The sequence below is a fragment of the Fluoribacter gormanii genome (assembly GCF_900156395.1).
GTDB lineage: Bacteria > Pseudomonadota > Gammaproteobacteria > Legionellales > Legionellaceae > Legionella > Legionella gormanii.
The window spans coordinates 1-42,051 of the sequence record NZ_FTNL01000027.1; the positions used below are offsets into that span (position 1 = coordinate 1).

The window sequence follows — 42,051 nt, forward strand, 5'->3', positions numbered from 1 at the left end:
AATGTTTTTTTACATGACTGTATCCGAGATACACCGCAGGAGAGCCCTCACCCTCGCTGCGCTCGGGTTCGGGATGACGTGGGGAGTTACGATTATTTTTTATTGATGTGCTCTGAGCGGCGTGTGTTTTTGATTATCTGATAATTCGCATAACCCGGGTTATGCTTCGCTGTACCCGGGCTAGGACTGAGTTATAATGGCTCCAGGAAATTACCTAGGTTAGGTTTTTGCCCTAAGCGATATTGATATACGATGTAGAACGCCATAATATTTTTTAAGTAATTACGTGTTTCTTGCCAGGGTAGTGTCTCTATCCACACATCAATCTCTTTAGGTGGGTGAGTTTTTAACCAATAAACTACTTGCTTTGGCCCAGCATTATATGCTGCTGCGATAAGTATTGGGTGATTGCCAAATCGCTTTGCAAGCTGTTTTAAATAAGCCACACCAATATTGATGTTCTTTTGAGATACAAACAACTGCTTTTGATCACTATAAGGAATCTTGTCTGCTTTTGATACTACTCTCGCCGTATAAGGCATAACTTGCATTAGACCTCGAGCACCAACTGAAGAAGTGGCATCATCTCTAAATCCACTTTCCTGTCGAATAATGGCGTAAATAAACTCTGGTGCAATAGCATATTTTTTGGAATAAAGGGAAATACTGTCTTTATAAGCTAATGGAAATCTTAACGAAAGTTGATTATTTAAGGTTTCGTTATTACTTAAATAGACCGATTTACCATGCCATTGCAGTTTTTGATCGATCCAATAGACCAGTGCGCTTGCTTCATCTTTAGGTAATTCGCTGATGAAATCATTGAGCAAACGTGATGCCTGAAGTGTTTGCTTGGTCATGTAGAGTGTTTGGATTTGCTCGATAAATGCTTGATAGGGTTTCAATACATCCAGGTTTGTTGTGGGAGTTTCATTGGTAAAGCTTGGCTTTTTATTAAGGCGAAGACTGGCAAGAAAACCATAATACTGTCTGTTTTTTGCTAAAGGTTCATAGATTATCCGTGCCTCTGCATTTTTTCCTTGTTCCTCTAAAGAACGTGCTAACCAGTATTGCCAACAGGGTTCATCTTTACGTTTTGAATCATTAATTAACTCAGTGACTTGAGTCCAGCTTTTTCTTTTTAAAGCAAAGCGTATTTGCCAATCCAATAATACATCATTGTAATATTGCGGTTTGACTTTGGAGAACCATTGTAATGCATCTTCATCATTACGCATGGCTTTATAAAGTGCGACATGGGCTAAAAAGGCCTGTTGCTGGGCTTGATTAAGCATTTTTTGAGTTTTGCTTTGTTGCCATAGCTTAAGTGCTTTATTCATATTAATGGAAACCATACGCTTGAGGCCATAAAGGTAGATGCTGCTATTTAATCCACCTTGGGGTAGCTTAATGATGTTCTCAGGATTTTTATAAACGGCATTTAAATTATTTAGCTCAGCGGTGTGGGGTGTTTTATATTGTTTTAATAAATAACGAGCTAATTGGATATTGCGTTGATCTAAAGCCAAATCAATTCGTTGAGTAATTAAATTTTGGTCAAAGTTAGTATCGTTTAAAAGTAAAGTAAACAAACTGTTGCAAGAGGGGGGGCTTGAATCACCGCTTAGCCATAATGGAATAGAGGCTTTTAATGCTTCTTGTTCTTTGCCTGTATTGTAGTTGGCAATTTGCTCATAGCAAACGAGATTTAGATCATTAGAGGGTTGATAATATTGGCTAAAGTGCGTCCAATCTTTATTTTTAGCTAATTCATACAGCCATTTTTCACGTAATTTGGTTGATAAAGGCATTGGGCCATTAATAAAATCCAAAAAGCTTGTACTGGGCGTTGAAGTTGGGAGATTTTGGGTAAAGGATAAGTAGGTATTAAAACGTTCCATATAGGCTTCCCCTGAGAGGGCAAGGCAAACCTGAGAGCTAATAAATCCACAGATGAGTAAAATTACTTTTTTCATAACATTTCTTAATTAATTTTCTTTGATATTTGCTAATTGTTTTCGCATGGCATCAATTGTTTCTTTATAATTTTTGCTCTTGAATACCGCCGCCCCGGCTACAAATTGATTCGCACCTGCGCGCGCCAAAGTAGCAATATTATCTATAGTCACTCCACCATCGACACACAGATCAAGTTGGGGGTAGAGTTTGTGGATTTGAGGGATTTTATCAATAATTTCAGTAATCATCTTTTGCCCCCCAAAGCCGGGATTTACAGTCATTATCAGGATAAAGTCGAGTTTATGGGCACACCAGGTCAAGACATCAATGGGGGTTGCCGGATTTAATACAAGACCTGCTTCACACCCTAAATCTTTGATGAGTTTTAAGCTTCGGTCAAGATGTATGGTGGCATCAGGGTGAATACTAATTCGTTTTGCCCCTGCTTTTGCGAATGCTTCAATTAGTGCATCTACAGGTTCAACCATGAGATGAACATCGATAGGCAGTTTCGGGAACCGTTTAAGAAACGCTTCGCAGAACGCCGGTCCAAATGTTAAATTGGGCACATAATGATTATCCATGACATCAAAATGAATAAAATCTGCTCCTGCGTTCATCACGGATTCTACTTCATCGCCCAGACACGTGAGATCAGCAGATAAAATCGAGGGTAAAATATGATAAGTCATATGAAATTTTTTAAATTTGGATAAGTACGTATATCATATGCTGTCTTGAGAAAACATTCTACGATGTTCAACAAACTGTTGCATTTTATTGTTCTTGGTTCGTCGAAGCAAGCCATTGCAATGCTCTCTGCAGCTTGAAAATTTGGTCAAAATATGAGACAATATGTTTCTATTTCTGCTCTTGCGGTTTTTGAAAATTATCTCAAGATAATGCGAAATTACAGAGACCTAATCATGCTTTTTAGGGAGAATAATATGAGTCAGAACTGGCCTACCAGAGACAAAGATTTACAAGCCGCCCGTGTGATCATGGAAGAATACGCCAGTGAGCGCGAAAGTGACTCATTAGGTCTTTTTGAAATTGTTGTGGATCAAGCGGAAAAAAAAATGAGCTTTCGTTTATCCGCTTGGGTCGTCACCTTAGCAAAACATTATAATTCAATGTATGGTGTGAATCAGGGTGATTTTGTAACACGACAAGTCATTACACGTTGCATTACTCAAGGACAAACACTGCATTAATAGGACTTTCTCAAGAAGCTTATGAGAGTACGTAGGGTCTAATCCAGGCTTTCCACGTTAAAAAATAAGAAATCGCTATTCATTACACAGATTTATCTGGCACATATTGCGCAAAAAAATATTTAAAAAGTCTCGCAAACTGGGTTATCCCTACGTTTACTCAGTATGGTTTCAAGCAACCTGCGCTCAAATTCAACCGTTGCTCAAGATTCAATCATTCCTCTAAAGGGATACGGAAATAAATTTATCGGATTTTACCTATTCGCTATGCATGTTTAGAATTCAAACAGGTATTTATTATAATTTAGTTTATAATCCTCAGAATTTTGGAATTGGACGAGGGCTTGGTTTAGTTGGGTTAATAAGTCGGGGTCAGCAGGGTTGACGGCTATCCCATAGCCATTACCATACATATAAGGTGGGCCTGTTAATTTAAATGAGTCTGATGAATTAGATGCCCAATAAACAGCAGTTGCATTATCCATCAGAATAATATCTACATCTCCTCTAGCCAAGGCTGTGAGTTGGTCTTCAATGCCACTATATTCTTTAATATTGGGATTTTTTACTCCCATCTCCGTAAGTTGGTCTAAAAACACGGTACCCGATTCTAATCCTATCGTTTTAGTATTTAATAGCTCCAGGCTAAACGCTTCTTTTGCAATAGTTTTTCTTTCTAAAAACCGCGAATAACTAAGGAGATAGGGTAAGCTGAAATTGACTATTTTTGCGCGGTCGCTAGTTATCGTTATCGAACTGACAGCCACATCCAGTTTTTTGTTTGCAACGGCATCAATTAATTGAGCAAAACGCATCACATGGAATGCACACGTTCTATTCATGATTTTGCATAGGCTATTCATCATATCAACATCGAAACCATAGGCTTCATTATGTGTTCCTTGCATGACGAATGGGGGGTCAAAGCTTTCAATCCCTACATTTAAAGGTTCACCCTGAGCAAAGAGCGCGGAAGTGGAACAAATAAATGCAATCAGAATTAATCGGATCATTTTTGAATCTATAGAATTTATTGATTTTTATAGGTTATATTATAACGAGAGTATTAATTTTGGGAATGAAAAATAATAAATTTATGCAAATAGAAATTCCTGAGTTATTGCAAACAAAAACATGGTTCATTGAAAAACATCTCTCAGATATCAGCCATCCTTTGCGTGAGAGTGCCATCAAGTTACTCCTTATTAGTGATTATGCATGTAGACAGATTCAATTATTAAAAGCGTTACTTATGGAGGATGAGTGTTGTTCTTTGCTGTCACGCGAAGAGTACTTTCATAATTTGAAGAGTCTGTCTTTTCAAGTGCCACAGGCCACTTATTGGCGTTCACTGCGTCAATTTCGTAATACACATTTTTTGCGCTTACTTCTTCTTGAACTATCTGGTATTGCCAATACCCAACAGATTATGCGTGCATGGTCTGATTGTGCTGATGCGCTTATTTTGCATGCAATTGATTATTGCAAACAAGAATTAGCTCCACGCTATGGTATTCCGCGTGATGAAGTTGGGAATGAAGTTGCGTTATTTACGCTGGCAATGGGAAAGCTGGGAGGCCGGGAGTTAAATTACTCTTCAGATGTTGATCTTATTTTTGCTTATACGGTTGTCGGAGAAACTGATGGCGAGGAGCATATCGATAATCAGCATTATTTTAGTCTACTGGTTAAACAACTTATTCAAACATTGCAAACAGTAACCTCGGATGGATTCGTATTTCGAGTCGATTTAAGATTACGACCCCATGGTGATAGTGGTCCACTGGTTTCAAGTTTGGCGGCAATGGAAACCTATTATCAAGAACAAGGCCGTGATTGGGAACGTTACGCCATGGTTAAGACACGGGTTATTGCTGAGAAGGTGGATGAGGTCCAGTCATGGTTTGAACGTTTAATAGTTCCTTTTGTATATAGACGTTACGTGGATTTTAGTGTAATTGAATCTTTACGTAGTATGAAGGCCATGATTGAGCGAGAAGTTCAATTAAATCCACGATTGGATGATATAAAAAGGGGGCAAGGTGGAATTAGGGAAGTAGAGTTTGTTATTCAAAATTTTCAGTTAATTCGGGGCGGTCGTTTGCCGCAATTACAAGAGCAAAATGCTTTGGCGGCACTTGCTGTTTTAAAACATGAGAAGCTCTTGTCTCATACCGATGCCTTAAAGCAAGCGTATCTTTTTTTACGTAAACTCGAAAACACACTCCAGAGTTTAAATGATCAGCAGACTCACTCCTTGCCTGAAGATCCGGTGAAACAAAAACAAATTACTTTAGCTATGGGGTATCCTTCCTGGGACGATTTAATAAATAAATTACACAAATATCAACGTATTATCAGTTATGCATTCCATTCAGTGCTTGGCACTGTTAAAGATTATGAAGATGAGAAACGATTATTAGCCAATCAATTAGCTAGCCTTTGGCAAGGACATGTTGAAACCAGTATGGCAATTAATTTGTTAACGAGTTTAGGTTTTGCCAATGCAACCCATTGCTATCAAATGATTCATTCCTTCCGTCATAGCCCTCGTTGTCGACGTTTAACACAAGGTGCACGAATGCGTCTGGACCGGTTTATGGTGATGTTGCTTGCTGAACTAACTCATGTTGAAAAAACGGATGAAGTTTTATTACAGGTTATGCATTTGCTCGAAAATATTGTGGGGCGTAGTGCGTATCTTGCTTTGTTAGCCGAGAATCCGCAGGTTTTAACTGAGTTGTTGTTTTGGTTTGCCCAAAGTCCGTTTATTACTTCCTTATTAGTGAACCAACCCTTTTTGTTAGAAGTATTGCTGGATCAGGGACAAGAATGGCGGCCTCAATCGATGCATCAATTACAAAGGCTATTAGTAGAAAAACTAGCCCATCATCCCGATGTTGAAGTACAAGAAGAACTATTGCGCCAATTTAAGCTAACCAATTGGTTAATGGCTGCACGTGCCGAACTTTATGGGTTTTGTAATGCAGTGCGTATTGGTCAATTTTTGTCGGATGTGGCGCAAGTTATTGTAAATCATGTTTTATTGATCGCGAGCGAACAATTATGTTTGCGATACCCTGAAATGGGACAAGCAAAATCACATTTTGTAATTATCGCGTATGGGAAATTGGGCAGTCGCGAAATGAATTATGCCTCTGATTTGGATTTGGTATTTTTACATTCGGCCAAACCCTCCGAAGAAGCATTGATAACTCGTTTAACTCAAAAGATTCTCCACATGTTGACTACTCGTTCCCAGTCGGGGGTGCTTTATACAGTAGATACACGTCTCAGGCCTTCGGGGGCGGCGGGACTGTTGGTGAGTCATGTTGACGCGTTTGTTGCGTATCAAAAAAATCAGGCATGGACATGGGAGCATCAAGCGTTATTAAAAGCACGTATTCTGACGGGAAATGCGAGGATCCGTCATACCTTTTTGCAATTGAAAAAATCTGTATTGTTATTGACCCGAGATAAGCCTACATTGTTGCAAGATGTATTGTCGATGAGATCCAAAATGGAACAATACCAAGATCGGAATTCTATTTCTGGTGGTTTGTTGGACTTGGAATTTTTAGTTCAGTTTTTAATGCTTCATTTGGGAGAGCCTTCTTTTGCTCGGTATACCAATACTCTAAGTCAACTACATCATTTGTTTTTAGCAGGTGCTTTAAGTAAAGAGCAGTACATTTTTTTTAAGAAAGCATATAAGAAACACCATCAGTTATTGCATCAGAGTTTACTGCGGCCAGGCGCTGTAAAGAGCAAAAACATGCAGGATCAGATATTGGCAATGTGCAAAGAAATTTTTAATCGTTTCCTGTAGCATCGGTGAGCATAGCGAAACTCGAGGATAAGAAGAGAGGGCCCGGGTTATGGTGCGTCTTCACCCAGGCTAGTTTCATGTTATTTTTTGAATTCGGCGTAGAGGTCATAATCATCACTGTCAGTAATCAAAACCTCCGCAAAAGATCCTGCTTTAATGCCTGGGGTCGGTGGTAGTATAACAAGACCATCAATTTCTGGGGCATCACTTTGGCTACGTGCAATAATCTGCTCCTGATTTACTTCATCAATTAATACGGTTTGGGTACTACCGATTTTATTTTCTAATTTATTGCGGCTAATTTCTGCTTGTAATTGCATGAAGCGATGATAACGTTCTTCTTTAATTTCTTCTGGAACTGGAGCACTTAATTCATTCGCTTTGGCCCCTTCAACTGGAGAGTATTTGAAACAACCCACCCTGTCTAACTGTGCCTCCTCAAGGAAGTCGAGCAGCTCTTCAAATTCTTCTTCTGTTTCCCCGGGAAAACCAACAATAAAAGTTGAGCGCAGTGTAATATCAGGGCAAGTTTCTCGCCAAGAAGCAATACGTAATAAGGTATTTTCGCTGCTTGCCGGGCGTTTCATTGCTTTAAGTACTCGCGAATTAGCATGTTGTAATGGAATATCCAGATATGGAAGAATCAATCCATCTCGCATCAAAGGGATAATCTCATCTACATGCGGATAAGGATAAACATAATGCAGACGAATCCAAATGCCTAACTCTCCTAATTGTTCGCACAAATCATAAAAGCGTGTGTTAACTGTTTTGTCCTTCCAGGTTATTGGTTGATAACGTGTATCTACTCCATAGGCACTTGTATCCTGAGAAATTACCAAGATTTCATTAACACCTGCATCTTTCAATTTGTTGGCTTCAGTTAAAACTTGGGCCATCGGGTAACTTTGTAATTTTCCACGCATGGTAGGGATTATGCAAAAAGTACATTTTTGATTGCATCCCTCAGATATTTTCAAGTAGGCATAATGCCGTGGAGTTAATTTGATTCCTTGAGGCGGAATAAGTTGTGTGAATGGATCCGCAGGTGGAGGCAAATGCTGGTGAACTGCATTGATTACTTCTTCATAGGCATGTGCGCCACTAATATGCAAAACATCTGGGCATGTCTCTTTAATAATCTCTGCTTTAGCGCCTAAGCAACCTGTGACAATAACACGTCCATTTTCTGCCATTGCTTCTTTGATTGTATCCAATGATTCTTTGACGGCACTATCAATAAACCCACAGGTATTGATGACCACCACACCTGCATCCTGATAACTGGATACCAATTCATATCCTTGAGCACGCAGCTGGGTAATGATGCGTTCTGAATCGACCAGCGCTTTGGGACATCCCAGGCTAACAAAACCTACTTTATGATTCATAAAACTCTAACTGTAAAAAAAGTGAACGAATTATACATCTTAATGAGTCTTATTGTCGACAGGATTATGATGATTTAAATCATTTTTAATTGTTGTACGTACCTGATTATTTTGGTTTAAAAAAAGTATACGCTATAACTCGATCCCCAAGTTTTTTAATTTGACATATCAGATAAGACCAATTAAGAAGCCCTCCTATATTTCAAAGAGTCTGTTGACTCTAATCGAATTGGGGTTCTATTACTAAGTTGTTTACCAGAGGGAGCAAGAAGAATCACTTGCTTTCTGTTCACCACCCGGATGGCAATATTCTTGGAAAAACTAGGGTATGAATTAAAATAAGTACTTATCTTTTTCTCATGACCGTTGCTTCGGATAACTTGGTTAGACCTCAACTGGCTTATGACTTGTGTTCCTACGCCAAAGACTTGGCTAGCTTCATTCATAAATTGTTTATTGCCGTAAAGAGCATCAGCTAAGATACACTGAACATGCAAGTTAGCTTGCCGAGACTAATTCTTTCAAACTGAGCCCAGCAAACACTATTCGTTAAAATAATGGCAGTGATGCAAAATGATAACCACCAGCGCTGACGCCGTGTAATTTTTTTCCCCAGGACTTTCGACTTCGATACATTGATTAATCGACTCAATAAATTCTTTTGCAAAATCAAGAGGTTCTTTGAAGAACATCCTTTCTCATGCCAATATAATGCGCACAAATCTAACTGAGAGTGTTGATTTATCAAAGAGCTATAATAGTTGTCAGATTAAAACACTTGAGGATCGAGATTATAAATAATCATTTTATTATGCGTTGGCTATAATTAAACTAGAAATGGGTTGCTAGTGCTAATGCATTATGATCCATTTAGTTTCTTATATACTTAAATTATTGATGATTTCTTTGAGGAATTAAATATGACGGCAGAAAAAGTATCCTTAACCGATTCTTCAGAAAACCTCAATTCAGATGAATTAAAAGCAATAAATAAAAAACTGGATGAATCAATAAAATCAAAAAAAGATGGTGGGATGATTGGATTTTCTCCATCAACAGAAGACTCAAATAAAAATAGTTTTCTCGATCTGAGCTCATTTAGATTAGGTTTAAATACCCCCAATGATGTTAAGGAATTTTTATTATCATCCTCTGGAAAAAAAGCAATCCATGAAATTTTGGTTGAGGAAGCTCATCAGGAAACTATCAAAGAAGAAAAAAAATTACAAATTCAAGAACAATTAATGAAGGAGGAGCAAATAAAATTTCTTCTATTTCGTATGCTTCTTGAAGACGAAACGGAATCCAAGAAAGCTCAAGATGAGTTAATTGCGCTGCAACAAGAAGAAAAAATTAAAGCAGAGTCTAATGCACAAAAAAAGACCAAAGCAAATGAACCCAAAAAAGATGCTCAAGACCCACTAGAACCTTATGATAAATCGATTAAAAAACTTGATGATGATAAAAAAGATCTTGAGCAGCGTGCAAAAAAATTAAAGGAAGAGCGGGGATTACTTACTGCAAAATATGATACTTATGATAAGGACACTAAAGAATTTTATAATGCTAACTTTGATGAAAAAGTATAGAGACAATTAAAGCTGATATTGCGGTACTCGAGAAACAACAAGACACGATTGCAGAAAAAATGATGAATGCAACGGACGATAATGAAGCTCATGCACTTGCAAATGATCTCAATAGCATGAACCAGAAAATCATAAATTTAAAGGAAATAGTCGCTGTCAAAGAAGGGGGAAAAAAATTTATTGATGCTGATGGAAATTCTGAAGATAAAAATGGAAATCCTATTAACTTCAAAAATGCAGCTTTTGTTGTTGCTAAAGATCAGAATATAGCTAAAGATGAGGAGGGTAGTTATTATCTCCTGAAGGATAAACAAAAATTTGACGACATGAGTCCAGAGGAAAAGAAGACAGCTCAAGAAGATTTTAAACGTGCGAAAATGGATATCAAAGTTGTAAAAGACGTAGTTGAAGATGTTAAGACTGAAGAATTAGATTTTAACACAACAAGGATGGCGCAAAATAAAGTCGAACAATCATTGGTACAAAAACAACTCGATTTGCAGCATGAAGCTCGTCGGGATGCAGAAAAAAATTTAGCACAGAAAAAAGATCAGCCTGCTAAGTCTGAGCCTGCTAAGTCTGAGCCTGCTAAGTCTGAGCCTAAATCAACACCAAAGGAAAAAAATCCTTATCTTGCCTTAAATGACCAGATGGCTCAGGTTGTTGCAGAAATTCAAGGAATTATAAACGACGGATTAAAAGATTTGGCGAAAGCAGGCTTTGATAAAGCCAAACAGACAGCTATAGGGCAATCCCTGGGTAGGTTATCAGATGCAATAACACAGAAGGGAGATGAACTGAAACAAGAGCTAATGGATAAAGTAGGCGAAAAACTGGATGACCTTAAAAATAGCAAACAGGGTCAAGCTGTTGGCGCGTTAAAAGATACTCTAGGCTCTGTTAAAGATGCAATTAGTCGTGGACTTGTAAGTGGTATAGATAAAATTATAGACAAGGTAAAAGACATAGGCTCGGATGAAAATCCAGATAATTCCATCGAGCTTAGCTCTCCAGCTAATAGTATTACTAGTCTCATTTCCAGAGCAAAAAATTGGTTTGATTCCATAGACTTTGAAAAGCTTGCAAAAGAGCCGGAATCCACTCCAAAACCAACAGAAAGTCCCTCTTTGGAAGAGGAGTCAACATCAACAATGAAAACCAGGTAAAAAAGGAAGTGTAATATTTGTGGTTATGATTAAACCTATCTAACAGTTCAATTGCTTTCATTATAGGAACGCTTATCCCTATCACCCTGTTGTCAACATACCGCAAGAAATGCCCGTGACTGTTTTTCTTAAAAGAGGTAAATCCTTCCTCTTCATGGCTTCAATCTAAATGAGACTCAATGGATGGAGCAGGGTTGATCTTAGTTGAATAACGTCAATTCGATAAAACTGTATAATTGACGAACATGTTGATAAGTATAATTATTTGAAAAATAGGATCTTCTATGATCTTATAGCGTAGTTCTTGGCCGAAAACGCCAATAGATAAGAACAAAAGGTCTTAAGATGAGTAAATTAATTGGATTATTCTGTATTGTCGATGATTTTTGTAATGAATTTATGCCTGAATTTGAGAGTCATTTATTGGCTGTATCTGCAAAGATTTGGAGAACTAAGTGTAGTATGCCAATGTCAAAAATTATGACCATAGTGATTCATTTCCACCAATCGCATTATCGTGACTTCAAAGCTTATTACGAAAATATTTTGAGTAAAGCTCTAACCCCCTATTTTCTCAATATGCTAAGTTACAGCCGTTTTGTCGAAGTAAAAAAATCAGCATTGTTGCCTCTGATCTTTTTTATTTATTACCAATAAAAAACAAAGACAGGGATTTACTTTATAGTCGATCCTCAAGTTTTTTAATTTTTTACTACTCAAATTCATAGCGCGGGAGAGGGGGGCAAATCGAACTAACCTGAAAACTCCGTACTCAGATTCAGTTTGGAAAATCCTATAAAAAAACTTTAGGATCGAGTTTAACCATGGTTTTATTCCATGAAGGAAAATTTTTATTCCTAGAAAAATGGAAAACGGTTCATTTGCAGTGATTAAGATTAATGTGATTCATTAAGTTTATTCGATTTGATTTAAGGTTTTTAAAAATTTATTTGCGGAAACTTCGCCAACCAGTTTGTGATTATTGAGTTCTTTACCTTGGGCATCCAGAAAGATAAAAGTTGGTGGCGCCACAACATGAAAGTAGTTGAGTAGGGCTTTATGTTCGGCATTATTTGCTGTGACATCTATTTTAATTACAACAAACCGCGCTAAGGCTTCTTGCACTTGAGGATCTTTAAATGTAGTTGCTTCCATTACTTTGCAGGAGGTGCACCAATCGGCGTAAAAATCTAGCATCACTGGTTTGCCATTGGCATTGGCTATGGCCTGCTTTATCGTGCTCAAGCTTTGTTCCTGTTGAGGACTAATTGATGCAGCACTTGCTGATTGTATGGTTAATGGTTGTAAGGGATTTGTTGCCCCCATGCTGGCGCCGACCAAAATCAAGAAACCATAGACGAGTAGAATGAGTCCTATTCCCTGATTGAATTTTTCGCGATGGGTTACAGAATAGGTCAGGGCGCCACTGTAAATTCCTGAAAAAATAAGTAAACTTGCCCATAAGAGCATGGTGATCAGTGGGGGGGCTATCCGAGCAATGAGAGAAATGGCTACTGCAATAAAAATAATGCCGAACAGTGACTTGATGGTATTCATCCAGCTTCCTGATTCAGGTAACCATTTGCCAGCAGAAGTACCGATGAGTAGAAGTGGTGTGCCCATCCCCAGGCCTAAAACAAACAAAGTCAGGCAGCCCAGGAGAACGTTCCCGGTTTGAGCAATGTAGGTTAATACTCCAATGAGTGGCGCTGTAACACATGGTGAAAGAATCAGAGTGGATAAACAGCCCATGATTGCGGCCCCAAGATAGTGACCACCTCTTTGATTACTGGAGCCGTGTATCTTCGCTTGCCAAGAATGGGGTAGCTTGAACTCATAAAATCCAAACATGGATATGGCCAGCACAACAAAAATCAGACTAAACACCCCAACAGCCCAGGGTGATTGCATGCTAATTTGCAGATTGGCTCCAAGCAAAGCAACTACAGCTCCGATGATTGAATAGGTAATCGACATACTAAGCACGTAGCTTAACGAGAGAAAAAATGCTTTTCTTGTCGTAATTTCTTTGCCATGACCCACGATAATTCCAGATAAAACGGGAACCATAGGTAAAATGCATGGAGTGAATGATAAAAGTAGACCAAAGCCATAAAAGGAAAATAAAATTAAGAACCAATTGTGGCTCGAAAAGATTTTAGTTACTCCATCTTGTGATTCTTCAATGGCTGCGGGCTGGATATTGGAGGTGGGCTCCATACTCGCTTGTGCTAAAGCCAAATCGTTATCGATGGACAGTTGGATTGTCTTGGTTTCAGGAGCATAACAAAAACCATCATCAGAACATCCCTGATAATGTAAATCAATCAAGGCCTCTCCTGGCTTATTTCCTAAAATTCCAACGGGAATAGAGACTTGATTGCGATACACTGTAAACTCATGCCCCAATTGGTCTACTTTTTTCTCTGTGGGAGGGAAACGCAGGGTTCCTAAATGAAATGTACCATTCTTTTTTGTTGTTAATTTAATGCGTTCGCTATAAAGAAAATAATGGGGTTTTATCTGGAAATTAATAGCAAATGTATTGGGATCAACCTTGCTTACATTTACATGAAATACTTCAGCAGCCGGAAGCGGGTTTGCGTGTAGAGCAAATGTAGTTATGCAGCAAAATAACAATAAAAACCATTTTCTCATTCTGAAAACCTTTATAATACGGAGCTTAAAATACATATATGTAACTATATCAGAACATCATGTAGTGTGAATAAAATTAACCAGTAAAATTTTTTTTATTTTAACCCTTGAAAGTAAATTCCTTGCCCCCATATGCCTGTCAGTGACATTGCAAATTGACTTTAAAGTTTAATTAATCAGGAGATAAAAGCATGAAAATTCGTCCTTTACACGATCGAGTTGTTGTTCGTCGTATGGAAGAAGAGCGTACCACAGCGGGTGGTATTGTTATTCCAGATAGCGCTACTGAAAAACCAATGCGTGGTGAAATCATTGCTGTTGGTGTTGGTAAGGTACTAGACAACGGTGACGTTCGTGCGTTAGCAGTAAAAGTGGGTGATATTGTTCTGTTCGGCAAATACTCAGGTACCGAAGTGAAAATCGACGGTAAAGAACTGGTTGTGATGCGTGAAGACGACATCATGGGTGTAATTGAGAAGTAATCGTTTCATTAGGAGAGAGAGATAATGGCTAAAGAATTACGTTTTGGTGACGATGCGCGTCTACAAATGTTAGCTGGTGTTAATGCATTAGCTGATGCAGTGCAAGTAACAATGGGCCCACGTGGTCGTAATGTTGTCTTAGAAAAAGCTTATGGTGCCCCAACTGTAACTAAAGACGGTGTATCTGTTGCTAAAGAAATCGAGTTTGATCAACGCTTCATGAACATGGGCGCACAAATGGTTAAAGAAGTTGCTTCTAAAACTTCTGATACTGCTGGAGACGGTACTACTACCGCTACTGTATTGGCTCGTGCGATTGTGGTTGAAGGTTATAAAGCAATTGCTGCTGGCATGAATCCTATGGATCTGAAGCGCGGAATTGACAAAGCAGTTGCTGCAATCACTAAAAAATTACAAGCAATGTCCAAGCCTTGCAAAGACAATAAAGCAATTGCTCAAGTAGGTACTATTTCTGCTAACTCTGATGAGGCGATTGGCGCTATTATTGCTAGTGCAATGGATAAAGTAGGTAAAGAAGGTGTTATCACTGTAGAAGACGGTAACAGTCTTGAAAACGAATTATCTGTTGTTGAAGGAATGCAGTTTGATCGTGGTTATATTTCTCCATACTTCATCAACAATCAACAAAACATGACTTGTGAGCTTGAGCATCCATTCATTCTGTTGGTTGACAAGAAAATCTCCAGCATTCGTGATATGTTGTCTGTATTGGAAGGTGTTGCAAAATCAGGCCGTCCATTGTTAATCATTGCAGAAGATGTTGAAGGTGAAGCTTTAGCAACTCTGGTTGTTAACAACATGCGTGGTATTGTTAAAGTATGTGCAGTTAAAGCGCCAGGTTTTGGTGATCGTCGTAAAGCAATGTTGCAAGACATCGCAATTCTGACTAGTGGTGAAGTAATCTCTGAAGAAATTGGTAAGAGCTTAGAAGCTGCTACTTTAGAAGATTTAGGTACTGCAAAACGTGTCGTAGTAACTAAAGAAAACACGACAATTATTGATGGCGAAGGTAAAGCTGCTGATATCAATGCTCGTATCGCTCAAATTCGTGCTCAAATCGAAGAAACTACTTCTGATTATGATCGTGAGAAATTACAAGAGCGTGTTGCTAAACTTTCTGGCGGTGTTGCGGTCATCAAAGTTGGTGCTGCTACTGAAGTAGAAATGAAAGAGAAAAAAGCTCGTGTTGAAGATGCGTTACATGCTACTCGCGCTGCTGTAGAAGAAGGTATCGTAGCTGGTGGTGGTGTTGCTTTAATCCGTGCACAAAAAGCTCTGGACTCTTTAAAAGGCGACAATGACGATCAAAACATGGGTATCAACATTCTACGTCGTGCTATTGAAGCACCAATGCGCCAGATCGTATCAAACGCTGGTTATGAAGCTTCAGTAATTGTAAACAAAGTTTCTGAAAACAAAGACAACTATGGTTTCAATGCTGCGACTGGTGATTTTGGTGACATGGTTGACATGGGTATTTTGGATCCAACTAAAGTAACTCGTATGGCATTACAAAATGCTGCTTCTGTAGCAAGTTTAATGCTGACTACTGAGTGTATGGTTGCTGATTTACCAAAGAAAGATGAAGCTGCTGGTGATATGGGCGGCATGGGTGGAATGGGCGGTATGGGAGGCATGGGCGGCATGATGTAAGCCTCTCTCCATTTCCATTCCTTTAAAAACCCGCCTATATGGCGGGTTTTTTATTGAAAATAATGGAATTTTTGCCGTGTATCATCCAAAATGATGTTGAATAATAAAGTCAGGAGTCATGATGGGAGCAATGATTAAAAAGTTGGAAGTGGTTTTAGCTGATACATATGCCTTGTATCTTAAAACACAAAATTATCACTGGCATGTTAAGGGAATGCAATTTAAAAGTTTGCATGAATTATTTGAAATGCAATATAAAGCATTGGCAGAGGCTGTTGATGAAATTGCAGAGCGCATTTTAATTATGGGACATAAGGCTCCGGCTACGTTTACGGCATTGAATCAATTAAAAACAATTAAAGATGGTGACTCAAATATTGATGCGAATCACATGGTGAGCGAACTGGCTCAAGATCATGGGATTTTGGTTAAAGATTTAAACACAGCAGTTAAACTCGCACAGGAGCATGATGATGAAGGGACGATTGCTTTGCTCAGTGAACGAATTGCGGCTCATGAAAAAGCACGCTGGATGTTGAATGCGTCTATTGGCTAAAAATAATTTATAGTCATTCTTAGCCTGGGGGAAGCAAAGCGGAACCCGGGTTATATTCTCGGTTCACTTCATTTTAACCTGGCTACAATCTGTTATTTGTTCTTTATCGTTTCCTTTTCGGCGCCTTTTTTCATGACGATGATGCTGATACGCCTGTTTTCAGGACTATAGGGATCTTGTTGATTAAGAAGCACGGTTGATGAGAAACCGGATACGCGCACGACTCTATCAGGATCCAAACCTGCTTTAACCAAAGCACGACGGGCTGCATTGGCTCTTTGGGCCGATAATTCCCAATTGGTGTATTCCAATTCATCCGGATTATGATACGGATGTGCATCGGTGTGCCCTTCAATAGTAATTTTATTGGGGACGTTCTGAAGTAGTTTTGCAATCTGGACGAAGATCTGATCCATGCCCGGATTAAGTTTGTCCGAACCCACATCGAACATAGGTTTATTTTGATTGTCGATTAATTGAATGCGCAATCCATTTTTTACTACTTTCATAAGTAATTGATTTTTTAATCCAGCAAGAGAAGGATCTTCTTTAATACTTAAATTAATCTTTGACTTTAATTCTTCAAGTTTTTGGGTTTCATTTTCAGTTGATTGAATTACTTGAATGTCTTGGGCTTTTTTATCCGGAGCAGATGGGTGATCTGTTGTTGAAACTTGACCATTAGTGTCTTTTACTTTAGGCCCACCGCCCTTAAGATTAATTTGCTGATTACCCACATTTTCACCGCCAAAATAAGTGATTTTCATGGGTTGTTTAAAATATTCGGCAATACCATCTTTTTGAGCTTTATTCAGTGAAGCAATCAACCACATCAACAAAAAAAATGCCATCATCGCTGTTACAAAGTCAGCAAAAGCGATTTTCCACGATCCTCCGTGATGCTTGTGCTGATTTTTTTTTATTTTTCGAATTATAGGTGCTGCACCAGATTTTCCTTTATTGCTGTTATCATTCATTCTATAACCTCATTAGCCTGGAGTGGCTTCCGCAGAAGAACTCTCTCCTGAATCAGGTGAGGATGCTGCTGGCTTGAAATTTTTAATTTCTTCATTGAGTTGGGTAAAGGAGGGACGTTGTGCGGAAAACAATACTTTACGCCCGAATTCCACTGCAATAATAGGTGGATTATTGTGTAAACTCGCCAATATGGTAGCTTTTATGCACTGCAGCATTAATTGCTCCTGATTGGCATGATGCTCCATTGCTGAAGCCACAGGACCAATAAATCCATAACCGATTAAAATACCCAAAAAGGTACCTACAAGAGCATGTGCAATGAGTACTCCTAATTCTGGCGGCGGCAAATTGATCGATTCCATGGTATGCACTACACCGAGAACTGCCGCAACGATACCAAAGGCGGGCATGGCATCGGCAAGTTTTGATAAGGCATTAGCAGGAATCATTTCTTCCTCATGATGCGATTCAATTTCCATGTCGATTAAGGCCTCCAGCTGAAAAGGTTGGAGGTTTGAAGTAATAATTAATCTTAAGTAATCACAAATGAACTCAACAATATGATGATTTTTCATTATTGAGGGATAAGCATTGAAAATAGCGCTTTCTTGAGGTGCTTCAATATCTCTTTCCAGAGACATGAGTCCTTGTTGGCGTGCCTTATTCAGCAGAGTGTATAATAAGCTTAAAAGATTACTGGAAGTTTGCTTAGCGGATTTTTCTCCACGAAAAACCTTGGGTAGTGCTTTTAACAATGATTTTAAAACAGTAGCACTATTCCCAACAATCAGTGAGCCTATGGCTGCTCCTGCAATAATAAGCAATTCAATCGGTTGAAAGACCGCAGCAAGATGGCCTCCACCCAAAGCGAACCCCCCAAAAACACAGACTAGTATGACGATATAGCCAAATAGAATTAACATTTTTATTTAAACTCCAAATTCCTTTTAAATTCTTACAAATTTTTTTATTTAAGGTAATCGTGGACAACACGACCATAAGGTAAGGTGAGATCCGTTAATAAATGTATACCATTTACGATGCGTTTTATGGGGAGATTTGCTACAGGAGCCAATGCATGATGGTTCATTTCCAATTGAGCAGGCCCTTGCCAAGCCCCTTTGATGACCACATTTTCAAGATAATATTCAACAAGCTCGCAAATTCGAACACTGCCATCGACATGAGGGATTATTTTAAGTAAATAATTTGGCGTAGCGAGCGATGCCGCTACTTTTTTTACATCCAGCGCTTCATATTTATAACCCATAGTTGCTGTAGCGATTCGACAAGGCCCGTATTCCAGAGTGCCTAATAACGTCTCATGTACGACTTCCAGCTTGGGTTGTGCCAGCTTTTTGGGAAAGCCCCAAATTTCTCGACCACCAGCTATAGGCGGAAGATCATCTAAAAACATAGCATGTGTGTAATTTCCCATTGTACCTTTGTAGCGTACCGGTATGACTTGACCTGATTCCGTATAGTCTCCAAATCCCGTTGAATCGGGCATGCGAATGAATTCAAACTTGACCAGAGGTTCTACCACTTCTAACGGTTCAGGAACCACTTCGCGTAACACATCTATATCGGTTTCATAGGTAATAATTAAAAACTCTCTATTGATGAAACGGTAAGGGCCACGAGGATAAGACGGACTAATGAGTGGCATGGCAAATGCTTGCTGTAGTACCTCTGCTTCATTCATTTTCAGACTCCTCTTTTAGATGTTTATTTGATGCCATATCATATACGGCAATACCCGTTGTATCCGGCATCTTTTTATTCCAAGGGGATTTTTTGATGGCTTTTCTCCCATCAATGTAGCCATGTTTTATGCGCTCCATGATGCTTTTTTTTGAAAACTCATAATCTTTTGAAGAAAACTCAGTCTCATCATGTTCGTATAAAAAGCGAACTAAAGAAATTGTAGATTGATGCCCACGTGCCATACACAATTGAAGCTCCGGGTTGCCCTTTTCCTCTTCAGGAATATAACGTGAAAGAATATGAATGGTATTTTTTAAAGCATGAATCTGTTGATACATTTGTACGGCTTTGGAAAAACGGCTGGAATACTCTATGTCCTTTTTTCGTTTCATTACGGCATCCAATGATGTGGGATAGAGACCATAAGAGTCAAATAAATGAATTGAAAAGCATAGTAAATTATGGGGACATTGATTTGCAGACAATATATAAGATACAGGGGAGTTACTGGAGATGCCTCCATCCCAGTAATATTCCCCTTCAATTTCAACGGCTGGAAAACCAGGAGGTAATGCCCCGCTGGCCATAATATGCTCAGGCCCGATTTTTGTGTTTTGTGAATCAAAATACACCATTTCACCAGTGCAAATTTCAACAGCACCAATGCTTATGCGAGTCTCATGAGAGTTATTGAGCCGCTCAAAATCAATAAATTGTTCTAGCGTCGATTTTAAAGCTTTGGTGTCGTAAAAACTCAATGTATCAGGTGTGTCATAATATCCCGTAAGTAATGGCGGAAAACGAGGCGTAAAAAAACCTGGCTGGCCAAAGAGTAATGCGGTTTGGGCGGATAGAATATGTTCAATTTTACGACTTTCATCATCGTTTGGAAGTAGCCTACTCTCGATAAAAGAAGGAGTAGCTATGGTCTCCCAAAATTGATACATTTTTTCAACACGTACTTTTGGGGGGTTACCTGCTGCAATTGCCGCATTTATCGCGCCGATTGAGGTTCCAGCAAACCAGTTTGGAGTATAACCTGCCTCATCCAAAGCATGCAAAACACCTACCTGGTAGGCGCCTAGGGCACCTCCACCTTGAAAACAACAAGCAACATGATGATGGCGCAATGTAGTCTTACTTTTTTTTGTTCGAGCCATAGGCCTTACTCCATGAACCATCCATGACTAACAATCAGAGACTGACCTGTAAGAGCATTTGATTCAAAAGAAGCAAAAAATAACGCAGTTTGTGCTACGTCATCCGTGGTAGTGAATTCTCCATCCACTGTATCTTTCAACATGACATTTTTAATGACTTGTTCTTCAGTAATTCCTAATTCTTTAGCTTGTTCAGGAATTTGTTTGTCGACTAGTGGTGTACGTACAAATCCTGGACAAATCACGTTAGCTCTTACGTTATGGGCTGCTCCTTCTTTGGCGACCACCTTACACAAACCAATTAAACCATGCTTTGCTGTCACATAAGGTGCTTTCAGTTTAGACGCTTCTTTAGAATGGACTGAACCCATATAGATGATGCTTCCTCCCTTACCAGACGCATACATATGTCTCAGTGCGGCTCGAGTTGTTAAAAATGCACCATCCAATTGAATAGATATTAATTTTTTCCAGTCAGAGAAAGACAGTTGCTCCACTGGACTGATAATTTGAATTCCTGCATTGCTGACCATAACGTCAACACCACCAAAGTATTTAGCAACATCATCCACGCCTTTATCAACCTGGTTTTCATCGGTGACATTCATGGCAACGGCTATGGCTTCTCCACCTTTAGACTTTATTTCTTCGGCTGCAAGATTTGCTTGATCCAGATTAAGATCCGCAATGGCAACTTTAGCTCCTGCTTTTGCGTAGACTAGGGCGATTTCTTTACCGATGCCACTGGCTGCACCAGTAATTATTGCTACCTTGTTTTTTAAGCGCATGATTACAATCCTTGTATAAGTATTATTTTGATTTAGTGATCAACCATTTAGGCTTAATCTAAAAATTATTTTTAAAGTATAGCAATGAAATTTGATATTGCCTCATATTCCTAAGATTTTTGTTATCCCATAGAAAATTATAAAAAATAACCTTTTTTTATAACAGTCCTCTTAACCTCTTTTGGAGGTTAAGAGGAAATTTCATTTATATTAGTAGTAATATGGACGATAGTAACGATGATGATAATAGTATGCGCGACGATCCTGTTCTTGGCCGATTGCATTGCCTACTAGTGCTCCAGCTCCTGCGCCAATTACAGTTCCAACTGCACTGCCTCCTGATACAGCATACCCTATACCTGCTCCGGCAGCACCGCCAGCGGCAGTACCTACTTGAGTATTGGTGCATCCCCCAAGCATAAAAGCTGATAAACCAATAAAAAATAAGGGAGCGATCATTTTTTTCATAGTGTAACTCCTTTTTATAGTTTTCAGGATTTTTGCATTGATAGAGCACGATTCAATACAAGAAATCCTGGTTGCTTCATCTTCACTATGATTTTAGTACAAAAAAAACATTTTATGTAAAATAAATGATCATAAAATATTCTGCGTGCTATTTTTTAAATATCTGATTTTACTCTTACCTGCATTTTCCAGTAGTATTAGTACTATGCAGAATAATAAAAACAGAGGACTCTATGTTTAAAGGAAGCATTGTAGCTTTATTAACACCCATGAAGAATGATCAGGTGGATGTCCCACGTTTGCGAGAATTGGTGGAGTTTCATATTGAAATGGGGAGCCATGGTCTTGTCGCAGCCGGCACTACCGGAGAATCAGGCACTTTATCACATGAAGAAAAACTTCTAGTAATTAAAACAGTAGTTGATCAAGCCAAAGAACGAATTCCTGTTATTGCAGGCACTGGCATGAATGCAACCCGGGATTGTATTCAATTAACCCTTGAAGCTATGGAGTGTGGTGCTCATGCTGCGTTAATTATGACCCCTGCATATATCAGACCGACTCAAGAGGGGCTATATTTACATTATAGTCAGATAGCAGAAGCGGTTGCTATACCCATTATTCTGTATAATGTGCCAACGAGAACTGCATGTGATATGTTGCCTGAAACAGTAGCCAGGCTTGCGAAGATTTCCAATATTGTGGGAATAAAGGATGCTACAGGGCAGATGACGCGCTTACAACAAATTTTGCGTCTTTCAGAAGGCAGTATCGATGTGTATAGTGGAGATGATTTTACTGCCGCATCTTGGATGTTGGCTGGGGCGAAAGGAAATATATCAGCAGCGGCTAATGTGGTTGCCAAATTGATGGCTAAATTATGCGACTCGGCATTAGATGGTGATCATGCAGCGTGTTTACGTTTAAACGAACAATTAATGCCTTTATATGAATTATTGTTTGTTGAAACGAATCCGATTGCAATAAAATGGGCAGCAAATAGAATGGGGCTAATGGAAAATGAATTAAGATTGCCATTAACTCGTTTATCAAAAGAGCATCATGAGCCATTGGAAAAAATGATGAAGAGTTTGGAGTTGATTTAAGTGAAAAAGTTTGGTTTTTTTATTTTTGTAACACTTGTGCTCTGTGGTTGTAGTCGTTATGCCAGTAATGGTGAACATCTTTACTTGAGTAGCCGTAATGGCCCCCCATTGGAGGTTCCGCCACCATTAACGAAAGCAAACATTAGTAATTTTTATGATTTGCCTCAACAGAACCAGGATGCACGTGTAAGTATCGCACCACCTGTATCATAAGGGGTTTATTATGACACCATCAGAATCAGCTGAGTTACTTATTGTACAGGAGTTATCGCAGCGTATTGTGGAGGCGCAGCGTAAAATCAGGATTCTTGATAGTATTAAATGGGATGAATCGATAAAAAAGGAATTTTTTAAACATAAAGGAAAGAAGCTTCCAGCTGTTGATAAAGAATATTACGATAAGAAGCCCATACCTTTTGATGTTCATGATAAACAAGAAGAGTTCCGGATTATTTTGCGTGATACCCAGAATCAACTTGGACAGTATTCTACTTTAACTCGTTTAATACGCCGTCAGTGCGAAGAATACAGTCGGGCTACACAGATGCTTGCCAAACGAGGCACTCCTGCATTTTCCGAATTGGCAATGGAATTGTACGGCAGTCCGAACGATGTCTTCTATGCGGGCGGACCACGTATGTCAGAAATGGGCACTTTGCTTTTTGATGTGCTAACAGGCCTTAGTGTCCAATTACAATCTGAAGCCGATGTAAAACGTTATACGCCGCAACAAGCTCAAGAAATTTTGCAAACGCGTTTAGGTCAATTTTTTGATAAACATCCTGGCAAGGTAACCGTGATGGTCAGCGATGATATGATTGCGGATGCTTCTGCAGGAGCAGACAGCATTAAATTGAGTCAACAAGCAATGTTTAGTGATCGCGATCTTCGTTATCTTGAAGTACATGAAGGCTGGGTTCACGTTGGAACAACCTTAAATGGCTCCATGCAGCCCAATTGCTTTTTTCTTTCCAAAGGTTCGCCTTCCAGCAGCGTCATTCAGGAAGGTTTGGCAGTGATTACGGAGATTGTAACTTTTTCTTCATACCCTAGCCGCATGTTAAAAATTACCAATCGCGTAATTGCTTTGGATATGGTGACACAAGGGGCCGATTTTCTCGATATTTATAATTATTTTATGGATTGTGGTTTAAGCGAAGAAGACAGTTACAATCAATCAGTGCGTGTCTTTAGAGGAAGTACACCAACAGGTGGTCCTTTCACCAAAGATTTATCATATGCTAAGGGCTTTGTATTGATTTACAATTACATCCGTTTTGCGATTAGCCGCAAGCATGTGGAGTCCATACCGTTATTATTTACCGGGAAATTAGTGCTTGATGATTTGCCTTTACTCACTGAGCTTAAGGAGCGAGGAATTTTAACCAATCCTGTTTATCTTCCCCCTCCATTCCAAGATTTGGCAGCCTTAAGTGCGTGGATGAGTTTTTCTTTGTATTTGAACCAATTTGATTTAAATGAGATCCAAAAGAATTTTCGCTTTTTGATCGTTTAAGACTTCCCATCGCTTTGAAGAGCAGCGGAACCTGGGGGTAAGGGAAACCCAGCATAACGGCTCCGCGTTCACTCAGGCTAAAGTTTTTTCCTTTAAGTACCAAGGCCCCATAGCCTGTAGCGTAGCGAAACCCGCAGATCCAATATGGAGAGTCTGGGTTACAGACCTTGCTTTCACCCAGGACTAAGACGTTTATAATTAAGCCTTACACGCCACGGTCTCAATATACTCAACTGGTTCTTCTCTTTTTCGTTGATGTGTAAAGAAGCGAGCATGACTGTAACTTAAATTTGGTTTCTCTTGCTCTTGTATTGTTTTTGAAAGTTCAGGGAATTCATCCAAAAGCAATCGAGCTTGTTCTTTAATGTATGAATCATTAGATTTATTAATCATATTGAAATAATAAGTCGCTGTTTGCAAATCATTGGTATCATTTGAGTTCCCCAATATTTGTACCATAACCAGCATGGCATTAGTGCATTTCAAATTCGCAGCCTGGCGCATGGTTTGTTTGTACTCAGAAGATGTTGGTGGATAAATATGGGCTAAATGGTATAAAGCCATAGGATTATCCCGAGCTAAAGCGATCATTTTAGGTAAATGTTGGAGCACTGCTTGTTGTAAAACATGATCGTTAGGTGATCTGTGTAATTGATTTACCAGCGCAGCAAACTCATTACTTGAAGTGGCCATATCCTACCCCCTAACGTTGACTACATTCCCTTGTAGGATAAAAGGTTAAGGTTAAGGCAAGATTAAGGGGGAAAGGCTTTACGATTTTTTTACGTTTTCAAAGGCAGCCCAGCCTATATGGAATAACATATGTGCCAATATCGCTGCAATAAGCCCATTTTGCCAAAATAAATACCCAAAAAGTAATGATTGATAAAGGCTAAGTATAAGCAGCGAGTAAATGAAACGTCGGTTTGAAGTACAACCTGCAGCAAGGTACGCGGGAAGTTGGCTTATTGCCAATACCAATCCACTAATAAAAATCGATATCCAGATGACCAAGGTAGGATATTGCTTTGTGAAGAGTAGTGAGAAAAAGGTTGCAAGGTTCATTAACCCCCATCGTCCAATAATTTCCTCTACTACGCCGCCATAAAGGACACAACCATCAACACCAAGGGCTGTACGGAGGTGAGTCATGATTTTCATATTGTTTTTATCGACGATGCGTGCGATGAGGCCATAATAGAGAACTAAAAAAAACAATAGCCCAAAAAAGGCATACAAAACGGTAGGTAATAAAATAGGAAGTAATACACTTACTCCCGCACTACCCTGTAACAGGGCCTCAAGTTTTGCATCATGTAAACCCGTCATAGGAGATAGCACGGAGCCTGCAAAACTCAGAATAAAGATCATGAACAAGGTTTGCAAAATGGCAAAACGACTCATCCTTTTTTTTAGTTCTTCGGAATTGTCAGGCAATAAAAAATAAATCAAGCGTTTGATTGCAATGACTACTCCAGGGATGGATAAACAGAACAAAACAGTAATTACAGGCCAATTGATTGTCATTTTTTATCCTTAAATAGAACCGCATAGAAAAATCCATCCATACCTTGTTCCCCAGGTAAAATTTGTTGACCATGTCCAGTGGCATGGCCCCATGTCCTAGATTCTTTTATTATCGTACAGTCTGGATGGGTTGCAACAAAATTTGCGATTTGCTGCTCATTTTCAGCGGACATCACCGAACAGGTGGCATAAACCAGCAATCCCCCTTTTGCGAGCAAGGGCCATAAGCAATTCAGCATGTTATGTTGGATTTTGGTTATGGTAACGATTTCCTCGTTGTTGCGTAATAGCTTAATGTCCGAGTGTCGTCGAATGACCCCTGTTGCAGAGCAGGGTGCATCTAATAAAATACGATCAAAGAGTTGGCCATCCCACCATGTGGCAGGATTTAAGGCATCACCCTCTACTAAATTTGCATGCAGGTTAAGGCGATCTAAGTTTTCTTGAACTCGTTTCAATCGCTTACGATCAACATCCAGAGCAATACATGCAGACAGGTTCGGTTCCTTTTCTAGAATATGACAGGTTTTACCACCAGGAGCGCAGCAGGCATCGAGAAGGCGTAAACCTGGTTTTAAAGACAGTAAAGAGGCTGCTAATTGCGCTGCACCGTCTTGTACAGAAACTCGACCCTCTGCAAATCCGGGAAGTTGGCGTACATCACAAGGTTTGGTTAAAGTAATTCCTGCAGCTGCTATAGGATGAGGTTCGGCCGCAATGCCTTCTTGATTTAAAATCTGTAAGTATTCAGCAACCGAGTTTTTTTGCACATTAACGCGTAACGTCATAGGCGGATGCATATCATTTGCTTGGGCGATTGCTTGCCAGTCATCAGGCCAATCTGCTTGCAGGCGTTCCAGTAACCATTGAGGCTGACCATGAATGAATCGGGGATCATTGCTTAGGCGTTCCAGAATTTCGTTTTGTTGACGGCAGAAATTGCGTAAAACAGCATTAACTAAACCCTTTGCCCAGGGTTTTTTGATTTTTTCAAGTAAGGATACCGTTTCTTTGACTACAGCATAATCAGGTACCTGCATGTAGTGCAATTGATAAAGACCGATGAGTAACGCAACCCAAATTTCCAGTTCTTTAGGTTTTTTTTGAAGCAAGCATTCTGCCAAGGCTTGTAAACGAAAATAATGACGGCAAAAGCCAAAGCAAATCTCTTTGGTCATTGGTGTGGCTTCGGCTGTTGCAGGCATAAGCTGGGATAATGATGATTTCTCAGTTAATAACTGAGTTAAAATTTTTAAGGCGTGCAGGCGTTCATTCTTGTTCATTAAAACACAAATCCTGCATCTACTTGTGCTTTGGATGAATTTAACCAATCGGCAATCGAGATCACTTTGCCACCAGGAAGTTGGATTCGTTCTACAAGCAAACTTAGGTCTCCAGTTGCAATCAACATCCCTTTTTTATCGATGCTAATTACTGTGCCTGGTGCTTGTGAAAATGATTGGTCTACGACTTTGGCTTGATGAATGCGCAAAGTTTCTTCCCTAAGGGTTGTATAGGCGATTGGCCAAGGATTGAATGCGCGAATTTTTCGGTCGATTTCTGTTGCGGAGTGTTGCCAGTTGATGCACGCATCTTCTTTGTTAATTTTGCTGGCATAAGTGGCTAATTCATTATTTTGGATTTCGGGTTTTGCGGTTTGAGCAGCTAATTCATCAAGAGTTTGCAATAAAGGGTGCGCGGAGATCTGCGCCAGCTTGTCATGTAGTGTTTGTGCGGTCTCTGATGTAGTTATGGGGCAGGAAACCTTATGAAGCATCGCGCCTGTATCCATGCCTGCATCCATTTGCATAATCGTTACCCCAGATTCTGTATCACCATGCAGCAGAGCAGATTGAATAGGGGAGGCGCCACGCCAGCGAGGTAACAAGGAGGCATGCACATTAATACAGCCTAATCGAGGTATTTCAAGCACTGCTTTAGGTAGAATTAATCCATAAGCAATAACCACCATTACGTCCGGATTTAATGCTGCAAGCTCTGCAATTGCCTCAGGATTCTTGAAATTAACTGGCTGATAGACTGCAATTTTCTGGCTTAAAGCCCATTCTTTAACTGCAGAAGCTTGTAATTTTCTACCACGTCCTGCAGGACGGTCAGGTTGAGTATAAATTGCTTTAATATGATGTTTTGAATGCAATAATGCCTCAAGAGAAGGCAAGCCAAATTCTGGAGTTCCAGCAAAAACGATATTCAATGTGCTCATGGTAACTACCTGTTTCGATCAAGGAGCGTCTTTAGATGACGCATCTTAATGAATAATCTTTTGGAAAATACAAGACCTTATTTACGTGCATGTTGGCGCTTGAATTTATCTAATTTTTTTCGTGCCATCGCTTTTTTCAATGGGGAAAGCAGGTCAATAAACAGTTTGCCGTTCATATGATCAATTTCATGTTGCAAACATTCGGCGAGTAAGCCTTCTGCTTTAATCTCAAAAGGTTTTCCATTCCTATCTAAAGCTTTTACGGTAACTTTTTCTGCACGGATAACTGTATCATAAGCACCAGGAACAGAAAGACAGCCTTCTTCAAATTTTTTTTCGCCTTCAGAAGCAATGATCTCAGGGTTGATGATAACCAGTTGATTCTGCTTATCTCCCAAAATATCAATCACAGACAAACGCAATCCGACTCCAATTTGAGGTGCTGCAAGTCCGACACCACGTGCGTCATACATCGTTTCAAACATATCGTCGATTAACGTTTGCAATTTATCATCAAACTGCATAACCGGTTTTGCAACTTCTCTTAATCGAGAGTCAGGTAAATATAGAATCGTATGAATAGCCATCGTTTATCTGGTTCTCTGTACAAATATCGTGTTAATATTATCCTTTATATATTGTAAGGCTGCAAGATATTCCAACAAAGGATTGACTCTAATGAGATTTATTCTCTTTATATTCTTTTTTTCACTCGCTAATTTGAACTATGCCCTAAGCTTAAAAACAGATGCTCCGGCACGTTATGTTGTCCAACCGGGTGATAGTTTATGGACTATAGCCAATCGGTACCTGAATAATCCCTGGGAATGGAAGGAACTCTGGCATGCCAACCCTGAAATAAAAAATCCCAATCGTTTATACCCGGGGGCAGTGCTCGTTTTAGGCTATTTTAAAACCAAACCGTACCTTAGGGTATTAGCAAATGGCACAATAAAACTATCACCCAACGTCCGGCCCCTGCCTTTAGATGATCCCATTCCTGCTATACCTTTAAGCGACATTAAGCCTTTTCTAAATGAATCCCTGATATTGGATCAGGATGTGGTCAGTCGAGCACCTTATATTGTTGCGTTAGTCGGGGAACGCATGATGGGCGGTCAGGGGGATGAGGCCTATGTTAAAGGATTGCACCCATCTCGAGAAATACCGCCGGAGGGGATTCCTGCTTATTCCATTTTCAGAGGGGGGAAAGATTATGTGGATCCGAAAACTAAAGAGCTCTTGGGATATCGAGCTGATCTGGTTGGTTATGCAGAGTTGATTGCGGGTGGTGAACCGGCAACTATTTTACTAACCAGCATTAATGAGGGTATTCGGGTACACGATAGTGTTCTGATTAATAATAGTCCTGAATTTAATTTGTACTTTGAGCCTAAAGCCCCTCTATTCCTCGTAAGAGGATATATCATCGATATGCCTAATGGTATGCCTAACGGAAATGTCGAGGAAGCTGCAGGTGGTGTGGCGGTGATTAGTTTGGGTGCCCGTGATGGATTGGAAGCTGGGGATGTTCTGGGTATCTATAGAGAGTCAGGCACAGCCAATGACCCTAAAAATCCTATCATGCCTATTCGATTACCGCCTGAGCGTATTGGCGAGCTTATGGTGTTCCGGGTATTTAGCAAAACCAGTTTTGCCTTGATTGTTCGGTCAACCCGTGCTGTTTATTTATTGAATTATGTGGCTAATCCATGAGTAATTTACCTTATTATCTTGCTTTAAACCGAATGGAACGAGTGGGGCCGCGAACCGTAGCTAAACTACAAAAGCGTTGGCCCGATTTGCAGCACATGTTCCAGCTTTCAGCAATCGAACTTGAGCAAGCAGGCTTACCGCTTGCTCTCGCGCATACTATAGCTCAATTTGATTTGAATGTGATTCAAGAGGATTTGAGTTGGTTGGCGGCAGCAGACGATCACCATCTACTTACATGGGACTCATCTGAATATCCTCCTTTATTGAAGGAAATTATCGATCCTCCCATTGTTTTGTATGCCAAAGGACAGCTTGCCTGTTTAAAACAACCTAAATTAGCTGTGGTAGGTAGTCGTAATCCGACGGTAACTGGAAGTGAAAACGCCCGGCAATTTGCAAAGGCAATCGCATCCCATGGAGTGACTATTGTGAGTGGCTTGGCTTTAGGTATTGATGCCCAAGCTCATCAAGGATGTTTGGAGTCCGGGGGACAAACAATTGCGGTGCTGGGTACAGGAATTGATCGTATTTATCCTCATCGGCATCGTTCATTGTCACTAGAAATTGCGCAAAATGGCCTCTTGGTGAGCGAATTTCCTTTGAAAAGTCCTCCTATCGCTGGACATTTCCCCCGAAGAAATCGTATAATAAGTGGTTTATCATTGTGCATTTTGGTTGTTGAGTCAGCAATCAAGAGTGGTTCGTTAATCACAGCGCGAATGGCTTTGGAACAAAACCGAGATGTTTTAGCGATTCCTGGCTCCATTCACAATCCTCTGGCTCGAGGGTGTCATTATCTGTTGCAGCAAGGAGCCAAATTAGTTACTTCAGTTGCCGATGTTCTTGAAGAATTACGGATTGATTCGAAACAACAAACAGCTGATAAAGCTATTTTACCTCTTGCCAGCGGGAATAAAAACCTAGTAAAGTTCATTGGCTTTGAAATGACTACAGTGGATCAGATCATTTTGCGTAGCGGATGCACCGTTGAGCAAGTCACTAGTGAGCTTGCAGAGTTAGAATTAAATGGGGCTGTTGTATCTGTGCCCGGTGGCTATATGAGGTGTTAGTATATGAAAGATAACTTATTTGAGATGTTATTGAGTTTATTTGAACAAAGTCTTACCCAACTACAAGAAAGCCATAAAACCGCTGATCAGGATGCAACGGAACAACTAAATGAGGATGAGAACTTAGCTTCTGAAGAACAAGTTTTACATTTGAAATTACAACAAAATACATCAACACGAGTCTTTACCTATGATGAGCAAATGAAACTGACTAAGGCCAGTTATCAATTTCTCATGCGTATGAAATTATGGAAAGTTCTTAATCCAGAATCATTTGAAATGATTATGAATCAATTGCAATTTTCTGAATCTCGCATCGTAACTCTTCAAGAGACCAAATGGACTATAAGAAATGCATTATCGAGTTCTTTAAATGAAGAACAATTGGCTTTTCTTGATTTAGTTCTTTATCAATCAGAAGATGAATTGACATTTCATTAAAAGATCGTCTATTACCTATATTACTAGAAGTTGGTGATATTTCATTTTCAGCACCAATATCCCGTGTTGGTTCTAAGGCACGGCTATTTTTGATGCTTAGGGATGAAGTGAAAAGGATAAGGTTAACGTTATATGAGTAAACATTTGGTGATTGTTGAATCACCCGCTAAAGCGAAAACAATTCAAAAATATTTGGGTGGTGATTACGAGGTTGTGGCCTCTTATGGACATGTGCGTGATTTGCCAGCCCGCAAGGGGTCCGTTAATCCCGAAAATCATTTTGCAATGACTTATGTTCCTATTGAAAGGAACTCACGTCATATCGAAACGATTGCTAAAATGCTCAAAAAGTCAGATTCCTTATTGCTCGCAACGGACCCTGATCGAGAAGGTGAAGCCATTTCCTGGCATATTTATGAATTAATGAAAGAAAAAAATCTAACCAAAGATAAGCCCATTCACCGGATTTTTTTCAATGAAATTACTAAATCAGCAATTCAGGATGCAATCAATAACCCGCGTTCTATTTCGATGGATTTAGTCAATGCGCAACAGGCGCGGCGTGCGTTGGATTATTTAGTGGGATTTAATTTATCTCCCCTGTTATGGAAGAAAGTGAGAAGAGGACTTTCTGCAGGACGAGTGCAAAGTCCAGCATTGCGACTTATTGTGGAGCGAGAAGAGGAAATCGAACGTTTTGTTCCTCAGGAATATTGGAAGATTTTAGCTGAATGTATTCATACGAAGGTGTCCTTCGAAGCACGTTTGACGCATTACAAAAATGAAAAATTACAGCAATTTACGGTAACCAAGGAAGAGCAGGCCCAACAAATCAAAGAGCATTTGATTCGTCAAGCCCAAGGCTATTTAATCGTTTCTCAAATTGAGAAAAAACAACGTAAGCGTAAACCATCACCTCCGTTTATTACATCGACTTTGCAACAAGAAGCCGCACGAAAATTGGGTTTTACCGCGCGAAAGTCGATGATGGTTGCACAACAATTATATGAAGGGATAGATATTGGAACGGGGACTGTCGGTCTTATCTCCTATATGCGTACCGATTCGGTGAATTTATCGACGGAAGCAATAGAGGAAACACGGGAGTTTATTACACAACGTTATGGTGCCGATAATTGCCCTGCAAGCCCAAGAGTTTACAAAACAAAATCTAAGAATGCTCAAGAAGCACATGAGGCGATTCGTCCCACATCGATTAAACGTACACCAGAAATGGTGCAATCAGCATTAACCGCAGATCAATACAAACTGTACAGTTTAATCTGGAAACGTACCGTAGCCTGCCAGATGGCTGATGCGATATTGGATACAGTTGCTGTGGATTTAAGCTGTGGCGAAGGCAATATGTTTCGCGCCAATGGTTCTACAATTACCTTTCCTGGATTCCTCTCTGTGTATGAGGAAGGTCGAGATGATACTAAAGATGATGAAAATGAAGGTTCATTATTACCCGCATTGACCGTCGGTGAAAAAGTCAAAGTACAGGATATATTAGCCAATCAACACTTCACCGAGCCCCCACCAAGATACTCGGAAGCAACTTTGGTTAAGGCACTGGAAGAATATGATATTGGACGACCGTCAACCTATGCGTCCATTATTCACACATTGCAACAACGCGAATATGTTATTGTTGATAAGAAAAGATTCTTTCCAACGGATGTTGGTCGCATAGTAAACCGCTTTTTGACGGGTTATTTTACACGTTACGTGGACTACAAATTTACTGCAGAACTTGAAGATACGCTCGACGCCATTGCGCGGGGTGAGAAAGAATGGATTCCGGTTTTAGAAGAGTTTTGGCAACCCTTTGTGCAACAAATTCAAACTACAGATCAACAGGTTCAGCGTAAAGATGTAACCTCTGAAGTTTTAGATGAACAGTGTCCAAAATGCGGAAAACCATTGTCAATAAGATTGGGTAAACGCGGACGCTTCATTGGTTGTACTGGCTATCCAGAGTGTGATTACACACAAGATATCGCAGGCCAAGATAATGAAAAAAATGAACCTGAAGTTGTTGAAGGAAGAGTATGCCCGGTATGCTCCAGTTCGTTACATGTAAAAACTGGGCGCTATGGTCGTTTTATTGGCTGCAGTAATTATCCTCAATGCAAACACATGGAACCCATAGAAAAACCTGCTGATACAGGGGTGGAGTGTCCCAAGTGTCATGAAGCAAAAATCTTGCAGCGCAAATCAAGAAAAGGGAAGATTTTCTATTCCTGTGGTAATTATCCTAAATGCGATTATGCATTGTGGAATGAACCGATTAACCATCCATGCCCAAATTGCAATTGGCCAATTTTGACTGTAAAAGAAAGCAAAAAATTCGGTCGACAGATCCTTTGCCCACAGGATGGATGTGGTTACTCTACCAAGGAAGAACCAGAGGCAATTAAATAAGATATCTTAATGCCTGAGTACGGCGTTTGCCGCACTCAGGTATCAATGTTTTGATCAATAAAAATCAATAGTAGTCGTAGTCACATCTAAAGGACCCACGGGATAAGAGTAAACTGATACGGGTTCAACAACGGGTGCAACAGCAGGCGTAACAACACGTGTAACAGCGACTGGTCTGTATGAAACTACAGGTCTATATCTAACTACAGGTTTGTATGTCACTGCTGATGTATATGAGATTGCCGGAGTGTATACCGGTGTATATGCTGTGGTACAGCAACATCCTGCCATCAAAACAATACTTCCTAGCAAAATAATCCATTTCATTATGTAGCCCCCTTTAATGGATGCCTATAAAAAGTGTAGATTATTTGGTCATAAATCACAAGAATTGGTCTATTTGAATTCCTGGGGTTAGCGCAGCCAAACCCGGGAAATTTTGAGCTATTTTTAACTCCAGATTTCGCTGCTCTGCATCCAGACTACAAAAAGCCCTTTTCTCCCATAAACGAGAGAGGAGCTAGGGGTAAGAAAACTTATACCCATTGAATACAAACACATTCTTCCTGTTCATTTTGAATCAGTATATACTCAACATCTTCTTCTTAGAAATAACTCAAACAGGATGTAGTGATGTTAGACAGGACCATTGTAGTTGATGAGCAATTTTTAAATCGAGTACAACAAGCCGATTTTCCAAAACCTAATAGTACAATGACTCCGGATACGGCCGAGTTGGATAAGAAAACTGCTATAGAGCTCTTTGATTCGCAAATCAAATCACGCCTGCTCGATTTGATTGCCAGGCAGCTTAAAGAAAAAGGTTTATCATTTTATACTATAGGCAGCAGTGGGCACGAAGGTAATGCGGTTTGGGGACAAGTTTTTCGTCCCGATGACATGGCCTTTTTGCATTATCGGAGCGGTGCTTTCTATTTGCAGCGTGCCAAGAAATTACAAGCTACTGACGGTGTGAGGGATATTTTACTTTCTTTAGTCGCCGCAGCGACTGATCCCATTTCAGGAGGACGCCATAAAGTTTTTGGAAGTGTTCCTCTAAATATTCCACCACAAACCTCGACTATCGCATCACACCTACCCAAAGCTTTGGGGGCTGCATTATCGATTACGCGAGCCAAAGAATTAAATATTCACAGCAATCTAAATCCAGACTCCATCATCATCTGTTCCTTTGGTGATGCCTCAACGAACCATGCTTCGGCGCAAGCGACCTTGAATTCCTGTTCATGGATTGCTCAACAAAATTATCCTGTACCGATTGTGTTTATTTGTGAAGACAATGGAATAGGAATTTCTGTACCCACTCCATCACAGTGGATTGAGCGCTCAGTTAGTGCTCGACCAGGCTTGCATTATATTGCTTGTGACGGCTTGAATATCGCTGATGCTTATGCGAGTGCACAAGAAGCAGAATACTTGGCGCGCGTAAAAAAACAGCCTGTTTTTTTACATATGCGTTGTGTGCGTTTATTGGGCCATGCGGGTTCTGATATTGAGTCACAATATTGTACGCAAGCTGAAATTGAAGCCAGGGAAGCTCAAGATCCTTTATTGCATACTGCAGGTCTTCTATATCGTGAAGGCTGGATGAGTATTCAAGACATCCTGAGTCTTTATCAAGATAATAAAGCTTTAATTGAAGCCAAAGCGGTGGATGTGATAAGACAGCCCAAGCTCTCCAGTGCTGAAGCTGTAATGTCTTCATTGATTCCCAGCATGCCGAAGAAACAACCACTTCCCTTGCCAAGTGAAGCTAAGCGTGCAGAGGTATTTGCCAATGCATTTTCACAATTAACTCAAAAACGAAATTTATGTCAACAGATTAATTTTGCTTTGACTGATTTAATGCTGCAATACCCTAATATGTTGGTGTTCGGGGAAGATGTAGGCAAAAAAGGGGGGGTGTATCGAGTGACTGCTGATCTACAGGCACGTTTTGGACAGCGTCGCGTATTTGATACGATTTTAGATGAAACCACCATTTTAGGAACTGCAATAGGTATGGCGCACAATGGATTTGTTCCAGTCCCAGAAATTCAGTTTTTGGCTTATTTGCATAATGCAGAAGACCAGCTTCGTGGAGAAGCTTCCACTTTATCCTTCTTTTCCAGTGGTCAATATCAAAACCCCATGGTTTTGCGGATTGCTTCATTAGCCTATCAGAAGGGATTTGGTGGTCATTTCCATAATGATAATTCGATTGCTGTATTACGTGACTTGCCTGGAGTGATTGTCGCATGTCCTTCAAATGGTCCAGATGCAGCAAAAATGTTGCGTACATGCATGCGTCTGGCTTATGAAGAGGGAAGGGTAGTCGTCTTTTTAGAGCCTATTGCTTTATATATGACCAAAGATTTGCATGAGCCTGGTGATAACGGATGGCTATTTAATTATCCAGCACCCGATGCTTTTATTGCGCCGGGAGAGGTAGGTGTTTTTGGAGAAGGGCCAACAGTAATCTTAACCTATGCTAATGGGTATTATTTATCACGGCAAGCGGCTAAGGTGCTGCAAGAGGAACACAATATTGCTGTGAAAATAGTAGATTTACGTTGGCTTAGCCCCCTACCGGTCGAAGCAATTTTGAAAGAAATAGCCAAAGCAAAACAGGTATTAATTGTCGATGAAGGCAGACAAAGTGGTTCAGTAAGCGAAGGCTTGATGACCTTGCTATTGGAAGAAGCCTCATCGAGGTTGAAAATCAAACGCATTACCGGTAAAGATTGCTTTATTCCTTTGGGTAATGCTTGGCAATATTTGTTACCCAGTAAAGAAAGTATTATTGAAGCGGTTATTGCGTTACAGTCTGATAAAAGGGAGAAGGAAAGTGGACGACTTGTTGTTTCTTGATGAGCAGTTGAATGGCGATGAACGCATGATACGTGATAGTGTCGCGCGTTTTGTCTCCAATGATGTTATGCCTTTGATGGCTGAATCTTTTGAGCATGCTCAATTTCCACGTGAGCTTATTAGAAAATCTGCAGAAATGGGATTGTTGGGTTTGACCTTACCAGCAGAATATGGTGGCGCGGAAGCCTCTTATGTCGCTTATGGTTTGGTTTGCCAAGAGTTAGAACGCGGTGATAGCGGATTACGTAGCTTTGTTTCGGTACAAAGTTCCTTATGTATGTATCCTATTTTTCGTTTTGGTTCCGAAGAACAGCGAGTACGCTTTTTACCAGGAATGGCTGCCGGTGAGATCATTGGTTGCTTTGGTTTGACTGAACCTGATTTTGGTTCTGATCCGGCCGGTATGAGAACCACTGCAAAGAAGGTTAAGGGTGGATGGACTCTAAATGGTGCAAAAATGTGGATCACCAACGCACCAATTGCAGATATTGCCATTGTTTGGGCAAAAACAGATGAGGGTGTTCGTGGCTTTATTGTAGATACTAAATCTGAAGGAATAAGATGTCCTGAAATCAAATTAAAGATGTCATTACGCGCCTCAATTACCGGTGAATTGGTTTTTGATAACGTTTTTGTCCCCGATGAAAATTATCTTCCTGGCAGTGACAAAGGTTTAGGCGCTCCTTTAAGTTGCCTAAGCCAGGCGCGATATGGTATTGCTTGGGGCGCCATGGGCGCTGCAATGGCCTGTTTTGATATTACTCGCGATTATCTTTTAGAGCGTAAACAATTTAACAAGCCTTTGGCATCGTTTCAGCTTATTCAAAAAGATCTGGCAGATATGTATACTGAAATTATTAAGGCGCAATGTCTTAATTTACAGATAGGCCGAATAAAAGATAATCATCGTGAAAATCCCGTGATGATTTCTCTGGCTAAAGGTAATGCATGTCGTGAAGCATTAAACATTGCGCGAAAATGCCGGAATTTATTGGGAGCAAATGGAATCAGCCTTGAATATCATGTGATTCGACACATGCTTAACTTAGAATCAGTCTTTACGTACGAGGGTACAGATAACGTTCATACCCTGGTATTAGGAAAACATATTACAGGAATTAATGCTTTTGCTTAAACCAGGCACGAAACGGTTAAGCACCAAAATCAATGACTTTAATTGTAACCCGGAAAGTCAACCCGGGTTACCTTTTGTTTCGCCCAGTAAAGTCATTGGCATCGGTAGAGTTTAACAGGGGTTCCTTTCTCAAAGTGGAACTTATTCTTCATGCAATGGGATTGTGTGAAGTAAAGCAGGTTTATTGGGCAACTTACAGGAGTATCTATGTTTAAAATGATTTTAAAAAGAGCGTTAGTATTTAGTTTACCTGTATTAAGTATGAATGTGCAGTCCGGGCCAAGCAAGGAGTTTTTAGCCAATCAGTGCTATGAGCTTTCTCGAGTTGTGTTATCCTTGGCAGATAATCAGGAAAAAAAGATTTGCATTAACAAGCTTTACATGGCTTCCGTACAAATGAGCACCGCATCCCTTTTAATTATGGAAGACACTTCTGATGTAGCAAAAGAGATATTGAATAATGCTGTAGCAGCTCTGCAATATGCAGAATTACTTAGCTGCAAACAATACATTCAAATTGCACACTCTAAATTTGAAGCTCAGAAGATTAAAACATTATTGTAATAATGATACTCTTCAAGTGCTTACAGAAGCCTTGAAGAGTTGTTAGGAGCTTTAAGTGTATTCATATTTAAAAATTATTATCTTAGCGCTTATTATTTTTGTTATTGGCGTTACGGCAGGAGTTCATTTTCATCGGTCAATTCATGAGTACACGGAAGAAATTTGGCATAAGCTCTCTCGAGAGCAGATAACTGAAGAAGTCCATTTTTGTCCTCCACCTAACATTGTGCAAAAACATCAATATGATCCTGAAGCATTTCAAGTAGAAAAATTATACTGGCAGATGGAGTATCAGGGTTGGAAAGCACCTGAGAGTATAGGTTTTATGCAAGCACTTATTAATTCAAATAATAATTTGATTTGTTATTACCAATGGCCAAGTCCAAAAGACAAAGGTACTTATTTATGGATGACCATACATTTATCGCCCTCGGTAAATCAAAGTGTGAAGCCTTATGGCGTATATTGGACAATTCAAAAGGAAGAAAAGCAAGCACTGTGTAATTCAGGAATAAATGCCTGCGGCATTACTCTGTCAGAAAGCACTAAATGAATCATCTCTCAAAAATAAATGCAGTAACAGTATCCTGGTGCTGCGCAGATCAACCCGGGTTCAGAGGAACAAAGAGCCCGGATTCCACTGTACCGCACCAAGCGATAAACATCTTTCATCCAATAACCCCTTGTTATTTCGTCCAGACTTGGATATCATTTGCCACCTAATCGGGGCGTAGCGCAGCCTGGTAGCGTACTAGCATGGGGTGCTAGTGGTCGAAGGTTCAAATCCTTCCGTCCCGACCATCAAATCCCCTTTTAAATCAGAAATTTTTTTGGTTAATTTTTCCCGTGAGTTCCCCGTAATTATTAATTTCACCAACGTTCACACTGGTATTATTTCCTGGAATAAAAAAACTACTTTGATTTATGTCTCCCGTCTTATTTTTAGAATTTAATGTTTTAAGATCAAGTTTATTTTTTAATTTTATCAAACTTAAACTATTAAGTGATATCCCAAAAACCTCCCTTAATTGCCTATCATACATTGCCAATGATTTAATTTCTTCTCTTTCTATAACACCTTTAGAAAAAGAAGTTTTTGTATTATTAACAAATGTTATTTTTCCTTCTCTCGTCATCTGCATGACAATGACATTTTTCACAAAACTCGAGTCTTTGGATGTCGAAACCCATTCGTTTGCAGGTTTAAGCTGATCTAAAGTTAAGCCATCCGCAGGATAATCAAATCGATATTCTGTTTTGAATACATTCCCTATTTTATACTGATATTGATAACCAAATTCAGGGGTATATAAAATACGATAATCATGATGATAAACCGATTGTTGATCATGATGATCAATTGACAATGGTCGAATTAAACCATTTCGGCCATATCCCACATCAACTAAATAACGTTTATCATCAATATTAACGATGATAAATGCATGTCTAGGCTCTCTTTGACGGTAAGTATCTGTATCATATACAACTTCAGCTAAATATAAATTAGCTTCAAATCCAAGCGTTTTTAAAACGATATAAAATAAACCATTCATTTCATAGCAGTAACCGCCACGTTTTTGTTTTATAAGTTTGTTATAAATAGCATCAAACTCGATCTCAGGCGGGTTTAAATGTACTGATATGCCTTCAAAAGGAATATTAAAAATATGGCTCTCATGCAAAGACTCTAAATTTTCTAATGTCACATTAGTAGAACCTGTATGACCTATTCGTGCAAAATACAAAGTCATTTGTTGTTCAGTCAATAATTTCATATTAGTCCTATATGTTCAAAAAAATTAATCAATTTTAAGTTGTTAATTACTTCATGTATAATTATATATTTTGATTTAATTGAAAAGTAAGCAAATTAACTTGACTAAGTTGTTCAAACTTTTTAAACAATTATGACACTACTGGAACTGGCAAAAATATTAGATGCTATAGATAGATTTCAAACCTTTGAGGCTGCCGCCAATCATTTACATAAGGTCCGATCTGCTTTGACTTATACCATCAGAACATTTGAAAATCAGTATGACATTCAAATATTTGATCGAAGCCAACACCGTGTTAAATGGACTGCAGCAGGAAAAGCGTTATTGGAACAGGGACGTCAGCTTTTATTATCCGAGCATCATGCGCTGAATCTTGCTAAAAAAATAGCCAGTGGTTGGGAAACCGATATTTATATTGCTTATGATGAATTGGTTAATGTTTCTCCAATATTGATGCTATTAAAAAAATTCCAACAAACCTGCCCTGATATAAATATTCATTTGGAGGCTCATCGATTAAATGGTTGCTTAGATGCATTGCTGCATCATCGCGCTGATATTGTTATTGGCTTATCTGGCCAAATACCTATAAGCAGCAATCTTGGCTATTTTGAGATTGGTCAGGTCTCTTTTATTTTTGCTATTTCGCCATCTCACCCGCTAGCAAATATATCTGGACCAATTTCGACAGATATGATTGAGCAATATACAACCATAATTGCTTCAGATTCATCCTTAGCTATGGCACCTAGATCAACAGGCGTACAATCCCCAAAGAATAGTATTATCTTTTCCAGTCTGGCATTAAAAAAACAAGCTCAAATAGAAGGCTTAGGCGTTGGCTTTTTACCTAAACATTTAATCGGCAAGGAACTAGACAACCAAGTTCTTATTCAAAAAGAAGTAATTCAAGAAAAACAGAGCGCTAAATATTATATAGCATGGCACAAAGCGTCTCTCGGTAAAGGAGGTAGATGGTTATTAGAACAGATGAAAAATGAGCATTTCATTATTCAGTTATTCTCTGAATAAAATATTCATAAAACCAATATTAAAATATTTCTTTTTAATGAGTTTTGTTTAGCCGCTTTGGCATTACGCCTATGGGGCTAGTAAAAATCAATGGTATTGCCATGTTCATCAATGGCACAATACAGATACTTCCATTCCAGCTTTTATTTTTAAAATTTTGTCATTTAATTGATGTAAATATTTGCAGGTTAGGAAATTGGGAGCAGGGCAGAGGAGAGTTTTACACACCCTGAAAAGCCCTTTTTCGCGCAATAAATAAAGATCCCGAATATGTATTACCAGTATTAGCTAGTTGAAAATTGATGTTTTAACCATTTCTATAAAAAAGTGCCGATAGCGTCGGCGCAATTCAAAGCCTCTCCAAAGTAGCTTTTAACTAAAAATATGGAAAACGAGTTTAGAGTCCGTTGACATTTCATCTAATTCCATCTGCTTACCGCGTTTTATACGTGGGATCTATATAGAGAAAAACTAAAATGAACCTATTTTTAATGGGCCTTTACTGGATTCCGCGCATAAAGTGCGGACTCGTTCAATTTATTAACATAGTGGAGCCTATTAAATCATTCTCATTTGAATCAACTGCAATATCCTTTAATTGCTCGAAACTTCGTAGGTCTTTTTTATAACCGTGGGGAAGTCCATCTTTCATTTTACTCAGACAAGAGTTGTATGTATCTTTGCCTATTTTGGGAATATTTAATTGTGGCTCTACGCTTTTTCTCCTGGAATTGTTTTTGCGACAAAGCTGAAATTATTACCAATCTTGTAACTCCCCACGTCATCTCGAACCCGAGCGCAGCGAGGGTGAGGGATCTCCTGTCAGGTGGAACAGTTTTTAAAGAATCGATTGATACAAATCATTCCACTCTGGGTTCAATGCATTAATCAAATCATGCTTCTTTTTTCGTGACCAACCCTTGATTTGTTTTTCTCGTTCAATGGCTACAATGATACTCCCACAAGCTTCATAGTATACCAATCGATCCACTGCATCATGCAAAAAACGCAAGACTTCTTCA

Annotated in this window: 40 protein-coding genes and 1 tRNA gene; 21 read left to right on the top strand and 20 right to left on the bottom strand. The window is 39.5% G+C overall.

Features of this window, described 5'->3' with window-relative positions; genetic code table 11:
- Positions 1-191: 191 nt before the first annotated feature.
- Both BW930_RS14515 and rpe read right to left on the bottom strand, forming a co-directional pair.
- A complete protein-coding gene (locus tag BW930_RS14515) occupies positions 192-1,976 on the bottom strand; it encodes a transglycosylase SLT domain-containing protein (protein WP_058467681.1) in 1,785 nt (594 codons plus the stop codon).
- A 12-nt stretch (positions 1,977-1,988) separates the two neighbouring features.
- A complete protein-coding gene (gene rpe / locus BW930_RS14520) occupies positions 1,989-2,651 on the bottom strand; it encodes a ribulose-phosphate 3-epimerase (protein WP_058467680.1) in 663 nt (220 codons plus the stop codon).
- Between the two features lie 255 nt (positions 2,652-2,906).
- Here rpe and BW930_RS14525 point away from each other — a divergent pair, with 255 nt between their 5' ends.
- Entirely contained in the window at positions 2,907-3,173 is a 267-nt protein-coding gene (locus tag BW930_RS14525) for a hypothetical protein (protein ID WP_058467679.1), read from the top strand.
- Between the two features lie 275 nt (positions 3,174-3,448).
- On the opposite strand, the gene BW930_RS14530 is transcribed toward BW930_RS14525, so the two are convergent.
- The gene (locus BW930_RS14530; protein WP_058467678.1) at positions 3,449-4,186 is read right to left on the bottom strand and encodes a transporter substrate-binding domain-containing protein; all 738 of its coding nucleotides are present in this window, start codon (positions 4,184-4,186) and stop codon (positions 3,449-3,451) included.
- Positions 4,187-4,251: 65 nt separating this feature from the next.
- On the opposite strand from BW930_RS14530, the gene glnE reads away from it, so the two are divergent.
- The gene (gene glnE, locus BW930_RS14535) at positions 4,252-7,002 is read left to right on the top strand and encodes a bifunctional [glutamate--ammonia ligase]-adenylyl-L-tyrosine phosphorylase/[glutamate--ammonia-ligase] adenylyltransferase (protein WP_058467677.1); all 2,751 of its coding nucleotides are present in this window, start codon (positions 4,252-4,254) and stop codon (positions 7,000-7,002) included.
- Positions 7,003-7,082: 80 nt separating this feature from the next.
- Here glnE and rimO read toward each other — a convergent pair whose 3' ends face one another.
- Positions 7,083-8,393 carry a 30S ribosomal protein S12 methylthiotransferase RimO gene (gene rimO / locus BW930_RS14540; protein ID WP_058467676.1) on the bottom strand — a complete coding sequence of 437 codons (1,311 nt, stop codon included), beginning with the start codon at positions 8,391-8,393 and terminating at the stop codon, positions 7,083-7,085.
- A 542-nt stretch (positions 8,394-8,935) separates the two neighbouring features.
- Positions 8,936-9,085 carry a hypothetical protein gene (locus tag BW930_RS17220; protein ID WP_154668515.1) on the bottom strand — a complete coding sequence of 50 codons (150 nt, stop codon included), beginning with the start codon at positions 9,083-9,085 and terminating at the stop codon, positions 8,936-8,938.
- A 228-nt stretch (positions 9,086-9,313) separates the two neighbouring features.
- Here BW930_RS17220 and BW930_RS14545 point away from each other — a divergent pair, with 228 nt between their 5' ends.
- The 3 genes from BW930_RS14545 (at position 9,314) to BW930_RS14555 (ending at position 11,805) form a co-directional block, all read left to right on the top strand.
- The gene (locus tag BW930_RS14545) at positions 9,314-9,982 is read left to right on the top strand and encodes a hypothetical protein (protein WP_058467675.1); all 669 of its coding nucleotides are present in this window, start codon (positions 9,314-9,316) and stop codon (positions 9,980-9,982) included.
- 47 nt (positions 9,983-10,029) lie between these two features.
- Entirely contained in the window at positions 10,030-11,148 is a 1,119-nt protein-coding gene (locus BW930_RS14550) for a hypothetical protein (RefSeq protein ID WP_349267174.1), read from the top strand.
- Between the two features lie 345 nt (positions 11,149-11,493).
- Positions 11,494-11,805 (top strand): hypothetical protein, encoded by a 312-nt coding sequence (locus tag BW930_RS14555; protein WP_058467673.1) that lies wholly within the window; start codon positions 11,494-11,496, stop codon positions 11,803-11,805.
- Between the two features lie 258 nt (positions 11,806-12,063).
- Here BW930_RS14555 and dsbD read toward each other — a convergent pair whose 3' ends face one another.
- The gene (dsbD, locus tag BW930_RS14560; protein WP_058467672.1) at positions 12,064-13,806 is read right to left on the bottom strand and encodes a protein-disulfide reductase DsbD; all 1,743 of its coding nucleotides are present in this window, start codon (positions 13,804-13,806) and stop codon (positions 12,064-12,066) included.
- Between the two features lie 191 nt (positions 13,807-13,997).
- On the opposite strand from dsbD, the gene groES reads away from it, so the two are divergent.
- From groES to BW930_RS14575, 3 genes are all read left to right on the top strand, one after another.
- Positions 13,998-14,288 carry a co-chaperone GroES gene (groES, locus tag BW930_RS14565; RefSeq protein WP_058467671.1) on the top strand — a complete coding sequence of 97 codons (291 nt, stop codon included), beginning with the start codon at positions 13,998-14,000 and terminating at the stop codon, positions 14,286-14,288.
- A 24-nt stretch (positions 14,289-14,312) separates the two neighbouring features.
- Positions 14,313-15,962 carry a chaperonin GroEL gene (gene groL / locus BW930_RS14570; RefSeq protein ID WP_058467670.1) on the top strand — a complete coding sequence of 550 codons (1,650 nt, stop codon included), beginning with the start codon at positions 14,313-14,315 and terminating at the stop codon, positions 15,960-15,962.
- A 121-nt stretch (positions 15,963-16,083) separates the two neighbouring features.
- Entirely contained in the window at positions 16,084-16,518 is a 435-nt protein-coding gene (locus BW930_RS14575) for a Dps family protein (protein WP_058467669.1), read from the top strand.
- A gap of 92 nt (positions 16,519-16,610) precedes the next feature.
- On the opposite strand, the gene motB is transcribed toward BW930_RS14575, so the two are convergent.
- From motB to BW930_RS14605, 6 genes are all read right to left on the bottom strand, one after another.
- Positions 16,611-17,495, bottom strand: a complete 885-nt coding sequence (motB, locus tag BW930_RS14580; RefSeq protein WP_058467668.1) for a flagellar motor protein MotB — start codon at positions 17,493-17,495, stop codon at positions 16,611-16,613.
- Positions 17,496-17,507: 12 nt separating this feature from the next.
- On the bottom strand, positions 17,508-18,419 hold the full coding sequence (gene motA, locus BW930_RS14585; protein ID WP_058467667.1) for a flagellar motor stator protein MotA: 912 nt from the start codon (positions 18,417-18,419) through the stop codon (positions 17,508-17,510).
- 44 nt (positions 18,420-18,463) lie between these two features.
- Positions 18,464-19,201, bottom strand: a complete 738-nt coding sequence (locus BW930_RS14590; protein ID WP_058467666.1) for an acetoacetate decarboxylase — start codon at positions 19,199-19,201, stop codon at positions 18,464-18,466.
- Positions 19,194-20,363: a patatin-like phospholipase family protein gene (locus BW930_RS14595; protein ID WP_058467665.1), complete on the bottom strand. Its 1,170-nt coding sequence runs from the start codon at positions 20,361-20,363 to the stop codon at positions 19,194-19,196. The genes BW930_RS14590 and BW930_RS14595 overlap by 8 nt, the downstream gene beginning before the upstream one ends.
- Positions 20,364-20,368: 5 nt before the next feature.
- Positions 20,369-21,151 (bottom strand): 3-hydroxybutyrate dehydrogenase, encoded by a 783-nt coding sequence (locus BW930_RS14600; protein WP_058467664.1) that lies wholly within the window; start codon positions 21,149-21,151, stop codon positions 20,369-20,371.
- Between the two features lie 210 nt (positions 21,152-21,361).
- Entirely contained in the window at positions 21,362-21,619 is a 258-nt protein-coding gene (locus BW930_RS14605; RefSeq protein ID WP_058467663.1) for a YMGG-like glycine zipper-containing protein, read from the bottom strand.
- Positions 21,620-21,852: 233 nt separating this feature from the next.
- On the opposite strand from BW930_RS14605, the gene dapA reads away from it, so the two are divergent.
- From dapA to BW930_RS14620, 3 genes are read left to right on the top strand one after another with little or no spacing between them, the layout of a single operon-like run.
- Positions 21,853-22,725 carry a 4-hydroxy-tetrahydrodipicolinate synthase gene (dapA, locus tag BW930_RS14610; RefSeq protein ID WP_058467662.1) on the top strand — a complete coding sequence of 291 codons (873 nt, stop codon included), beginning with the start codon at positions 21,853-21,855 and terminating at the stop codon, positions 22,723-22,725.
- Positions 22,726-22,938, top strand: coding sequence for a hypothetical protein (locus BW930_RS14615; RefSeq protein ID WP_058467661.1), 213 nt, complete (start codon positions 22,726-22,728; stop codon positions 22,936-22,938).
- A gap of 10 nt (positions 22,939-22,948) precedes the next feature.
- Positions 22,949-24,241 (top strand): flavohemoglobin expression-modulating QEGLA motif protein, encoded by a 1,293-nt coding sequence (locus BW930_RS14620; protein WP_058467660.1) that lies wholly within the window; start codon positions 22,949-22,951, stop codon positions 24,239-24,241.
- A gap of 198 nt (positions 24,242-24,439) precedes the next feature.
- Here the strand turns inward: BW930_RS14620 and BW930_RS14625 are convergent, their stop codons facing one another.
- From BW930_RS14625 to def, 5 genes are all read right to left on the bottom strand, one after another.
- Positions 24,440-24,934 carry a hypothetical protein gene (locus BW930_RS14625; protein WP_058467659.1) on the bottom strand — a complete coding sequence of 165 codons (495 nt, stop codon included), beginning with the start codon at positions 24,932-24,934 and terminating at the stop codon, positions 24,440-24,442.
- A gap of 78 nt (positions 24,935-25,012) precedes the next feature.
- Positions 25,013-25,768, bottom strand: coding sequence for a CPBP family intramembrane metalloprotease (locus tag BW930_RS14630; RefSeq protein WP_058467658.1), 756 nt, complete (start codon positions 25,766-25,768; stop codon positions 25,013-25,015).
- Positions 25,765-27,051: a 16S rRNA (cytosine(967)-C(5))-methyltransferase RsmB gene (rsmB, locus tag BW930_RS14635; protein WP_058467657.1), complete on the bottom strand. Its 1,287-nt coding sequence runs from the start codon at positions 27,049-27,051 to the stop codon at positions 25,765-25,767. Before rsmB ends, BW930_RS14630 begins: the two co-directional genes overlap by 4 nt.
- Positions 27,051-27,992, bottom strand: coding sequence for a methionyl-tRNA formyltransferase (fmt, locus tag BW930_RS14640; protein WP_058467656.1), 942 nt, complete (start codon positions 27,990-27,992; stop codon positions 27,051-27,053). The genes rsmB and fmt overlap by 1 nt, the downstream gene beginning before the upstream one ends.
- A 77-nt stretch (positions 27,993-28,069) precedes the next feature.
- A complete protein-coding gene (gene def / locus BW930_RS14645; RefSeq protein ID WP_058467655.1) occupies positions 28,070-28,579 on the bottom strand; it encodes a peptide deformylase in 510 nt (169 codons plus the stop codon).
- A 91-nt stretch (positions 28,580-28,670) separates the two neighbouring features.
- Here def and BW930_RS14650 point away from each other — a divergent pair, with 91 nt between their 5' ends.
- From BW930_RS14650 to topA, 4 genes are all read left to right on the top strand, one after another.
- Positions 28,671-29,708, top strand: coding sequence for a LysM peptidoglycan-binding domain-containing protein (locus BW930_RS14650; protein ID WP_058467654.1), 1,038 nt, complete (start codon positions 28,671-28,673; stop codon positions 29,706-29,708).
- Positions 29,705-30,778: a DNA-processing protein DprA gene (gene dprA / locus BW930_RS14655; RefSeq protein ID WP_058467653.1), complete on the top strand. Its 1,074-nt coding sequence runs from the start codon at positions 29,705-29,707 to the stop codon at positions 30,776-30,778. Before BW930_RS14650 ends, dprA begins: the two co-directional genes overlap by 4 nt.
- A gap of 3 nt (positions 30,779-30,781) precedes the next feature.
- The gene (locus BW930_RS14660) at positions 30,782-31,219 is read left to right on the top strand and encodes a DUF494 family protein (protein WP_058467652.1); all 438 of its coding nucleotides are present in this window, start codon (positions 30,782-30,784) and stop codon (positions 31,217-31,219) included.
- Positions 31,220-31,351: 132 nt separating this feature from the next.
- Positions 31,352-33,646: a type I DNA topoisomerase gene (gene topA, locus BW930_RS14665; RefSeq protein WP_058467651.1), complete on the top strand. Its 2,295-nt coding sequence runs from the start codon at positions 31,352-31,354 to the stop codon at positions 33,644-33,646.
- A 54-nt stretch (positions 33,647-33,700) separates the two neighbouring features.
- On the opposite strand, the gene BW930_RS14670 is transcribed toward topA, so the two are convergent.
- The gene (locus tag BW930_RS14670) at positions 33,701-33,973 is read right to left on the bottom strand and encodes a hypothetical protein (RefSeq protein WP_058467650.1); all 273 of its coding nucleotides are present in this window, start codon (positions 33,971-33,973) and stop codon (positions 33,701-33,703) included.
- Between the two features lie 306 nt (positions 33,974-34,279).
- Between BW930_RS14670 and BW930_RS14675 the strand changes: the two genes are divergently transcribed.
- The 5 genes from BW930_RS14675 (at position 34,280) to BW930_RS14695 (ending at position 39,017) form a co-directional block, all read left to right on the top strand.
- Positions 34,280-36,517 carry a dehydrogenase E1 component subunit alpha/beta gene (locus BW930_RS14675; protein WP_058467649.1) on the top strand — a complete coding sequence of 746 codons (2,238 nt, stop codon included), beginning with the start codon at positions 34,280-34,282 and terminating at the stop codon, positions 36,515-36,517.
- Positions 36,495-37,652: an acyl-CoA dehydrogenase family protein gene (locus tag BW930_RS14680; protein ID WP_058467648.1), complete on the top strand. Its 1,158-nt coding sequence runs from the start codon at positions 36,495-36,497 to the stop codon at positions 37,650-37,652. Before BW930_RS14675 ends, BW930_RS14680 begins: the two co-directional genes overlap by 23 nt.
- Before the next feature lie 207 nt (positions 37,653-37,859).
- The gene (locus tag BW930_RS14685) at positions 37,860-38,216 is read left to right on the top strand and encodes a hypothetical protein (protein WP_058467647.1); all 357 of its coding nucleotides are present in this window, start codon (positions 37,860-37,862) and stop codon (positions 38,214-38,216) included.
- Positions 38,217-38,271: 55 nt separating this feature from the next.
- Positions 38,272-38,769: a hypothetical protein gene (locus BW930_RS14690; RefSeq protein WP_058467646.1), complete on the top strand. Its 498-nt coding sequence runs from the start codon at positions 38,272-38,274 to the stop codon at positions 38,767-38,769.
- Positions 38,770-38,940: 171 nt separating this feature from the next.
- A tRNA-Pro gene (locus tag BW930_RS14695) sits at positions 38,941-39,017 on the top strand.
- Positions 39,018-39,034: 17 nt separating this feature from the next.
- Here the strand turns inward: BW930_RS14695 and BW930_RS14700 are convergent.
- Positions 39,035-39,994 (bottom strand): arylamine N-acetyltransferase family protein, encoded by a 960-nt coding sequence (locus BW930_RS14700; RefSeq protein WP_058467645.1) that lies wholly within the window; start codon positions 39,992-39,994, stop codon positions 39,035-39,037.
- A 132-nt stretch (positions 39,995-40,126) separates the two neighbouring features.
- On the opposite strand from BW930_RS14700, the gene BW930_RS14705 reads away from it, so the two are divergent.
- Positions 40,127-41,029 (top strand): LysR family transcriptional regulator, encoded by a 903-nt coding sequence (locus tag BW930_RS14705; RefSeq protein ID WP_058467644.1) that lies wholly within the window; start codon positions 40,127-40,129, stop codon positions 41,027-41,029.
- 838 nt (positions 41,030-41,867) lie between these two features.
- Here the strand turns inward: BW930_RS14705 and BW930_RS17225 are convergent.
- A partial coding sequence (locus BW930_RS17225) for a GIY-YIG nuclease family protein (protein ID WP_489884278.1) occupies positions 41,868-42,051 on the bottom strand: 184 nt, incomplete at its 5' end.

What these genes read in the sequence shown, in the direction of transcription:
- BW930_RS14515 (WP_058467681.1), bottom strand. Translation starts at nt 1,976, where the DNA reads ATGAAAAAAGTAATTTTACTCATCTGTGGATTTATTAGCTCTCAGGTT.
- rpe (WP_058467680.1), bottom strand. Translation starts at nt 2,651, where the DNA reads ATGACTTATCATATTTTACCCTCGATTTTATCTGCTGATCTCACGTGT.
- BW930_RS14525 (WP_058467679.1), top strand. Translation starts at nt 2,907, where the DNA reads ATGAGTCAGAACTGGCCTACCAGAGACAAAGATTTACAAGCCGCCCGT.
- BW930_RS14530 (WP_058467678.1), bottom strand. Translation starts at nt 4,186, where the DNA reads ATGATCCGATTAATTCTGATTGCATTTATTTGTTCCACTTCCGCGCTC.
- glnE (WP_058467677.1), top strand. Translation starts at nt 4,252, where the DNA reads ATGAAAAATAATAAATTTATGCAAATAGAAATTCCTGAGTTATTGCAA.
- rimO (WP_058467676.1), bottom strand. Translation starts at nt 8,393, where the DNA reads ATGAATCATAAAGTAGGTTTTGTTAGCCTGGGATGTCCCAAAGCGCTG.
- BW930_RS17220 (WP_154668515.1), bottom strand. Translation starts at nt 9,085, where the DNA reads ATGTTCTTCAAAGAACCTCTTGATTTTGCAAAAGAATTTATTGAGTCG.
- BW930_RS14545 (WP_058467675.1), top strand. Translation starts at nt 9,314, where the DNA reads ATGACGGCAGAAAAAGTATCCTTAACCGATTCTTCAGAAAACCTCAAT.
- BW930_RS14555 (WP_058467673.1), top strand. Translation starts at nt 11,494, where the DNA reads ATGAGTAAATTAATTGGATTATTCTGTATTGTCGATGATTTTTGTAAT.
- dsbD (WP_058467672.1), bottom strand. Translation starts at nt 13,806, where the DNA reads ATGAGAAAATGGTTTTTATTGTTATTTTGCTGCATAACTACATTTGCT.
- groES (WP_058467671.1), top strand. Translation starts at nt 13,998, where the DNA reads ATGAAAATTCGTCCTTTACACGATCGAGTTGTTGTTCGTCGTATGGAA.
- groL (WP_058467670.1), top strand. Translation starts at nt 14,313, where the DNA reads ATGGCTAAAGAATTACGTTTTGGTGACGATGCGCGTCTACAAATGTTA.
- BW930_RS14575 (WP_058467669.1), top strand. Translation starts at nt 16,084, where the DNA reads ATGGGAGCAATGATTAAAAAGTTGGAAGTGGTTTTAGCTGATACATAT.
- motB (WP_058467668.1), bottom strand. Translation starts at nt 17,495, where the DNA reads ATGAATGATAACAGCAATAAAGGAAAATCTGGTGCAGCACCTATAATT.
- motA (WP_058467667.1), bottom strand. Translation starts at nt 18,419, where the DNA reads ATGTTAATTCTATTTGGCTATATCGTCATACTAGTCTGTGTTTTTGGG.
- BW930_RS14590 (WP_058467666.1), bottom strand. Translation starts at nt 19,201, where the DNA reads ATGAATGAAGCAGAGGTACTACAGCAAGCATTTGCCATGCCACTCATT.
- BW930_RS14595 (WP_058467665.1), bottom strand. Translation starts at nt 20,363, where the DNA reads ATGGCTCGAACAAAAAAAAGTAAGACTACATTGCGCCATCATCATGTT.
- BW930_RS14600 (WP_058467664.1), bottom strand. Translation starts at nt 21,151, where the DNA reads ATGCGCTTAAAAAACAAGGTAGCAATAATTACTGGTGCAGCCAGTGGC.
- BW930_RS14605 (WP_058467663.1), bottom strand. Translation starts at nt 21,619, where the DNA reads ATGAAAAAAATGATCGCTCCCTTATTTTTTATTGGTTTATCAGCTTTT.
- dapA (WP_058467662.1), top strand. Translation starts at nt 21,853, where the DNA reads ATGTTTAAAGGAAGCATTGTAGCTTTATTAACACCCATGAAGAATGAT.
- BW930_RS14620 (WP_058467660.1), top strand. Translation starts at nt 22,949, where the DNA reads ATGACACCATCAGAATCAGCTGAGTTACTTATTGTACAGGAGTTATCG.
- BW930_RS14625 (WP_058467659.1), bottom strand. Translation starts at nt 24,934, where the DNA reads ATGGCCACTTCAAGTAATGAGTTTGCTGCGCTGGTAAATCAATTACAC.
- BW930_RS14630 (WP_058467658.1), bottom strand. Translation starts at nt 25,768, where the DNA reads ATGACAATCAATTGGCCTGTAATTACTGTTTTGTTCTGTTTATCCATC.
- rsmB (WP_058467657.1), bottom strand. Translation starts at nt 27,051, where the DNA reads ATGAACAAGAATGAACGCCTGCACGCCTTAAAAATTTTAACTCAGTTA.
- fmt (WP_058467656.1), bottom strand. Translation starts at nt 27,992, where the DNA reads ATGAGCACATTGAATATCGTTTTTGCTGGAACTCCAGAATTTGGCTTG.
- def (WP_058467655.1), bottom strand. Translation starts at nt 28,579, where the DNA reads ATGGCTATTCATACGATTCTATATTTACCTGACTCTCGATTAAGAGAA.
- BW930_RS14650 (WP_058467654.1), top strand. Translation starts at nt 28,671, where the DNA reads ATGAGATTTATTCTCTTTATATTCTTTTTTTCACTCGCTAATTTGAAC.
- dprA (WP_058467653.1), top strand. Translation starts at nt 29,705, where the DNA reads ATGAGTAATTTACCTTATTATCTTGCTTTAAACCGAATGGAACGAGTG.
- BW930_RS14660 (WP_058467652.1), top strand. Translation starts at nt 30,782, where the DNA reads ATGAAAGATAACTTATTTGAGATGTTATTGAGTTTATTTGAACAAAGT.
- topA (WP_058467651.1), top strand. Translation starts at nt 31,352, where the DNA reads ATGAGTAAACATTTGGTGATTGTTGAATCACCCGCTAAAGCGAAAACA.
- BW930_RS14670 (WP_058467650.1), bottom strand. Translation starts at nt 33,973, where the DNA reads ATGAAATGGATTATTTTGCTAGGAAGTATTGTTTTGATGGCAGGATGT.
- BW930_RS14675 (WP_058467649.1), top strand. Translation starts at nt 34,280, where the DNA reads ATGTTAGACAGGACCATTGTAGTTGATGAGCAATTTTTAAATCGAGTA.
- BW930_RS14685 (WP_058467647.1), top strand. Translation starts at nt 37,860, where the DNA reads ATGTTTAAAATGATTTTAAAAAGAGCGTTAGTATTTAGTTTACCTGTA.
- BW930_RS14700 (WP_058467645.1), bottom strand. Translation starts at nt 39,994, where the DNA reads ATGAAATTATTGACTGAACAACAAATGACTTTGTATTTTGCACGAATA.
- BW930_RS14705 (WP_058467644.1), top strand. Translation starts at nt 40,127, where the DNA reads ATGACACTACTGGAACTGGCAAAAATATTAGATGCTATAGATAGATTT.